This is a genomic window from Acrocarpospora catenulata, assembly GCF_018476525.1.
In the GTDB taxonomy this organism is placed as follows: Bacteria; Actinomycetota; Actinomycetes; order Streptosporangiales; family Streptosporangiaceae; genus Acrocarpospora; species Acrocarpospora catenulata.
The window spans coordinates 57,672-115,342 of sequence record NZ_JAHCST010000020.1 but is presented as its reverse complement, the minus strand read 5'-3'; the positions used below and the strand labels follow the sequence as shown (position 1 = coordinate 115,342).

Here is a 57,671-nt window from a genome sequence, read left to right as displayed (position 1 = left end):
CGTCCAGACCGCTGGAGATCGCGGGCAGGATGGGGTCCACCAGCCCGATCCCCATGAACGAGATCACACAGGCGAACGCGACCGCCCAGACGGCGCGAGGCTGACGAAAGGGGGAGGGGGCTTTCTGGTTCATCGTGCTCCCGCGGGGGTGTGGTACGGACGGAGGGCCTGATCGGTCAGCCGGTCGAGCACGGGGAGCGCCGCGGCCAGTGCCGCCCGGTCCTCCTCGGACAACTCGGCCAGCAGCTCCGCCAGCCGCTGCGCCTGCGCCTCTCGCCGAGCGGCCAGCACAGCCCGGCCGTCCCCCGTGATCTCGACCACGACCGCCCGTCCGTCCGCCGGATCATCGCGCCGCTCTACGAGCCCCTCCCGCTCCAGCCGCGTGACCAACTGCGTCATCGCCGGCTGCGTAACCCCTTCGAAAACGGCCAGCTCGGTAACCCGCCGCGCCCCGAACCGCTCCAGGTCAGCCAACGTGGCCACCGCCGTCAACGACATCTCCCGCGGCAGCCCCAGCACCCGGGCCAACGTCACCATCCGCCCAAGCCCGGCGGCCATCTCAATCACTTCCATAAGCAAGTTATATAAGGCGCTTATCTACCTTACAAAGGCAGGGTCCCTCTCAAATGTCGGTGCGGTGACCGAACTTTGTCAGTTCAGATGTCCGTCAAATGTCGGTCGGGCGTACGCTCGGCGGATGCGGGAGTTGGTTCCACGGCACGTGGCGGGGCATGCCGAAGAGTACTTCGATGCGTTTCGGGTGTTGATCGTCAACGGCCCTCGGCAGTCGGGGAAGACCACGCTGCTTCAGCAGTTGAACCAGGGGAGAGGGGGGACGTATCTCACCCTGGACGACGCTTCGTTGCGGGCGGCGGCGCACGCTGATCCGGTGGCCTTCGTGGCCGACGGACCTCGGCCGATGATGATCGATGAGATCCAACGGGGTGGGGACGATCTCATTCTCGCGATCAAGGCGGCGGTGGATCAGCGAAATGAGCGCGGACATTTCGTTCTGGCTGGATCGACGCGGTTTCTGTCCACGCCGTCGCTTCACGAGTCGCTTGCGGGCCGGGCCGGGGGTGTTGGAGGTCTGGCCGTTCGCTCAGGAGGAGTTGGCCGGTAAGGGCGGTTCGTTCCTGGTCACCGCGTTCAACGATCCCGGAGCCTTGCGGTCGGTCTCGGTAGGCGACGTCGGGCGCCGGGACTACTTCGAGATGATCTGCCGGGGCTTCTACCCGGAGGCGCTGGGGATGCGCTCCGAGCTCACCAGGGACGCCTGGTACAGGGCCTACGTTCAGTCGATCATCGACACCGATATCCGGGAGATGGCCCGGGTTGAGGAACCGAGCAACCTGCGGCAACTTCTCTGCATCGCCGCCGCGAGCACCGGCCAGGAGCCCAATCTGGTCAAGATTGGTAGCGATCTTCAACTCCACCGGACCACGGTCAATCGCTACCTAGGTCTGCTGGAGACCGTCTTCCTGGTGCGTCAGATCCCGGCTTGGTCCAGAAACCTCGTCGCCCGTTCCGTTCGCCGCCCCAAACTCCACGTCACGGACACCGGCCTGGCGGCTCACCTCATCGGCGTCGACGCCGACGGCCTGGCGGCGAGGGTCTCGCCTGCCAGAGGAGCCCTCGTCGAGTCGTTCATCGTCAACGAGATCGCCAAACAGGCCACCTGGGCTCCTTTCCGCGTCGGACTCCATCACTGGCGAATCAGCCAGGGAGCCGAGGTGGATCTCGTGCTAGAACGCAACAACAACCGCATCATCGGCGTGGAAGCCAAGGCCACCGAATCCGTCGACCAGAACGACTTCCGTGGGCTCGCCGCACTCCGCGACTCCGCTGGAGAGGACTTCGTACACGGCTTCGTCTTCTACACCGGCGCCCGGGCACTCGCCTTCGGCGACCGGCTGACGGCCCTGCCCATCAGCGCCCTGTGGGATAGGTAACCACCACGGATACGACCTGACCTTGATTTCGGGTGGCGGGAGCCCCGGACCCTGCGCCCTCGCGGGCGATGGAGGGAAGAGGGAGGGGGGTCTGGCTAGGGCGTAGGGCTCAGGGTCCAGAGGGCTGACATGGGGACTGCGCGGAGGCGGTCTCCGAAGGGGAGGGTTAGTTCGCCGGTGTAGAGGACGAAGCCGGCGCGGAACTTGTTGCCGAGGCGGTCGGCGAGGTGGCGGAGGCCGCGGAAATCGTGGCCGCGGATGGTCTCGGATGACTTGACCTCGATGCCGATGACCTCGCCGGAGGCGTGTTCGAGGACCATGTCCACTTCGAACATGTCGCGGTCGCGGTAGTGGAAGAGCTGGATGGATTCCTCGGCCCAGGTGAGTTGTCTGGCCACCTCGCCGATGGCGAAATTCTCGAGCAGGGGGCCGACGGGGGCGGTGACATCGCGGGCGCGCTCGGAGGACAGGCCGATGAGGCGTCCGGCGAGGCCGCTGTCGATGACGATGAACTTGGGGGTGGAGATCGCTCGGCGGGTCAGATTCGAGGACCAGGCGGGGATGCGTTTGATGACGAAAATCAGTTCGAGAAGATCCAGGTAGCGGGACAGGGTCCCTCTCGTGAGGCCCACATCGTTCGCGATCCTCTGGGCGACGGCGAGGCCTCCCATCCGTGCCGCGATGACGCTGAGGAGCCGGCGCATCTCGGCTGGACGTTCGATGTCCGAGATCTGCCGGACGTCTCGGGTGATGAGGTCGGTGACGTACGAATCGAAGAAGCGGTTGCGCCTGCGGGGGTTGTCTCTGCGGACGGCCTCCGGATAGCCGCCTCGGAGTGCCCGCTCGACGTAGTCGCGTTTGCGGAGCGGGCTGGGCGCGGTGGTGGTGTCGGCGCCTCGCTTGAAAATGTGGTCCACGAAGCCGTCCGGCGTGTTGTCGATCTCGCCTTGCGACAGCGGCCACAGTTCGATGGTCTCGGTCCGGCCGGGTAGCGCGTCCGGAAGGTCGCGTAGGCCGAGCAACTGGGCCGATCCTGTGAGCAGGAAACGTCCGGGGCGTGGGTCCCGGTCGACCTCATGTTTGATCGACAGAAGCAACTGCGGAGCCCGCTGGACCTCATCGATCAGGAGGAGCCCGTCGTGATGCACGAATGCCGAGGGGTCCTCCTGCGCTGCCGCCAGAACCGCTGGGTTGTCCAGATAGAGTTCGCGCGACCCTTTCGTCTCCTCGGCGATCAAGGCGGCGAGGGTGCTCTTCCCTACCTGGCGCGCACCGTTCACGACCGCGACCCGCGTATCGGCGAGCGCTTCGAGCGTCATCTGCTCGGCGTGTCGCTGGAACAGTGCTGACTGGACCACGTCGGCCAGATTACCCAGGTGAGAGTGCTTGCATAGTCATTCTGCCGAGGGGTACGTGGACGTCCTGCCGTTTAGTTGGTTACTTCAAGACGGACGCGGCGGAAGCCCTTGCCCTTGCTTTCGATTTTGGCGACGCGGAGGTGGCCGATCTGGCGGGTGGAGGCGACGTGGGTGCCGCCGTCGGCCTGGCAGTCGAGGCCGACGATGTCGACGATGCGGACTTCCTTGACGTCCTCGGGGACGAGGTTGGTGGCGGTGCGGATGATGTCGGGGATGGCGAAGGCGTCCTCGCGGGGGAGGACGCGGATGTCGATGCGGCGGTCGGCGGTGATCTCGGCGTTGCAGGCGGATTCGACGGCCTCTTTGAAGCCGGGCGGGACCTCGGGGAGGTTGAAGTCCATCCGGGCGGTGCCGATGACTCCGGGGGCGGCGTTGGTGGCGACGTCCATGTTGCCGCCGGTGACCAGGGCGCCGAAGTCCCGGAAGACCACGCCGCAGAGCACGTGCAGGCCGGAGTGGGTACGCATGAGCGCGGTCCGCCGCTCGTCGGTCACCGCGGCTTGGACGATCGTCCCGACGGCCGGCAACGGCTCCCCTTCGATCGGGATGAGATAGAGATCGTCCCCCTTGCGCACCCCGGCGATCCGCGTCTCCACCCCCTGCCAGAGCAGCGTTCCCTGATCGGCCGGTTGCCCCCCACCCCCGGGATAGAACGCCGACCGGCTCAGCACGATCCCCTCAGGCGACGCCTCAAGAACCCTGGCCTCCCACTCCCGAAGCCCCTGATCCCCTAGCTCCAGCCGTTCCGTACGCCCATGCACGTCCATTCCCGCAGCCTAGTAGAGATCTTGAAAGTGCTGGGCGGCTGTCCAGAACCCAGGATCCGGGTACTCGGCCTCGGCTCGGCCAAGCGGTTCAGCCTGCCGTTCGGCGCGCCGGATGGAAGGTCTGGCGTTTCTGACTCGTGGTGTCTGGACCGGGCGCGGGCGTTTGTGTAATTTCCGGGGCATGCCGGACGCGCGAGTAAGGCCCGCCCGCGCTGTCGCCGGACGCTACCGGATCATCCGGGAGCTCGGGCGCGGTGGGACCGGGACGGTGTGGCAGGCGTACGACCAGGTGCTCGGGCGGGAGGTCGCACTCAAACGGGTGGATGGGCCCGTGCAAGGTGGGCGGGAGCAGCGTGAGCAGGCGGCCCGGCGGATTCGCCGGGAGGTCAGGGCGACCGCGCGGCTGCGCCATCCGTCGGTGATCCGGGTGTACGACGTGGTCGACGACACCGACGGCCCGTGGATCGTGATGGAGTTCCTGAACGCCGAGTCGTTGGCGGACCGGCTGGCCAGGAGCGGGCCGCTGCCCGAGCGGGAGGCGGCCCGGATCGTGTTACGGGTGCTCGACGCGCTCCGTGCCGCGCATCAGGCCGGGGTCGTGCACCGGGACGTCAAGCCGGGCAATATCCTGCTGGGGCCGGGGGACGAGGTGGTGCTGACCGACTTCGGCATCGCGCCGCCTACGGGGGATCCGACCATCACCAGCCGGGGGCGGATCGCGGGGTCGGTGGCCTATCTGGCGCCCGAGCGCATCCGGGGGGAGGCGGGGGACGCCGCGAGCGATCTCTGGTCGGTGGGGGCGACGCTCTTCGCGGCGGTGGAGGGGGTCCCGCCGTACGAGCGGAGGGAGTCCGCCACCGCGCTCTCCCATGAGCCGCCTCCGCTGCGACGGACCTGGTTGTTGCGGCCGGCCCTGCTTGGGCTGCTGCGGCGGGATCGGACGTTGCGGATCAGTATCGACGAGGCCGTCCAACTGCTCACGATTGCGACGGCGGACCTGGATAAGGAGAACGTGGCGGCGCACCTCGAAAGGGGTGAGGGTGCGGCGGCGAACCTCGGTCGAGGGAACGCGGCCGCCTATTTCGAAGCCGCCAATCTCGAAAGGGGGAGCGCGGCGGCGGTCGTTGAAGCGTCGCCCGAAGGTCTTGAGTCGTTGGTCGGGTCGAGGGCGGGGGAGTTTGGGTGGTTCACCCGGGAGCAGCCCGCTGTTGCCGCTTTTCGTGATTTTTCGGCATATGCCGGGCGGAAGGTGGGGGTGGCGGCGCCGGCGCCCGCGTCGGTGCGGAAGGGGGGCGCCCGAGGGCGTACTTGGTGGGCCGGGGTTGCCGCCGACATTCGGGACTGGTCGGCCCGTGGGGCGGGCTGGCTGATCGCTCGGTACGGCGCCGCCGACGACCGGCCAATGGTCACCGGTCGCCATGTCCGGAAATCTCGGCCTTTCGCGTTTCTGGGGCTGGAGGACCCCGACGCCCAGGTGGGGTTCGTGGCCGCGCTCTCCGGTCTGTTGGCCTGTGTGTCGATCATGCTCTGGCTGCCGCCGCCGGTGCCGTGGCTGTTTGTGCTCTCGGCCGCCGCGCTGGCCGCCGTGCTGCTGGCCGCGCCGATCCTGCCTGAGACGCTGGCTCCCGACCTCGGCTGGCGGCGCTGGGTCCTGGTGGCCGGGGCCGCGGTGCCGTTCGTGGCCACCGTGCCGCTGGCTCTGGACTTTCCGGGCCTCCGGTGGCCCGCGCTGCACCTGGCCGCCGCCGCCACAGTCCTCTGGCTCGGCTTCCTGAGCGCGCTGACCTGGCGGATCAGCCCGGTCGCCGCCGTGCCGTCGCTGCTCTGCGCCGCCACGTACACGGTGGCGCTGATCGTCGGCGTCGCCGAGTTGTGGACGCGTACTCCCGTGCTCCGGCTTCCGGCGGCGCTGCTGCTGGCGCAGGTGCACGCGCTGGCCGCCGCATGGTGGGCGGGGTGGGCGGCGTACGTCTCCTGGCGGCGGCGAAGTTGTCGGACGCCTCTGATAGATGTGGGCCATGGGCGTGAGCGTGGAGGAGTTCCTGGCTTTGGTGGCTGAGCTGCCGGAGGTCACCCAGGGGTACGGCAGTGAGTGGACGTCGCTGAAGGTCTCTGGGAAGGGTTTCGGCTACCTCTGGGAGCGGACCGAGACCGTCGGGCTGAAAGCCACCATCGAGGAGCAGATGGCGCTGGTCGCCGAGCGCCCCGACGTGTTCGAGGTGCAGTTCACCGCCGGGCGGTTCGGCTGGGTGGTGGTACACCTGGCGAAGATCGACCGTGACGAACTGGAGGAACTCGTCACCGAGGCATGGCGGCTGACCGCCCCCAGAAAACTGGTCGAGGCACAAGGCCTGGACCCCACGCCCTGAAGGCCATGCCGGTACAGCCATGCCGGTAAAGCCACGCTCGGAAGGTCGTGCCCCGGGAGGGTCGCGTGCGGAAGGTCATGCCTGGGAGGGGCGCGTGCGGGAGGTTGCGCTCGGGAGGTCGCGCCCGCCGCGCCCGGTGAGCCGCGCTCAGTAAGCGGTGCGTGGTAAGCGGTGCCTGGTAAGCCGTGCCTGGTAAGCCGTGCCTGGTAAGCCGTGCTGGAAAGGGCTACTCGCGTCACACACCCGATTACTAGTGTCGGTCGAATGGACCAGGCTTTTCCGCATACGGCACGTTCGTTGGGCGCCCAGTTCGCTGCGCTCGGGCTGCGCGGGGGCGACACCGTGCTGTTGCACTCCTCGGCGCACAGTCTCGGGTTCGTGGCCGGGGGCATCCAGGCGGTGGTGCAGGCACTGCTCGACGTGGTCGGCTCAGAAGGCACCCTGGTGGTGCCCACTCATACCCCCGACAACTCGGACCCGGCTGGCTGGGCCCATCCTCCGGTGCCCGAGTCCTGGTGGCAGGTTGTCCGGGACCATAGCCCCGGCTTCGACCCCGCGCGCACCCCGAGCCGCTGGATGGGCATCATCGCCGAGACGGTCCGCACCTGGCCGGGGGCGCTCCGCAGCGACCACCCCCAGGTCTCCTTCGCTGCCGTCGGCGCGAGGGCGGCCGAGATAACCGCGGACCACCGACTCGACGACGCGCTGGGCGAGCGGTCCCCACTGGGCGCGGTCTACCGGCTGGACGGCAAGGTCCTGCTGCTCGGCTGCGGCTACGACTCCAACACCTCGCTGCACCTGGCCGAGTGGCGGCAGCAGTCACCGCCCCGCCACGCGATCGGCGCCTCGATCCGGCGGCTGGACGGCTCCAGCGAGTGGGTCACCTGGACCGACGTGGCAGAGGACGAGTCCGACTTCGAGGAGATAGGTGCCGCCTTCGAGGCCACCGGCGGCGCCTCAGTCGGCAAGGTCGGCAACGCCGAGGCCAGGTTCATGTCCCAGCCTGCTCTCGTCGACTTCGCCACCACCTGGATGGCCGCCCATCGGTAAGAGGGCGGCCGAAGGAAGCAACTAACAAATGACAAGGTGCCAGCTTCTCGCCGCTATCCGGCGCCGTTAACGCAGGTGACGGGTTCTCGCCGCACCGGTGCCAAGAGCGCTCGGACCATGCTGAGCTGTTCTGATCTGTGCTCTAGGGAGACTCCCACTGGTCACCTGTTGGCCAGGGGCGGCTGAAGATTGACGCGACCTCACACGCTCACCCGTCGGTCAGGGGGACCGGGAGGGGGCGTTGGAAGGTTGAGGTGATCTCGATTGTGCGGGCGGTGGTGGCGGCTTTCAGGAGGGACTCCATGATCTCGAGTACGTGGAGGGCCAGTGGTGCTGAGGCCCGGGGGTGCTCGCCCGGTGGGGTGGCAGCTAGGTCGGCTACGCCGTAACCGCGGGAAGCGTGGCGGTAGCCGGCGCGGATGGGCAGGCGTTCCCAGGTGCCGTCCACCGGGTGGGCCAGTACGTCGCCGTCGAAGAGGTTGGGGTCGGGCACCACCAGGGTGGCCCGTTCGCCGTGGACCTCGATGGCGGGGGCCCGGGTGGCGGCCGCGTCGAAGCTCATGACCAGTGTGGACAGCGCGCCGGAGGTGTGTGTGAGGACCCCGGTGACGTGCGTGTCGGTGGTCACCGGGATGCTGTCGCCGACGCGCGGGCCGGAGCCGATGACCCGTTGGGCCCGGGTTCGGGAGGCGGCTCCGACAACCCGGTGGACGGGGCCCAGCAGGAGCACCAACGCGGTGACGTAGTAGGGCCCCATGTCCAGCAGAGGCCCCCCGCCCGGCAGGTAGTAGAAGTCGGGGTTGGGATGCCAGCGTTCGTGCCCAGGGGTGACCATGACGGCGGTGGCGGCGACCGGTGTGCCGATCAGGCCGTCGTCCACGTACCAGCGGGCGGTCTGCAGGCCGGTGCCGAGCACGGTGTCGGGTGCGCAGCCGAGCCGCACCCCGGCCGCCTCCGCCGCGCCGAGCAGCGGGCGGGCCTCGGCGGTGGTGGCGGCCAGCGGCTTCTCGCCGTACACGTCCTTGCCTGCCGCGATGGCGGCGCGGGCGATGGCGGCGTGCGCGGCCGGGGTGGTCAGGTTGACCACGAGCCGCACGTCGGGGTCGGCGATCAGGTCCGCCACCGAAAGCGCCCGCACGCCGTTGGCCTCGGCCACCGCGCGGGCCCGCCCGGCGTCCAGGTCGGCCACCGCGGTCAGGCGCAGCCCCGGGAGGCGGGCGATGGTCGCCGTGTACGCCCCCGAGATGGCCCCGCATCCGACGATGCCGACGTTCACCTGCTCGCCCACACCATGCCCCTCTCGATGACGGTCCGCACGTTCGCGTCCCGCAGAGTACGGAGGTCATGCCCGGGCGTGGCCACGAACACCCGCCCGTTCCCCCACGAGCGGGTCCAGATCGCTGGCACGGTCACCGGCCGCCGCCAGGCGTCCCGAGCAGGATGGGTCGTGGTGGCCAGCACCTCGTTGTACTCGTCGCTCAGCACCCAGTACTGCTCGGTCACCAGGTCGAAGTCCGGCACACCCGCCGTGATGGGATGGTCCTTCGCGACGATCTCCACCCGGTAGGGCACGAAGACGTTCTCCTCCGCCCCGTCGACCCACTCCTCGATGGGTTTGCCCGGATGGCAGGCGAACTGCCCCCCGACCAGGTGCAGGTAGTCGGTGTTGTTCCGGTAGGAGTCGCAGATCCCGCCGTGCCACCCGGCCAGCCCGGTGCCCGCCCGCACCGCCGCCGACAGCCCGGCGCACTGTTCCCCGGTGATGGTGCTCATCGACACGCACTGCACCACCAGGTCGACGCCCGCCATGTACCCGGCGTCCGCGTACGGTTCCGGCGAATCCGCCACCCGTACGTCGAAGCCCTGGTCCCGGAGGAAGGGGATGAACAGGTCGGTGGCGGCGACGGGCTGGTGCCCCTCCCAGCCGCCGCGCACCACGAGAGCATTCCGTGCCATACCTAAGCCCCTCCAACATATGGGGATAATTCATTGTGCGAATTATCCCCATATCGGGGGACTAATGGCGAGGCTTCCCGTAGTCCATCGGCAGCGCCTGCAGCCGCTCGACCGGGATCTCCGAGAGCACCAGGTACTTCTCCACCCCGTCCGGCACCAGGTCGGTCGGATCGAAGAGCAGCGTGTACGGGTCCACCCCGCCGTTGGCCGCCATGTACGGCCGGGGATCCTCGGCGTAGGTGACCAGCGCCCCACCCTTGTCGGTCATGATCAGCCCGTACTCCTGCATGGCCCGGGCGATGGTCCGCGCGGCCGGGCTGGTCAGCGTGGACACGTCGAAGGTCGGGTCGAGCCGGAACCGCTGCCCTTCGCAGGGGATGTCCTCGCCCTCCACCCAGCCGTCGTTCCGGGTGGCCGGCCAGGAGTTGCAGTTGGCCCGGGTGCGCACGGTCACGATGTTCAGCGCGTGGTCGATGTACCCGCGGCGCAGCTCCTCGATCCGGATGGTGAACGCCCCGAACGGCAGCCCGGTCGCGGTCGCCCCGAGCGGGTTGGTGAAGATCCCCGGGTTCTTGGAGTACCGCTCGATCTTCCCGCCCCAGCAGGCCGACCAGTTCCCCATCGCGTCCTTCTCGGCCCGCCAGAAGTCCCAGTACGTGTCCGTGGACGGCTGGTAGATCGCCACCGAGGCGTCGGTGCCCTTGGAGACGATCATGTCGGGCGGGGTGGGTACCGCGGCCAGGCTGTCGGCGATCACCGGCGCCAGGTGCGGCAGGTTGAGGCAGTCGGAGAACCGCCACTTCTTGCGGGGGGTGTGCTTGCCGACGGTGTAGATGGGCGCCGAGTACTCGTCGGTGTTGATCGCCCAGCTGCCGTAGTTCTGTTCCTTGTCCAGCTTGATGTTGTTGACGATGGCCTGCGAGTTGGGCGCCAGCTGGACGTTCCGGGGGATCTTGGTGTTCCACGGACCCTTCGGCGAGAAGCCGTTGGTGGGCGTGGGATGGGCGGCCAACGAGGCGATGGCCAGTGCGGTGAGCAAAATGCGCATGAGGGGTCAGGCCTCCTACGGACATGAGGGGGGTACGGCGCTCAGCGTAGGTGGCACGTTCCGCCGCGACTTCGGGGCCGGACCCCAGGGATCCGCGCCCGGGACCCTAGGCGTTCAGGGCCTGCCGCAGCTCCTCCCGGGTCGCGATGTCGAGTTTGCGGAACACGTTGGTCAGGTGGTACTCGACCGTCTTCACGCTGAGCACCAGCCGGGCCGCGATCTCCCGGTTGGAGCTGCCGGAACCGGCCAGCGTGACCACCGCGCGCTCGGCGGCGGTGAGCGCGCCCAGCGCGGCCGGCGGCGCGTCCAGCGCCAGCCCCGCCCGCGCGGCCAGGTCCAGGACGCGGTCGGCGTACGCGGTGGCGCCCATCGCGGTGCACTGCCGCAGGGCCGAGCGTAACGAGCGTTCCGCGGCGGCCCTGCGGCCCATGCCCAGCAGGCACTCCGCGGTGAGCAGCTCGATCCTGGCCGCCTCCAGCCGCAGGCCGGTCTCCCTGGCCAGCTGGAGCGCGGTGCGGTACTCGGCCAGCGCGTCCCGGGGACGGCCGGACGCGACGGCCAGCTGGGCGCGGGCCCGGGCGGCGCACATCTGGACCGAACGGCGGCCGGTCGGCGGGAACTCGGCCAGCGCCTGGGCGGCCTCACCGGGACGGCCCAGCCGGGCCAGCGCCTCGGCGCGGAGCGGCCCGAGCAGGTGGGTGCCCGCCTCGGCCGCCGGATAGTGCGCCGCGGCCTCGGTGGCGGCGGCGAGCAGCCAGGCGGGATCGTCCCTGGCCTGGGCCAGCGCGGCCCGCGCCGCCGCCGCGTACACCAGGGCGGACGGGGTGGCGACCGCCCTGGCCCAGCGCCCGGCCTGCTCGGCGTGGGCCTCGGCCCGCTCCCAGGCGCCCTGCGCGGCCAGCGGGTAGCAGGCGATCGCGTGCACCATCGGGTAGTCCCAGACCCGGCCGTTCCCGGTGGCGTCCTGCACCGCCAGTTCGGCGTGGAGCACAGCCTCGCCCAGCGCACCCTGCCGGTACTCGGTCTCGCCGAGGAAGCCCAGCGCCTGCCCCACCCGGAGCGGCTCGCCCTGGGCCGCCCGGCGCACCACCGCCGCCAGGTCACGCCGCGCGCCGGGCAGGTCGTCGCTCCAGAGCCGGAGCATGCCCCGGGCCACCAGCCCGTCCAGACCCGCCGGGGCCCCCGGCGCGTCCGCACCGGCCAGCTCGGTCAGCGCCTCCTCGGCCCGGCCCGCCACCGCCAGACCGAGCGCCCGGGCGAACCAGGCGAACGCCGCCACCCAGGGCTCCCTGGCCGCCGCCACCGCCGTGGCGCCGTACCGGATCATGTCGGGGTAGGCCACGGTGAGCACGCCGATGATGGTCAGCTGGGTGGCGATCCTGGCGTCCAGGTCGGCCGGTTCCCCGGGTTCACTGGCCGCGTCCAGGGCGCGCCGGAGCAGGGTGGTTGCCTCGGTCACCCTGCCGGTCAGCAGCAGCTGGTAGCCCAGCACGTAGTCGCCCCACCGGGTGCCGCCCAGTTCGCCCTGGTAGGGCAGGGTGGGCGCGAGGTCGCCCGCGACCAGCATCGCCTCCACGGCGGTGAGCAGCCGGCTGCGCCGGTCCGGGCCAGGCGGGGTGAGGTCGGCTGCGTGCCGCAGATGCGCCGCCGCCAGCGGGATCCAGCCGTGCCCCAGCTGCTCGCGGCCCGCCGCCTCGGCGTCGGCCGCCAGTCGCTCGTCGGGGCCGTCGGCGGCGGCCACCCCATGCCAGAGCGCACCGGGGCCGCCCCGCGCGGCGGCCTTCCGGTGCAGTTCCCGTCGCCGCTCCGGCTCCAGGTCGTGATAAATCACGCTCCTGACCAGCGTTCCCGGAAATATCAGCTCCTGCCCGGCCGTGCCGGGCACCTCGTCCAGCAGCCGCATCCGTACGGCCTCCGCCGCGTCGTGCCCGTCCAGCTCGCGCAGCGCGGCCCGGGTGACGGGGGTCCCGAGCACGGCGGCCGCCGCGAGCAGGTCGCGGGTGGCGGGGGAGCAGGCGGCCAGCCGGGACCGGATGGCGGTGGCCACCCCGCGCGGCGCGGGCAGCGGGCCGTGGCCGTAGTTGATCGTGTGCGCGGGCAGCTCGTCCAGTAGATGGAGCGCGTGCAGCGGATGGCCGCCCGTGTGCTCGTGCAGCCGGGCGGCTCCTCCGGGGGACAGGCCGCCGAGCCGTACCAGGTCGGCGGCGGTCAGGCCGGAGAGCCGGATCCTGGCCCCGCGCTCGGAGTCGAGCAGGCGCCGCCAGCCGTCGTCCAGGTCGGGCACCTCCCGATCGCGGACCACCCGGTCCAGCTCGCCGGGGGTCTGCTGGACCACGACGAGCAGCACCGGGTCGGCCAGCAGCCGCCGCGCCGCCAGCCGGAGCGCGGCCAGCGAGGGCCGGTCCGCCCACTGCGCGTCGTCCACCACCAGGATCAGCTCCTTGCTGTCCTGGAGCTCCCTGGCCAGCGCCTGCCCGGCGAAGACCGGGTCCGCGCGGGCCGCCCAGGAGCCGGGCAGCACCCGGGCCAGCTGGGCCAGCACCCCCCAGTGCAGGCCGGCCTCCGCCTCGTCGCCGCTCACCCAGATCCGGTGCTCCGGCCCGGCCTCCTCGACGAACCGCCGTACCAGCGCGGTCTTGCCGACGCCCGGATCGCCCGCCACGCAGACCACCCTGGCCTGGCTGTCCCGGACGCTCCGCCAGGCCCTGTGGAGCACGTCGAGCTCCGGCTCCCGGCCGACAAAAACCGGCTCGTTTCCCACCGCCATATCCTGATTGAAGCGTTGATTTACCGTTAAGGCGGGCGTTCTGTACGGGCCCGGCAAACGCCTTTACGATCGACAATCGTGGCGGAACGGCCAGAGGCATCCCAGCGTTGGCGCTTCGCGGGCATGGTGCATCCGGTGCTGGATGGAAAGCCCTGGCCCGCGGTGGAGATATCGGTTGAGTGGGATGGTATTTCGTTTTTCCTGATGACCTCTCCCAGCACCGAACCGGGCGGCCTGACCTGGGTCGTCGTCAGCGACGAGGACGCCGACCTGGCCGCCGGGCCCACCGGCGCCACCGTCGTGCTCGGCCCGTTGAACGCCCCCGTCGCGCGGCCGCACTGGTGGGCCCCGGTGGAGAGCCCGATGGGCACGCCCTTCACGCTCCCGCACGAGGCCGGCGGCGCCACCGCCGAACTCGCCGTGAACGGTTCACGACTGCGCGGCTCGGTCCGGCTCACCGCAACCGACCTCCACGGCCGGCCGTCCAGCTACGAGGCGGTCATCGACGCGCACGCCGCCGACGCCGTCGTCCTGGAGCGCTCCGAACTCCTCCCGCCCGCCCCCGACCTGTTCGGCCGGGTGGTCGAGCTCCAGGCCCGAGTCCACGGCCACTTCCAGCGCGGTGACCTGCCCGCCCTGCTGGCCGGGCTGCGCGAGTCCGTCGCGCTGCGGCGCGAGCTGAGCACCGGCGAGCTGATGACCGGGCCCTGGGAGCGCACGCTGGCCGGCATCCAGGACATGCTCACCCTGGACCGGCACCTGCTGGACCTGATCGCCACCTCGGGCCGCCTCGGCGAGCTGCTCGGCCAGGGCGCCGCCGCGCTGACCGCCGCCGCGGCGACGCTGGCCCGGCTGGACCGCACCCCACCGGACCCGGAGCGCTTCGACCAGGAGGTCACCACCGCCAGGACCGAACTGGCCGCCCTGACCGCACGCCTGCGGGCGCTGATCCCGCCGGTGCTCCAGACCGACCTGCGGGTGCTCCCGGACGGGCATCCGCTCCGGACCGACCGGGAAGAGCTGCTGGCCCGCCTGACGGCCGGGGCCGAACCGGACGAGCTGGACACCCGCGAGACGGCTTGGGAGCACGCCCTGGCCGACCATCCGGAACGTTCCCAGGCCATCGCGGTCAAGAACGCCGCGGTCGCGCTGACCGCCGCCGCGGCCCGGATGGCCCACCAGCACGCCTTCCTGGAGCGCCTCGACCCGGCGGGGAACGCCCGCAGGCTCTGGGCCCGCAACGCCGAGGGGATCGCCCTGCTCGCCGTGTTCGTGGAAAGCTGGCGCTCCCGCCTCACCGGCGACTCGTCCCGCATCGACCTGATGGAGCAGGCCCTGCCGCTGCACGGGCAGCTGGTCGAGGCCATGGCCGACCTCGGCGCCCCGGTGGACGCGCTGGTGGCCGCCGAGATGTCCCGGGCCCGCGCTTTCGCCGACCTGATGACCGGCCGCAGCACGGCCCGGACGGCGGCTCCCAGGCTCACCACGGCCCGCCTCACCGCCCTGCTCGGCGAGTACGGCAGGCCCCTCGTCGAGTACTTCCTCACCGGCGACCGGCTGCTCGTCTTCGTCGCCGCCCCCGACGGCACGGTGGAGGCCGCCGACCTGCGGGTGGACCGCGCCCACCTCCAGGCCCTCACCGACGAACTGCAAGGCTGGTTCCGCGTCACCTCCGGCGACGAGGACGCCCGGATGGTGGACGAAGCCAGGGTGACCGAGCTGCTCCGCGCGCTCGGCGCCATCCTCTGGGACCCGATCGCCGGCCTGCTGCCCGCCGACCCGGACATCCCCGTCACCCTGGTGCCCCACGACGACCTGCTCCGGCTGCCCTTCCACGCGCTGCTGGACGGCGACGGCCGCCACCTGGTGGCCCGGCACGCAACCACGGTGCTCCCCGCCGCCGCCATCCTCCCGCCGCTGCTGGCCCGCGCCGCCGCGTATGAGAGGGAGAGGCCGTCCAGGATCTGCGCGCTGGTCGACCCCGAGCCGATGCCGGACGACTTCACGCCGCTGCCCACGCTGCGCGCCGGGTTCGGGGTGGTGAGCGGCCTCTTCGCCGAGGCCGAGATCTACCGGGGCGCTGAGGCCACGGTGGACGCGCTGCGCGCCGGGGCCGCCCGCCGCCCCTCGGTGCTCTGCCTGGCCACCCACGCGCAGGCGCTGCCAGGGGACCCGATGGCCTCGTTCGTGGCGCTCGCCTCGGGCAAGTTGCGGGCGGACGCCGTACCCGAGCTGGAGTTGCCGGTGCCGCTGGTGGTGCTGGCCGCCTGCGAGACGGGGGCGGGCAGGGTCACCGCGGACGGGATCGTCGGGCTGAGCCGGGCGTTCCTGAGCGCCGGACCCGTCGGGGTGCTGATGACGCTCTGGCCCGTGGTGGAGCGGGCCAGCCTGCGGCTGCTCCGGCGCTTCCACGAACTACGGCTCGGCACGCCGCGCGGGAACGCCCAGGCGCTCCGGGCGGCGCAGCTGTCCCTGGTCGAGTCGGGCGTCTCGCCCACCCGCTGGGCCGCTTTCACCCTCTTCGGACTACCGGACTGACGGAGGTCAACGGTGGATTTCAATGTGCTGGTCCGGCTCGACCTGGGCGCGGAAGAGGAGCTCATGGGCGCGGGCAGCCGGTTCAACCGGGAGGCGGGCATCACTCTCGGCCGGCCGTCCGTGCTCGACGTGGCCAGGGACCAGCTGCCCCCCGAGGTCACCGCGGCCCGGGACTTCAACCGATGGACCTACCTTCAGCTGCTTTTCCCGTTCGACCTGGAGGAACCGGAAGAGGGCATGAGCTACCTGGAAGCCGAGTTCGCGGTCACGCTGGACGGCGAGGCGGTCGGGCGGCGCCTGTCCGCCACCCGGTACGACGACCGCGCCCTCGGCGACCTGACCGCCTTCGGGGAGAGCCAGTCCGCCTTCCGCTGGCGGCTGCGCCCGCAGCCGGAGGAGCCCGGGCTGACCGACGGCAGCCGGGTGGCCAGGGTGCTGCTCCAGGTGCCGGCCGGGGTCACCGCGCTGACCGGCGTCATCACCGCCGCCGCCCGGCTGGCCGACCCAGAGCTGGGCCTGGAGGTGGCCGCCGCCACGGTGGAACCCCAGCCGTTCGCGCTCCGCCTGACCGACGGCACGTACACGCCGATCATGACAGGACCTGACCCGGCGGAGATCCCCACCGGCGGGGTGCGGCGGCTCTGCGTGGCGGTGGACGTCGAGGCGTACAGCAAGCGGGACACCCGGGAGCACGAGCGGCTCCAGGACGTGCTGGTCAAGGTGATCGACCAGGCGCTCGCGGCGGCCCTGCGGCCGGTGCGCGGCTGCGACACCCAGGAGCAGGGCGACGGGCAGCTGGTCATCCTGCCGGCCGGCATCGACGAGCCGTCGGTGATCCGGTGGTTCCTGCGCGAGCTGGCCAGCGGCCTGGCCGCCGAGAACCGGCCGGTGCAACGGGAGTACGCGGTCCGGATACGGATCGCGCTGGACGAGGACGTGGTGCATCCCGGGCGTAACGGCTTCGCCGGGCACGGCGTGATCCGGGCCTGCCGGATGCGGGACAGCCCGGTCGCCAAGCAGGCACTCAAGGAGGCCGCCGGCCACCACGTGGTGATCGTCTCGGACGCCATGTACGAGGGCTCGGTGAAGCGCGCCTTCGACGGGGACGCGGCCTGGCGGTTCACCAAGGTCTCGGCGGTGATCGAGGACAAGGGCTTCACCGCCGAGTGCTGGATCCACGTGCCCTGATCAGGCCGCCGGGTCCACGCTCACCGCGGTGGCGATGTCGAACGAGGGCAGCTCCAGGAGCTGGAGCGGGTCGCCACCGGTGATCTTGGGTGCCCACATGCCGGTCAGCCTGGTGGTGGTCAGGTCCAGCTCACCGAGGATCTCGCTGACCACCGTACGGCCGTCGAAGTCGTACTCGACGGTCAGCCAGAAGGTGACCCTGTCGCCCTGGCGGAGCCAGTTGCCGTTGGAGGTGCGGAAGTCGGTGCGTCCGCTGGGATTGCTCAGCGACAGCCGCCCGTCGGCTTCGGCACGCCAGATCGACGGGCCGAACCATCCGGCGGCCGTGCCCAGCCACTGCGGCGGGCCGGACAGCTGGGTGAGCGGGATGACCTCGGTGACCCGCAACTCCACCGGCAGCGGCTGCCCGGCCCAGGGGCGGTCGTCCAGCGCGCCGGTCAGCGTCGGCACAGGGACGGGCGACGTGGCGGAGGCCGACACGGAGGCCGACGCGGTCGGCGGGTACGCCTCGGGCGGCGGGGGTTGCTCGCCGGTGGTCAGTGACCCCGCCGCCAGCACGGCCGGGACCAGCGCCGACACCAGGTACGGCGCGAAACGTTGCCGGGCCATCGACGCCGAGGTCCAGATCCGGATCCACAGCGGCGCCAGCAGCGGCCAGTTGACCAGCAGCACGATCATCTCCACCAGCAACGGCTGGGCCCCGTCCAGGTCGGCCCGCAGGCCCCGGCCCACCTCGCCAAGCGCCTCGGTGGCGGAGGAGCCGTTCAGCTGGTGCGCGACCAGCCCGAACAGGGCGATGGCCACGATCCGGACCACCAGCGCGGCCGGCCAGAGCGCGGCCAGCGCGGCCGTCCCGTGCGGCCAGCCCGCCGCCGCGCGCAGCCGGAGCCTGCGCGGCGGATGGGTGAGCAGGTCGAGCAGCCCGCCGACCCTGGCGGGGAGCCCGGTCCTGGGCCCGACCGGGCCGAGCGCGCGGCGCAGCGCCGCCGGACTCGTCTCCTGAATGGCGAAGCGGTCGGCGCTCAGCTCCGCCACCCAGAGCCCGGCCACCGGAAGGATCAGCGCGATCGGGATGGTCGCGACGTTGCGCACCAGGGAGAGCAGCACCATCGGCGCCTCCGGCCCACCCACGAATACGTAGATCGTCACCGGGATCAGCACCAACAGGGTGAGTAGCACGCTCCATACCCGGACCAGCCAGAGGAACGGGCTGGCCAGGCCGACGATCAGATGGTCGCCCTGGCGCAGGTGGGCGACCTCGTGCAGCAGTACGGCGGTGGCCGCCTCGCGGTCGGCGTGCCAGAGCCTGATCAGCGGCGGATGCACCGCGATCCGGGCCGTCCGCCACCCCGTCGGGTAGACCCTGGCCAGCCGGTCGAACCGTCCGCCCAGCCGGAGTTCCACGGTGGGCGCGTGCCGCTGGACCACGGCGGCCATCTCGATGATCGCCGGGTCGTCGCTGGGCCGCAGCGCGTGGCGGCGCTCTGCCCAGCGGCCCCGCGTCCCCGGGAAGAGCACCCCCGCGATCCCGGCCAGCAGCAGTACGGCGGGGAAGAACTCCATCAGCCCGGCGCCGGTGAACAGGGCCGCGACGGCCTGGTTGGCGTTGGCGGTCAGGTAGCCGATGATGCTCGCCACCCCGTCGGCGTCCTCCTGGACGCTCGCCACCATGCCCGGCACCGCCGGCGCGCTGACCCCCAGGAAGTAGAACCAGAGCCAGGGCGGCAGCATCCAGCCGGTGCCCTGGGCGGTGGTGTCCCGTTCGGCGGGCAGGCGCTCGGCGGGCGGGCTGGCGGCCAGCGCCCCCAGGAAGGCCCGGATCTCCTCCGTCGACCGGTCCTGCTGGAACACCACCTTCAACGTCTCGTACGTCAGCTCCTCGGCCCGCTCCGGCGCCACTCCCTGTGCCTGGAGCCGTCCGGCCAGACCGCCGATGACCTGGTCGAACTTCTCGCCAGACGGTTCCGCTTCGGTACGCGGGCGCATGCCCTGGCGGACGGCGATCAGCACCAGCAGGTTGGCCAGCGGGCTGCCGGCCAGCAGGTCGAGCAGGCCGCCGGAGGTGGCGCGGAGCGCGTCCAGGATGACCGCCAGCTCCCCGGGGCCGAAACCGCCGCCGAAGCCGCCCGGTTCGGCGGCGCCGGAGGTGCGGAAGAGGGCGCGGCGGCGTTTTCCGCCCGCCAGATAGGCGGCGCCGACGTGTTCGGCGGTCGCGGACTCTGCGGGCACGACCTGCTCGGCGATACGCCGAGACCATAAGGCCACATTGTCCGTAAAGTCAGGCATTGCGCCTTGATTTGAGTTCTGTGCTTCGTCGTCCATCGAGCGGCCTCCCACACCGTTCCACCGATTATCCCGAAATATCGGCTAATGGCCGTTGGAACGTTTGAATTGTTATGGCTGACTCGTGGCCGAGATTTATATCTCGATTTATGGCGGAAAAATGCACAACCCGGCCTGGCCGCGCCGGGGGCCGGGTCCGGGTTGTGCGCTCGGGTGTCAGGTCACCCGAGCGGAAGGGGTTGGGTCAGGGGAGTTCGAAATTGGGGGTCAGGGCCGCGCCGCGGTGCGGTTTGTACTGGTCGTACCCGCGCGGGTCGCACTGCAGGCCGCCGTTGATGCAGTGGGTCACCAGCGCCTGCAGGATCGCCGTGTTGTCCCACGCGTTGAAGAAGTCGTAGTGCCAGGTGTACCCGCGTCCGCTGGACAGCCGGGCCTGCGACAGGTCGCCGCTCGCCGGGAAGGCGATCTTGAACTCCAGCATCGGCACCGGCACCGGATGCGTCGCGGGGCAGTAGCCGCCCACCGGGTAGGCCATGTGGCTCTTGTGGTTGGCGCTGTCCAGGTTCACGCCGTCCCAGCAGCTCGGTGCCTGGTACCGCACGTTGACCTGGCTGCCCGCCGGGCAGTTCGTGGGAATGTCCCACTGCTTGGAGATGTCGCCGCACTCGAACCCTTCGACGGCGCCGGGCGAGTCCCGGAACTCCGCCAGCGTGGCCGTCGGGCTGCCCACCACGAACCGCAGCCCCTGCGGGAAGGACCGCACCCGCCAGTACTCCAGGATCCCCGACTTGTAGTAGATCACCTGGTTGCCGGTGGGCTGGATCAGGTCGTTCCCCTTGTAGAAGCTGGGGAACCAGTACGCCGACCGGTCGTGGGGGTTGGTGCACGAGGTGCTCCCCGCCAGCAGGGACGCGGCGGTGCTGTTGGCGTTGGTCGTGGTGTTGCCGACGAAGGTGTGCATGTGCGAGGCGCCCGGCAGGCCCGGGTAGACGATCGGGTCGTCCGGCCGGTTCTGGGTGAAGGAGCAGTTGGCCTGGAACTCGTGGTGGGTCACCTCGTCGGTGAAGGTCGGGCTCGGTACGGGGGTCGAGCCCGAGCCGCCGGTCCCGTACACCTTGAACTCCCAGAGCGAGTAGCCGTAGCCGGTGCCGCGTACGGTCCCGTACATGCGGACGTAACGCCCCGAGCCGGTCACGTTGAGGGTCTGCACCCCGCCGGTGCCCGTGGTGGTGGAGTAGATGTCGGTCCAGGTGCCGGCGTTGGCCGAGGTCTGGATCTTGAAGCTCTTACCGTACGCCCCCTCCCAGTTGAGGATGACCTGGGAGATGGTCGCGGTCGCGCCCAGATCCACCTGGATCCACTGCGGATCGCTGAACGCGCTGGCCCACCGCGTGCCGTTGTTCCCGTCGAACGCGGCCCCGGCGGCGTACCCCGCGCCCTCCGTGCTGGACGCGGTGGCCGGCCGTCCCTCGGACAGCAGCGCATCCGCCGCGGCGGCCGTCCCGATCATCGCCAGCCCGGCGGCCACCAGAGCCACCACACTGGCCACGACCAGCCCTAACCGCCACCGACCTGGACTTCTGGATGAATACACAGCCTCTCCTTACGCATGGGGGTGCCGTGGCCGAACAGCCACGAGGATGGAGAGCGCTCTCCAAGGAGAGTGGACCCACCTCTCCACGGCTGTCAAGGGATCCTCTTCTATCGAACGGAAACCGGCAGTTCACACGGGTGAAATCCGCTGCCCGGTGCGGTCAGGAATGGAGAGCGCTCTCCACCTGGGAGTGGAGCGGGAGCACGTCGGCGGACGGTCCGGCGTGCACGGCGAACGTCCCCGGCTCCCGGCACCAGGCCCGATGGTCGGCGGACCAGTGCTGGAACGCCCGTTCCGGCAACGGGATCACGACCTCGGCAGTCTCGCCGGGCGCGGCCTTGGCGCGCGCGTAGCCGGCCAGCCAGATCGCCGGGCGGCGAACCGCGCTCTCCGGCCGGGACAGGTAGACCTGGACGGTCTCCCCGCCGGCCCGCGCCCCGGTGTTGCGGACCCGGACCCGGGCCACCCGTGAGTCGTCGATCACGAGCGACTCGTAGGACCAGGTCGTGTAGCCGAGGCCGTGGCCGAACCAGTAGGTGGGGGTGTCGGGGCGGTGGTGCCAGGCGCGGTAGCCGATGTTCAGGCCCTCGCGGTAGGGGAGGGTGCCGTTTTGGGGGGTGGTTGTGGTGATGGGTGAATCGTTCCAGGTGGTGGGGAGGCGGCCGCCGGGTTCGTGGACGCCGAACAGGACGTCGGCCAGGCCGTGGCCGGCCTCCTGGCCGGGGAACCAGGTCAGGAGGAGGGCGGGCGGCTGGGTGTGCCAGGGCATGGCTATGGGGCCGCCGGAGTTGACCACCACGATGGTGCGGGGGTTGGCGGCGGTGATCGCGGTGACCAGGTCGTTCTGGCGGCCGGGGAGGGTGAGACAGGTGCGGTCGCGGCCCTCGGCTTCGATTTCCTCGGTGGTGCCGATGACGACGATGGCGGCGTCGCAGGTGGCGGCCAGGTGAGCGGCGGCGGCCAGTTCGTGGTCGTCGTCCGGGCGGGGCGGGTCGGCGGCCAGGACGGTGGCGCGGCCGGTGTCGTGGTCCAGGCGGCGGCGGGCCACGAGTTCGATCTCGTGGTCGGTGGTGAGGGGGAGGATGGCGCGGCGGTAGGGCGGGTGCAGGTGGACGGTGGCGGGATCGTCGGTGTGCTTGGGGATCTCCTCGTCGAGCAGCGTACGGCCGTCGGCCGCCAGGTGGAGGTGGCCCCAGCCGGCCATCGCCAGTCGCCACTCGCCGGGAACGTGTGGCTGGAGCAGGGCGCTGACCTCGACGTACGCGGCCGAGTCGGTGAGGGTGGGTTCCAGCAGGCGGCCGGTCAGGCGGTGTTCGGCGTGGAGTTCGGCGCCGTGGGCGTCCAGGACGCGGACCAGGAGCCCCGGTTCGCCGGTTCGGGGGTTGCGGGCGTTCGCGGTGTCCAGGGGGGTCGGCAGGTCGGTGATCGACACGCCGGGGGCGTACGCGACCTCGGCGAGCCCGGCCAGGGCGGTGCGGATGCCGTCCAGCGGGGAGACCGTGGCACGGGGGAAGACGCCCGCGCTGCCGCCGCCCTGGATGCGGGGGACGGCGGCGCTGCGGCCGATCACCGCGATCCGGCGAAGGGCGCCGGGATCGAGCGGCAGGACCCCGCCCTCGTTCCGCAGCAGTACGCAACTGGCCGCGACCGTCTGCCGGAGCAGGTCCCGCGGGGTGTCGCCAGCGGTCGACGCAGGGCGGGCGGCAGGGTGGGGGGCTGGGGAGGCGGCCGGGTGGAGGGCGCCCACGCGGGAGGCGAGGCGGAGCAGGCGGCGGATCTTGTCGTCGATGGCGGATTCCGGGACCTCGCCGGATTCGACGGCCGACACCAGGTCCTCCTCGCCCCAGAACGGGCTGGGGCCCGGCATGGCGAGGTCCTGGGCGGCGCGGGCGGCCGGGACGGTGGAGCGCACGCCGCCCCAGTCGGAGACGACCAGCCCGTCGAAGCCCCAGCGGCTCTTCAGCGGGTCGGTGAGCAGGGGACTCTCCGACATCGTGGTGCCGTTCACCGCGTTGTACGCGGACATGACGACCCAGACCCCGGCGTCCACGGCGGCCTCGAAGGGCGCGAGGTAGAGCTCGTGCAGGGTCGCCTCGTCGGCCAGCACGTCGACCGTCATCCGGTCGGTCTCTGAGTCGTTGGCGGCGAAGTGTTTGGCGGTCGCGGCGACCCCGCCCGACTGCACGCCCCGGATGAGGGCGGCGCCGATCCGCCCGGTGAGCACGGGATCCTCCGAGTAGCACTCGAAGTGCCGCCCGGCGAGCGCCGACCGGTGCAGGTTGAGCGCGGGCGCGAGCACCACGTCCACGCCCTTCCGCCGGGCCTCGCCCGCCAGCAGCGCCCCCAGCCGGTACACCAGCTCGTCGTCCCAGGTGGCCGCCAGGGCGGTGGGGGAGGGCAGGGTGAGCGCGGTGACCCGTTCGTCCCAGCCCTCGCCGCGTACCCCGATCGGGCCGTCGGACATCACCATGGCGCGCAGGCCGATGGCGGGCTCGGCGTGGGTGCGCCACACCGACGCGCCGGCGAGCAGCCGGACCTTCTGTGCCAGGTCCAGCTTCTCCACCAGCTGGTCGAGTTCCTCGTCGGTCACGTCCAGGTCCTCTCGCTCGATCGGTTGGGAACTGTCGATTTGGAGAGCGCTCTCCATCAGGCTTCAGGGTCGGTGGCCCCGGCTACCTGTGTCAATGCCCCGGCGCGGCCGCTCTCCGCTGGAGGGCCCGCCCGATAAATCATGTTTCGCGGAGGTGAGGGGAATATTTCACGCCAAAAAATTTGAGCCTTGACAAGCCACGTTCCACAGCGCCACGCTCTCGGTGTGGAGAGCGCTCTCCCTCCAGTTCCCCGGCCGGTGGCACCCGGCCGGTGCCCCCGTTCCGAGGAGAGAGCCTGTGCACCCGTCCCCACATCCAGGCCGGTTCCGGTTAGGCCTGATCGTCGCCACCCTGGTCGCCCTGGTCGCGACCGGCCTGGCGCTCATCACGCCCGCCCTGGCGGCGGACACCCTGCTGTCCCAGGGCAGGACGGCGACGGCCTCCTCCACCGAGGGCGCCGCGTTCCCCGCCTCCGCCGCCGTTGACGGCAATCTCACCACCACCCGGTGGGCCAGCCTGCCCGCCGACCCGCAGTGGCTCCAGGTCGACCTGGGCCAGACCGCCACCGTCTCCCAGGTCGTGCTCACCTGGGAGACCGCCTACGGCAAGGACTTCAAGATCCAGACCTCGCCCAACGGCACCACCTGGACCGACATCGCCACCGTGACCAACGGCCCCGGCGGCACCCAGACCCTCAACGTGACCGGCTCCGGCCGGTACATCCGCATGTACGGCACCGCCCGCGGCACCGGGTACGGCTACTCGCTCTTCGAGTTCCAGGTCTACGGCACCTTCGGTTCGCCCAGCCCCTCCCCGAGCCCGGCCGCCTGCGGCACGACCAACGTGGCCCAGGGCAAGACCGCCACCGCCTCCTCCCTGGAGAACGCGGGCACCCCCGCCTCCGCCGCCGTGGACGGCAACGCCGGCACCCGCTGGTCCAGCGCGTACAGCGACCCGCAGTGGCTCCAGGTGGAACTGGGCAGCACCCAGCAGATCTGCAAGGTCGTCCTGACCTGGGAGGGCGCGTACGCCACCGCCTTCAAGATCCAGACCTCGCCCAACGCCACCACCTGGACGGACATCTACTCCACGACGACCGGCACCGGCGGCGTGCAATCCCTCGATATTTCCGGCAGCGGGCGCTATATCCGGATGTACGGGACGGCGCGGAACACCGGATGGGGCTACTCCCTCTGGGAGTTCGCGGTCTACACCGGATCGACCCCCAGCCCGAGCCCCAGTCCCAGCCCGAGCCCCAGCCCGGACCCCGGCAACTGGACCGAAGTCTGGCGTGACGACTTCACCGGCACCGCCGGAACCTCCCCCAGCGCCGCCAACTGGCTCCTCCGCACCGGCACCGCCTACCCCGGCGGCGCCGCCAACTGGGGCACCGGCGAGGTCGAGACCATGAGCGCCTCCACCGCCAACGTCTACCTCGACGGCACCGGCCTGCTCGCCATCAAGGCCATCAAGGACGGCGCCGGCAACTGGACCTCCGGCCGTATCGAGACCCAGCGCACCGACTTCGCCCCCCAGCCCGGCGAAATGCTCCGTTTCACCGCCCGCCTCAAGCAGCCCGACGTCGCGAACGCCCTCGGCTACTGGCCCGGCTTCCGCGCCACCGGCGCCGCCTACCGCGGCAACTACACCAACTGGCCGAGCGTCGGCGAGACCGACATCATGACCAACGTCAACGGCCGCAGCCAGCTCGCCAACACCCTCCACTGCGGCACCGCCCCCGACGGCGTCTGCAACGAGTACAACGGCCGCACCAGCGGCTTCGCCGGCTGCGAGGGCTGCCAGACCGGCTACCACGAGTACACCCAGATCATCGACCGCACCAAGACCGACGAGGAGATCCGGTTCTACCTGGACGGCCGCCAGACCTGGGTGGTCCGGGAGAGCCAGGTCGGCGTGGCCGCCTGGCAGGCCGCCGTGCAGCACGGCTTCTACCTCCGCTTCGACCTGGCCATCGGCGGCTCCCTCCCCAACGCCCTGGCCGGCACCACCACCCCCACCCCGGACACCACCTCCGGCGGCGTGCTCAGCGTCGACTGGGTCCAGGTCGCCCGCCAGACCGGCACGGTTCCCCCCGCGATGACCGACCCCGCCACTCCGGCGGGCCCGAGCGTGGTCCGGGTCACCGGCACCCAGGGCAACTGGCAGCTGACCGTCAACGGTTCCCCGTACGAGGTCAAGGGCCTCACCTACGGGCCGCCCCAGGCCGCCGCCGACGGCTACCTGCGTGACCTGAAGAACATGGGCGTCAACACCATCCGCACCTGGGGCGTGGACGACGCCAACACCCCGACCCTGCTCGACAAGGCCGCCCAGCAGGGCGTCAAGGTGATCGTCGGCCACTGGCTCAACCAGGGCGCCGACTACGTCAACGACACCGCGTACAAGACGGCGGTGAAGAACGAGATCGTGGCCCGGGTGAACGCCCTGAAGAACCGGCAGGGCGTGCTGATGTGGGACGTCGGCAACGAGGTCATCCTCACCATGCAGGACTTCGGGCTCCCGGCCGCCGAGGTGGAGGCCCGGCGGGTGGCGTACGCCAAGTTCGTCAACGAGCTGGCGGTGGCCATCCACGCGGCCGACCCCAACCACCCGGTCACCTCCACCGACGCCTACACCTACGCCTGGACCTACTACAAGGCGCACTCCCCGGCGCTGGACCTGCTGGCCGTCAACTCCTACGGCGCCATCAACACCGTCCGCACCGACTGGATCAACGGCGGCTACACCAAGCCGTACATCGTCACCGAGGCCGGGCCCGACGGCGAGTGGGAGGTGCCCAACGACGTCAACGGCGTGCCCACCGAGCCGACCGACCTGCAGAAGCGGGCCATGTACACGGCGAGCTGGAACGCCATCCACGGGCACACCGGGGTCGCGCTCGGGGCCACCGAGTTCCACTACGGCCTGGAGAACGACTTCGGCGGGGTCTGGCTGAACACCCTCACCGGCGGCTGGCGGCGGCACGGCTACCACGCGCTGAAGCAGGCCTACTCGGGCACGCCCTCGGCCAACACCCCGCCCGAGATCACCTCCATGACGGTGAGCACGCCCACCGCCGTCCCGGCGGGCTCGCAGTTCACCGTCGAGGTCAACGCCTCCGACCCCAACGGCGACCTGATCCGCTACAACCTGATGTACAGCAACAAGCACATCAACGGGAACCGCGGCTTCGACCACGTGCGCTTCACCCAGACAGGACCCGGCCGCTTCTCGGTGACCGCGCCGCAGCAGATGGGCGTCTGGAAGGTGTACGTCTACGCCTACGACGGCCAGGGCAACGTCGGCATCGAGCAGAAGTCCTTCCGGGTGACACCCCCGGTGGTCCCGGGCACCAACGTGGCCATCGGCAAGACCACCACCGCGTCGACCTTCCAGGCCACCGGCGACGGCGGCCCGTTCAACCCGAACCGGGCCACCGACGGCAGCTACACCTCCCGGTGGGCCAGCGAGTGGGCCGACCCGCAGTGGATCCAGGTGGACCTGGGCGCGACCACGGCCATCCGGCACGTGCAACTCGCCTGGGAGGCCGCCTACGGCAAGGCGTACCAGATCCAGACCTCGGCCAACGGCACCACGTGGACCAACGTCTACACGACCACCACGGGTGACGGCGGCTTCGACGGCATCGACCTGAACGTGTCGGCCAGATACGTCCGGGTGAACATGACCCAGCGCGGCACCGCGTACGGGTACTCGCTCTGGGAGTTCGGCGTCTACAGCTAGCGTCTGGACACGATCGGATCACGGAGCGAACAAACAGCGGCAATCCGGAATCCCACCACTGTGGGGAACCTCCGGAGATGGGTGATCGCCGGCAGTCTGCTGCTTGCCGGCGTCGTTCCACGGGCCTCGGCCGGGGTGGCGACCTCGGCCGGGGCTCCGGCCTCGCCCTGGCCGTACCCGTCGCGGCTCTGCCCGCCCACCGCCGCGCCGGCCCCGACGGCGTTCGGCCCGCCCGAGACCCTGGGCGGCGACGAGCACACCAACGTCACCGCCGTCGCGTTCGGACGGCTGGGCGACCGCCAGGTCGCGGTCAGCACCGGCGCGGAGGGCACCATGCGGGTGTGGTCCCTGCCGAAGCTGACCCCGATCGGCGAACCGGTGCGCGCCAAGACGATCGTCTCAGGCGAGTTCGACGGACAGCCGCTGGTCGTGCCCGAACCGTTGGCCCCGACCGGACTGCTGAACGGCCGCCGGGTCAGGGTCACCGCCGGGGACGAGTTGCGCGTGACGGACGTGGCCACCGGGCGCGAGGTCGGCCCGGACATCTACCTCGGTGAGGACAACACCGTCCACGCCCTGGTCCTCGTCACGCTCGGCGGCAGGCTCACCGCGGTCGTCAACGACAACGGCGGCGACGAGATGGATCCGGGCCCCGACTACGTGCGCTTCTGGGACCTGGCCACGGGCGAGAAGATCGACACCATCGAGGGCGCTTTCTCCGCCGTGGCCAAGGCCACCGTGGGCGGCAGAACGGTCCTGCTCACCGTCAACAACGGCGAGAACCGATGGGACCTGGGCACCGACTACGCGCCCGACGGAAGCGTGACCATCTGGGACCCGGCGACCAGGACCCAGATCAGGACGCTTCCCGGCAACCCCCCGACCTTCGGGCCGGAGGCCTACGGCCACCGCAACGTGTACGACCGGACGGCCCTGGCCACGACCACGCTGGACGGCCGTCCGGTCGCGCTGACCGGCGGCGGCGACAACACGCTGCGGCTGTGGGATCTGACCACCGGGAAGGCCATGGCGGCCACCGAGCCGGTGGGCCATCAGGACCAGGTGGCCGCGCTGGGGACCGGCGAACTGAACGGCCGCCCGGTGCTGGCCTCCAGCAGCTGGGACGGCCGGGTCCTGCTCTGGGACCTGGCCACCCGGAGCCGGATCGGGCCAGCGCTGACCAGCCCGCCCGGCGACAAATTCCCGATCAGCGTCCCGCACGGCCCCCCTTTGATCCAGATGCCGACAGGGGGGTTCGGGTTCGGGTTCTGGCAGTTCGACGACGACGGCACGTTGGTCCATGTCCGGTCGGAACCCGGTTCCACCAGGCCCGTGGAGTTCGACGGCCGCCCGGCGCTCATCACCGAGGAGTCCGGCGGGCTCCGCCTCCACGACCTGGCCACCGGCAAGCCGATCGGCGCGCGTATCCCGATCACCGGTCAGCAGCCGGTCAGCCGGGCCAGGCTCACCGACCTCGACGGCGGACCCGTCATGATCGACATACGGCGGCGGATCAGGATCTGGGACCTGTACAGCGGCCGGCGTCTGGGCGCCATCCCCGATGTGCACGCCGGCGAGGCCGATCCCGACCTCGGGCGAGTGCGCTGCACCACGGCCGTGCTCACCGCGACGGAGAACGCCGGCCACGTCTGGGACCTGCGCACCGGCCACGAGATCACGCCCCCGCTGACCGGCCACACCGGCCGGATCTTCATGATCCGGTACGGCGTCCTCGGCGCCCTCCCGATCGCGGTCACCGCCGCGCGGGACCGGACGATCCGGATCTGGAACCTGGAGGACGGCCACCAGATCGGCCCGGCGATCACCGCGGGTCTGTGGGCGGCGTTCGAACTGGCCTACGTGAACGGGCACACCCTCCTGCTCCGGGGCGGAAACGGGGAGCGCATCCTGGTCTGGGACCTGTCTACGACGCGGTGACGGCGGGCACGTGGGTGCGCGCGTGCTGCATCAGGGTGACCAGGACCTCCTTCACCGATTCCCGCTCCCGCGCGTCCGACAGCAGCACCGGCACGTGTGGCGGCAGCGCCAGCGCCTTGCGCACCACCGCAGGGTTGTGCCGCCGGGCCCCGTCGAAGCAGTTGACCGCGACCACGAACGGGATGTCCCGCTGCTCGAAGTAGTCCACCGCGGGGAACGCCTCGCCCAGCCGCCGGGTGTCGGCGATCACCACCGCGCCCAGCGCGCCGATGGAGAGCTCGTCCCACATGAACCAGAACCGGTCCTGCCCCGGCGTACCGAACAGGTAGATCCACAGGCCCTCGCGCAGCGTGATCCGGCCGAAGTCCAGCGCCACCGTGGTGGTGGCCTTGCCCTCCACCAGGCTGGTGTCGTCCACGCCCGTGCCCCGGTCGCTGAGCAGTTCCTCGGTGTGCAGGGGCTGGATCTCACTCACCGAGGAGACCAGGGTGGTCTTGCCCACCCCGAAGCCGCCCGCGACCAGGATCTTGATGGCCAGGGTCTCAGAGCGTGCGTAGTCCATTGAGCACTTCCTGATAGATCCGCTCGTTCATGGAACCGGCGGAGGCCGCCGGGCGATCGATCGAGACGAGCCCCTCCCGCCGCAGGTCGCTCAGGAGCACCCGGGTGATGTTCAGCGGCAGGCGCAGGTACACGCCGATGTCGGCCACCGTGGTCGGCCGCGCGCACAACCGGAGCACCGTCATGTGCTCCGGCGACAGGCCCACCGACACCTGCGGCATGCCGAGTGTCGTCACCACGGCGACGACGTCGAACGACTCCCCGATCGGCCGGGCCCGCCCGCCGGTCACCGCGTACATGCGGACCAGTGGGCCCGGATCCTCGTCAGTGCCCATAGACCTGGCCACTGGCGGCCCTTGGTCGCGTGCTCAGATGTTCACCGACCCTCTTCACCAGCATGGTCAGCTCGTAGGTGACCACCCCGAGGTCGGCCTCCGGGCCGGTCATGACGGCCAGCCTGGCGCCATCGCCGGCGGCGGTGATGAACAGGAAGGCCCCCTCCAGTTCGATGATGGTCTGCCGGACTCCCCCCACGCCGAACCGGCGTCCCGCGCCTTGGGCCAGGCTGTGGCTGCCGGCCGCGATCGCCGCCAGGTGCTCGGTGTCCTCCCGGTCCAGGCCCTGGGACCCGCCCATGGCCAGGCCGTCGGAGGAGAGCACGACCGCGTGCCGTACCCCGGGCGTGCGCCGGATCAGGTCGTCGAGCAGCCAGTCGAGTTCCTTGGCGAGTTCAGCCATCCGTCCTGTCCTTTCGTCCGCCGAACAGGTCGGCCTGACCGGTTTCCCTGCGCCCGCGCTCCCAGCCGCGCTGCATGGCGGTCATCAGACCGGCCCGCCGCTCAGCCGCACGCACGTCTATGTCCTGATTTATCGGCTCTTCGGCTGTTTGGGTGGCCTGGGCTAGCTGTCCCCGGGTTCCGGTGGCGCGCAGCGGCGCCGCCAGGTGGGTCTGCGGCACCCGCAGCGGCAGCCCTTCCATGTCGTCGATGTCGTCGTCCTCGGTGGGCTCCGCGACGGGCGGTGCCGGGAGCGGCCGTACGGGCGGGGTCACCGGGGGAGCGACGCTGTGCCGGGGCTGGGGGCGGGGCAGCGGGTGCTCCTCCGGGGTGTGCAGCAGCGTCGGGGGGATCATCACGATCGCGGTCACCCCGTCGTACGGGGACGGGCGGAGCACCACCTTGACACCGTGCCTGGCGGCCAGCCGGGCCACCACGAACAGGCCCAGCCGCTCGCTGTCGGCCAGGTCGAACTCGGGCGGCTCGACCAGCCGGCGGTTCAGCGTCTCCAGCTTGGCCGCGTCCAGGCCGAGGCCCCGGTCCTCGATCTCCAGCGCGTACCCGTTGGCGGCGATGTCGCCCCGTACGAACACCCGGGTGCCGGGCGGGGAGAACACCGTGGCGTTCTCGATCAGCTCGGCCACCAGGTGCATCAGGTCGGTGACGGCCGCGCCGGAGACGGTCGGCGCGTTCCGCATCTCGTGCACGGTGACCCGGGTGTAGTCCTCCACCTCGGTGACCGCGCCGCGGACCAGGTCGAAGACGGGCACCGGCTCCCGCCAGCGGCGGCTGGGCGCCGCGCCGGACAAGATGATCAGGTTCTCCGCGTGGCGGCGCATGCGGGTGGACAGGTGGTCCAGCCGGAACAGGTCCTCCAGCGTCTCCGGATCCTCGGCCCGGTGCTCCATCACCTCCAGCAGGCTGAGCTGGCGGTGCAGCAGCGACTGGCTCCGCCTGGCCAGGTTCAGGAACACCTGGCCGACGCTCCGCCGCAGCTCGGCCTGGCCGACCGAGGCCCGCACCGCCTCGGTGAGCACCGAGTCGAACGCCTCCGACACCTGCCGCACCTCGGAGGTACGACCCTGGGTCAGCTTGGGCGTCTCCTCGGCCGGGTCCACCACCTCGCCGCCGCGCAGCCGCCGTACCAGGTCGGGCAGGCGCACCTTGGCGATGCCCACCGCCGACTCCTGCAGATCGTTGAGCTCGTGGACCAGGCGGCGGCCGAACCTGATCGAGATCAGGATCGAGACGACCACGGCGACCAGGCCGAGGCTGGTGATCAGAGCGGTCCGGGCGATCACCGCGGTGATCCGCTCGTCGGCGTCGGCCAGTGCCCCGGCCATCTCCGCGTCGATCACCCGCCCGGCGGCGGCGCTCACCGCGTCACCGTCCTTCAGCCACTGCTCCAGCTCGTACGGGAGCTCGCCCGGCGTGGGGACGAAGGCCACGATGCGGTCCTCGCCGGCCACCACCGCGCTGTAGACGGGGAGGGTGAGGATGCCGTCCAGGGCGGTGCGCAACTGGGGGCTCAGGTCGCTGTGGGCGTTGCTGAGCAGGAACTTGCGGCTGGTGGCCAGTTCGGAGAACAGGGCGTGGGTGGCGGGGGAGAGGTCCTTCTTGGCGACCGCGTCGCGGATCAGGCTCTGCTCGCGGGCCAGCAGGTCCACCGCCAGTTCCAGGGAGCCGAGCGAGCGGATCCGGGAGTACTGCTCAAGCGACATGCCGTCGTTCCTGGCCAGGCCGGCCAGGAAGCTGTAGATCTCGTCCACCAGGTCGCTGTAGACGCGCAGCGCGGTCAGTTCGCTGCTGGTGCCGGTGTCGATGGAGCGGCGGACCGCGGGGAGGCTGTCCAGGCGGGTGACCAGCTCAGTGGTCTGCGGGGGCAGGCTCGCCTGGTCCTGCTGGGCGGTGGCGCGGCGGAAGGCGTCCAGGGCCTGGTCGGTCGTGGTGCGCTGGGCGGTCAGCTTGGCGTGCGCGTCCTCGTTGTTCTTGCCCTTGAGGTCGTAGTGGAGGGTGACGACCGATAATCGGCGTTCGGTGCGGAGGCTGTCGTTGAGGTCCTCCACCGGGCCGAGGTAGGAGCTGTAGCGTTCGGAGATGCCACGCAGGGTGGCGGCCTCGCCGATCGAACTGATCGCCGTGTAGGCCCAGATCGCGGTCAGCGAGAGCAGCGGGACGACGAGCAGGGAGAAGGCTTTGACCCGGATGGTGTCACGCTTGAAACCCATGGCTCTCGTCTCGCTCGGGAGCAGGCACGGGGGAATCCCGGTCTGCCGGCACCGTTCACTGCGTCCCCGACCGCCGCGCGACGCCGTGTAAGGCGCCGTTCATAGCCCTGAAACATAGAAGGTTTCAGGGCTCACTGGCAACAGGGCACACAAGTGCGGGGTTGGCTTCTGGGCCCACTGGCTACGCGGCGCACCATGGGGGATGCTCGCAGCATGCTTTACCGGATCCTGGCCGACAGTGTTCGCGGCTATGTGGAATACAGCTCCGATGATTCCGGTGATTCCTTCGGTCGGCCCTCGGGTACCCGGATGGGTGGCGCGTGGGCGGGAGGCGGGCCCAGCAAGTCACTGGACGGGCTACCGCTCCCACCGCTCAGCAACCCTCGGGTGCGGTTCTGGTTCACCGAACTCGGGTGGCGGGAGTACGGCCTGGCGTATCTTGCCGAACTTCGCGAAGCGGGGCATATCGTGCGGGTAGTGCGGATCAAGAATCCTGTGGAGTCTCGGGTTGCCTATCGGGATCCGTACCAGGTAGCGCTGCTGCCGCCGGAGGGTGACGAGTGACCGGCTCGGGCGGGGGTAGGGATTTGTTTCATGAAAGTACTCGGCATTGACATCGGTGGCACGGGTATCAAAGGGGCCCCGGTGGAGACGAGGACCGGGAAACTGGTCGCGGAGCGGTGTCGCATCCCGACCCCCCAGCCCGCCACACCCGACGCGGTCGCGGGCGTAGTGCAGCAGATCATCGATCACTTCGGGTGGACTCGTAGGGTGGGTATCACCTTTCCCGGCGTGATCGTGGACGGCGAGATTCGTACCGCCGCCAATGTGGACCGTTCCTGGGTCGGCCTCGAAGGCGCGGCGGTCTTCGGCAAGGAGGCCCACCTTCTCAACGACGCCGACGCCGCCGGTATCGCCGAGACGACCTTCGGTGCCGGTAAAGGCCACGACGGCGTCATCCTCATGCTCACTTTCGGCACCGGTATCGGCAGTGCCCTCTTCACCGGCGGCAAACTGGTCCCCAACACCGAGTTCGGCCATCTCGAAATCCGCGGCAAGGAAGCCGAACGCCGCGCCTCCGAGATCGTCCGCGAACACAAGAACCTCTCCTGGTCAGACTGGTCGGAACGCGTCCAGGAATACCTCACCCACATGGAACGCCTCCTCTCCCCCAACTTGATCATCATCGGCGGCGGCGCCAGCAAAAAATCCGACAAATTCCTCCCCCACCTCAAAACCCGCGCCCCAATCGTCCCCGCCACCCTCCTCAACGAGGCCGGCATCGTCGGCGCCGCCCTAGCCGCCACCGAACCAATCAGCCCGTAGGACACGCTTGGGCTTCACTGCGATCCACGCCGCTGGAGTTCCCGGTCCACCTCACAGCCCCGGCCAGCCTGGTCACCGTGCCGACGCTCCGCCGATCGCCGCGCCAAGTCCGCCCCAGGTCCATCAGGCGATCCCGCGCCGACCGCCAGTCCCAGAGCGGCGGGACGCCGCGCTGTGCCGCGCTGGGCGTGGGGGTGATGCAGGCGGCGAGGACGGCCAGGACCTCCTGGAGTTCCTTGTCTCGGTCCGTCCCTACATGGCTTGCTAGCTGGGATCACAACAGGTTCCCTTCCGCACATTAGATAGACAGCGGTCTCATAATGATCGTGTGACACGACAGGTGTACGCCTCCCCGGTGCGGCCTACGCCTACCACCTGGTGTGGTGCCCGAAGTATCGCCACCCCCGTCCTGGGCGGTCGTGTAACGCTGTGGTCGCGGTCCCACTTTGTCGCAATCGTCGGCGCAGTGCTGGCGCAGACCATGCAGCGGTACATCCAGACGCAGTATGAGCAGCCTGCCGAGGGTGGTGGCGGTGCGTAGCGTAGGTCGTATAAGTTCCTGCTGCGCCCCACCAGCAAGCAGGCCGCTGCGCTTGCCGTCTGCATGGAAGACCACCGGGATCTGTACAACGCAGCCCTTGAGCACCGGCGCACCGCCTACCGCAAGGCAGGCGTCAACGTTCGCTACGGCGACCAGTCCGCCGAACTCAAGGACATCCGCGCCGAGGACCCGGATGGACAGGGCCGATGGTCGTTCTGCTCACAGCAGGCCACCTTGCGCCGTCTGGACAAGGCGTTCGCCGCGTTCTTCCGCCGGGTCAAGGCTGGGCAGAAGCCGGGATTCCCCCGATTCAAGGGCCGGGGTTGGTTCCACACGGTGGAGTGGCCAAAGGACGGCGACGGCTGCCGGTGGGACTCCCAGCCCGAACACCCCACCTCGAACTATGTGCGGTTGCAGGGCATCGGTCACATCCGCATCCACCAGCACCGCCCCGTCCACGGGCGAGTGAAGACCATCGGTGTCAAGCGGGAAGGCCGCCGCTGGTACGTCGTCCTCTCCTGTGATGACGTGCCCGCCCAGCCATTTCCGGCGGCTGGTGCGGTCGCCGGAATCGACATGGGCATCGCATCGTTTCTCACCACCTCCGACGGTGGAACCGTGGCCAACCCCCGCTTCCTGCACAACAGGCAGGAGGAGTTGACCGAGGCACAGCGGCACCTGGCTATCTTCCCCAAGCGCACCAAGCACCGGACGAAGACACACCGGGCCGCAGCCCGGAAGGTCACCGCACTGCACGCCAAGATCCGGCGTCAACGGCGCGACCACCACCACAAGACCGCGCTCGCGCTCGTGCGTGGCTATGACCTGATCGCGCACGAGGATCTTCGGATCGCCAACATGGTCAAGGCTCCGGCGCCTAAACCGGACCCTGAACAGCCAGGGGTGTACCTGGCCAACGGTGCGAGTGCGAAGTCCGGGCTCAACCGATCGATCTCGGATGCGGGTTGGGGGGTGTTCCTGACGATCCTGCACGCCAAGGCTGAAAGCGCCGGACGGACCGTGATCGCCGTGGAGCCCCGTAACACTTCCCGCAGATGCCCCGAATGCGGGCATGCGGCCAAGGAGAACCGCACCACGCAAGCCGAGTTCCGATGTACGGCGTGCGGGCATGCGGCACACGCCGATGTCGTCGGCGCGCTGAACATTCTCAGGGCCGGGCTGGCCCTCTGCGACGCTGCCTAGCTGGCGACGCAGGAAGCTCGCCGCTTTAGCGGTGGGTGGAGTCACTAGAAACGTTGACGCTGATCAGGTTCTGTCTGGTTGGGAGTATTTGACGGCCTGACCGGCGATCACTTCGGCGTGATGGCAGGTGGGCTCGCGCCGAGTCTTGGCCGGACGGCTTCCGCCCCAGGTCAGGAGGGGCGGAAGCCGCATGGGCAGAGGGGACGTCGCGAAGGATGCCTCCGATAGGTAAGTGGCTCCCGGGACCAGGAATGGTTGCCGTGAATCCTTGGAAATATGGTGCTAATGTCGGCGCGCCGCCTCCAGGTAGGGGAAGAAGTGACAGCCGACGAGGAGTTCAACCTCTTCTTCGAGCGCCATCACCGCGAGCTTGGCCGGCTCGCGTATCTGCTCACCGGTGACCCGGACGAGGCCGATGATCTGACGGCGGACGCCTTCGTCGCGGCCTGGCGTCGCTGGGATCGGGTCAGGAACGCCGCCAGCCCCTTGGCGTACGCGCGGGGGATCGTCGCCCGGCTGGCGGGCGGCCGGGTGCGGCGGCTGCTCCGGGAGCGGCGCAGGGTGACGGCGGCCGGGGCGGCGGCGGTGGAGTGGGCGGACGGCCCGGACGTGCCCGCCGTCCTGGACGTGCGGGCCGCGTTGCGGCGGCTGCCCCCGCGCAAGCGGGCCTGCGTGGTGCTCAGGTACGCCTTCGACCTCTCCGAACGGGAGACCGCCGAGATCCTCGGCATTTCGGTCGGTACGGTGAAAAGCCAGACCTCGAAGGCGGTCGTGGAACTGGAACGCGCGCTCGGCGGCCAGGCCCTCAACCGCCTGCTGCTGAACCAACCCCGTCTGGAGGGCCCGAATGGCTGACTGGCTGCGGGTCGCGCTCAAGGCGGAGGCGGAGAGTCATCTTCCGTCGCGGGAGCGGATGCACGCCCGGATCGTCGCCAACCGCCGACCTCGCTGGGACTGGCGGGACTGGCGGCCGGAGCGGCTCCGGCTGACCATGGTGGCCGCGGTCGCCGCGTCGGTGACCGCGGTGGTCACCCTAGGCATCCCGTATGTCGCCAAGCTGCTCGCCACGCCGTCGCCGACCGCACCGGCGATCGCCGTCCCGATGACCGCCTCGCCGAGCCGGGGAAGCTCGGAAACCGCCACGGCGACCCCTGGCCCGGTGCTGGTGAGCGCCGAGGCCCGGCTCGATCCGCACAGCAACCCGTACTGGGCGCAGAACAACCTGGTGGTGACCCTCGTCCAGTCGGTCACCGAGCTGCGGGTGGAGATCCGGGTGGCCAGGGGGGAGGGCGTGGAGGTCACCGGGGCCTGGGTGGGATTGCCCGCCGAGGACTTCGCCGAGACCAGAACCACCCTTCCGGACGCCTTCCTGTTCGTGTGGGAGCTGAAGCCCGGCCGGAAGGTCTGGGCCGGCAAGTGGACCTTCGCGGCGCAGTACAACCGCACGCAGGCGCACACGGGCACCGAGGACACCTACACGGTCACCACCCCCGGCGCCACGGTCCGCGGCCACTTCCGGCGACCCATCAAGAAATCCCCTTAATTCCTACCTGGACAATCGAGATTATTCCTGACACGATAACGACATGGACACCATCACCGTCCCCAGCCGAACAACCGACCCGTCCACCGACGACGGCACGGTGCTAGGCGTCGTCCCCGTCCCCGGCACCGACACCGCCCTCGTGATCGTCGGCTACCTGATGTCCGCCGCCCCCGTCCCCGCGCCGGAACCGCAGCACCAGAAGCCCCAGGACGACCTGGTGGTCGACCGCGAGACCCGGACCGTGCGCCTGGAGGGCAAGCCCATCGACCTCACCTACCGTGAGTTCGAACTGCTCGACTACCTGTCCGCCGCGCCCGGCCGCGTCTACAACCGCAGGCAGCTGATGGCCGCCGTCTGGGACCGCTACAGCGGCGAGCACGCCCGCACGGTGGATGTGCACATCCTTCGCATCCGCCGCAAACTCGGGCGTCACGCCTCCCGGATCGTCACGGTTCGCAACGTCGGCTACAAGTACGTGCCGCCCCGCCCGTAAGTCACCGGCGAGCGCCGTACACGCCGGGGAAAACCGCTGGCGGCGGCCGTACCCGCGTTGCCTATCCTTGAGGGCGGAATGAATACGCTCTCCGACCTCCAGGGCCGCCTGCCCCACCTGATGTTGCGCGATCAGCGCAGGCTGGGCCGCCGCCTCGACGGTATGCGCAAGGTTCGCGACCCCAAGGCCAGACAGGCCATCGCCGCCCAGATCTCCGGCGAGCTGGACGCGGCCGAACAGCGCGTCGCGGTGCGCCGCGCCGCCGTGCCGGCCATCAGCTACCCCGAGCAACTCCCGGTCAGCCAGCGCAGGGACGACATCCTGGCGGCCATCCGCGACCACCAGGTGGTGATCGTCGCGGGCGAGACGGGGTCGGGCAAGACCACCCAGCTGCCGAAGATCTGCCTGGAGCTGGGCCGGGGCGTGCACGGCGTGATCGGTCACACCCAGCCCCGCCGCCTGGCGGCCCGCACGGTGGCCGAGCGCATCGCCGAGGAGCTGGACATCCCGCTCGGCGAGGCGGTGGGCTACAAGATCAGGTTCACCGACCACTCCAGCGACGGCACCCTGGTCAAGCTGATGACCGACGGCATCCTGCTCGCCGAGATGCAGACCGACCGCCTGCTCGCCCAGTACGACACCCTGATCATCGACGAGGCCCACGAGCGCAGCCTCAACATCGACTTCATCCTCGGCTACCTGAAACAGCTGCTCCCCAAACGCCCCGACCTCAAGGTGATCATCACCTCGGCCACCATCGACCCCGAACGCTTCTCCCGACATTTCGGAAACGCCCCGATCGTCGAGGTGAGCGGCCGGACGTACCCGGTGGAGGTGCGCCACCGCCCCATCGACGAGGACCAGGACGACCAGACCCAGGCCATCGTGGACGCGGTGGACGAACTCGTCGCCGAGGGCCCCGGCGACATCCTGGTCTTCCTCAGCGGCGAACGCGAGATCCGGGACACCGCCGACGCGCTCAAGGGCCGCAAGGAGGAGATCCTCCCGCTCTACGCCCGCCTGTCGGCCGCCGAACAGCACCGGGTCTTCCAGCGGCACACCGGCCGCCGCGTCGTCCTGGCCACCAACGTGGCCGAGACCTCGCTGACCGTGCCGGGCATCAAGTACGTCATCGATCCCGGCAACGCCCGCATCTCCCGCTACAGCCACCGCCTCAAGGTGCAGCGCCTGCCCATCGAGCCGATCTCCCAGGCCTCCGCCAACCAGCGGAAGGGCCGCTGCGGCCGTACCTCCGACGGCATCTGCATCCGCCTGTACGCCGAGGAGGACTTCCTCGGCCGCCCCGAGTTCACCGACCCGGAGATCCTCCGTACCAACCTGGCCAGCGTCATCCTCCAGATGACCTCGCTCGGCCTGGGCGACATCGCCGCCTTCCCGTTCGTGGAGCCGCCGGACAGCCGCCAGATCAAGGACGGCGTGAACCTCCTGCACGAACTGGGCGCGCTGGACGACAAGGGCGGCCTCACCCCGCTCGGCCGCAAGCTGGCCCAGCTCCCGGTGGACCCCCGCCTGGCCCGGATGATCCTGGAGGCCGACAAGAACGGCTGCGTACGCGAGGTGACCGTCATCGCCGCCGCGCTCTCCATCCAGGACCCGCGCGAGCGCCCGGCCGACAAGCAGCAGGCCGCCGACGAAAAACACCGCCGCTTCGCCGACAAGGAATCCGACTTCCTCACCTACCTGACGCTCTGGAACTACCTGAAGGACAAGCAGCGGGAGCTGTCCTCCAGCGCCTTCCGCCGCCTCTGCAAGGCCGAGTTCCTCAACTACCTGCGGGTCCGCGAGTGGCAGGACATCGACAGCCAGCTCCGCCAGGTCGGCAAGTCCCTCGGCGTCGCCCTGAACAGCGCCGACGCCGACCCCCAACGCGTCCACCTGTCCCTGCTGGCCGGGCTGCTCTCGCACATCGGCGTCAAGGACGTGGCCAAGAAGGAGCAGCCGGGCCAGCGCCGCCCGCTCACCGAGTACGTCGGCGCCCGCAACGCCCGCTTCGCCATCTTCCCCGGCTCCGCGCTGGCCAGGAAACAACCCCAGTGGGTGATGTCGGCGGAGCTGGTGGAGACCTCCCGCCTCTGGGCCAGGGTCAACGCCAAGATCGAACCCGAGTGGGTCGAACCCCTCGCCCAGCACCTGGTGAAACGCACCTACAGCGAACCCCACTGGGAGAAGGACCAGGCCGCCGTGGTGGCCCTGGAGAAGGTCACCCTGTACGGCGTGCCCATCGTCACCGAACGCAAGGTCAACTACGGCCGCATCGACCCCGAGCTCTCCCGCGAGCTGTTCATCAGGCACGCCCTGGTGGAGGGCGACTGGCGCACCCACCACCGCTTCTTCCACGACAACCGCAAGCTGCTCCAAGAAGTCGAGGAGCTGGAGGAGAAGGCTCGCCGCCGCGACATCCTGGTCGACGACGAGACCCTCTTCGACTTCTACGACCGGCACATCCCCGCCGAGGTGGTCTCCGGCCGCCACTTCGACAGCTGGTGGAAGAAGCAACCGGACAAGTCCGTGCTGGCCTTCTCCCTCGACATGCTGGTCAACGAGAACGCCGGGGTCAGCGCCCGCGACTATCCCGACGCGGTCCGCCAGAACGGCCAGCGCATGAAGCTGAGCTACCAGTTCGAGCCCGGCACCGAGGCCGACGGTGTCACCGTGCACGTGCCGCTGGACGTGCTCAACCAGGTCAACGGCGCCGGTTTCGACTGGCAGATCCCCGGCCTGCGGGAGGATCTGGTGACCGCGCTGATCCGCTCGCTGCCGAAGAACCTGCGCCGCAACTTCGTCCCTGCGCCCAACTTCGCCAAGCAGGTGCTGGCCCGGGTGACCCCCGGCAGCGAGCCGATCCTGGACGCCCTGGAACGCGAGCTGCACCGCCTCACCGGCGTGCTCGTCCCCCGCGAGGCGTGGAGCCTGGACCAGGTGCCCGACCACCTGCGCGTCACCTACCGGGTGGTCGACGAGCGCAAACGCCCGGTCGGCGAGGACAAGGACCTGGACTCGCTGAAGCGGCGGCTGGCCCCGAAGATCCGCGCCACCCTCTCCGAGGCCGCCACCGGCCTGGAACGCCAGGGCCTGACCGCCTGGACCATCGCAGCCCTGCCGAAGGTCTTCGAACAGGGGCGCATGCGGGCCTACCCGGCTCTGGTCGACGACGGAACCACGGTCGCCGTGCGCATGTTCGAGACCACCGCCGAGCAGGAGCGCGCCATGTGGGCGGGCACCCGCCGCCTGCTCCTGCTCAACACCCTCAACCCGGCCAAGTCCATCCTGCGCGGCCTCACCACCGCCCAGAAGCTCGCCCTCAGCCGCAGCCCGCACGGGGGAGCCACCGAACTCTTCGACGACTGCACCGCCTGCGCCGCGGACAAGCTCATCGCCGACGCCGGCGGCCCCGCCTGGGACGAGGAGGGCTTCACCCGCCTGCACGACCGGGTCAGAGCCGATCTGTACGCGCTGACCTACGACGTCGTCACCAAGGTCGAACGCGTGCTGGCCCTCTGGCACACCGTGCAGAACGCCCTGCGCGGCCCCGCCGACGCGGTCGCCGACCTGCGCACCCAGCTCGACAACCTGATCTACCCTGGCTTCGTCACCGGCACCGGCTACCGCCGCCTGCCCGACCTCCAGCGCTACCTGCGCGCCGTGGAGCGCCGCCTGGAGAAGCTCCCCGACGAGCCGCACCGGGACCGGGAGTGGATGTTCAAGGTGCAGGACCTGGAGGACGACTACCGGGAGCTGGTCGCCAAGCTGCCCCCGGCGCGGCGGGACGCGGCCGGGGTCCAGGACGTGCGCTGGATGCTTGAGGAGCTGCGGGTCAGCTTCTTCGCCCAGCAACTCGGCACCCCCGTGCCGGTCTCCGAGAAACGCATCAGGAAGGCCATGGAGCAGCTGTGATCCGATCCGTCGTTTTGGACGTGGGCGAGACCTTGATCGACGAGACCCGGGTCTGGTCCCGCTGGGCGGACCGGCTGGGCGTGCCCCGGCTCACCCTCCTGGGCGTGCTCGGCGGCATGGCCGCCCTCGACCGCTCGTACGCGGACGCCTTCGAGGCCGTCCGCCCCGGCTTCGACCTGTCCGCCGAACTGGCCGCCTGGCACCGGGACGACCCGGACGGCCTGCGCGAGAACTTCGACGCCGACGACCTCTACCCCGACGTACGGCCTGGCCTGGCCGCGCTCCGGGAGGCCGGGTTCCAGGTGATCGTGGCGGGCAACCAGCCCCGGCAGGCATACGACGCCCTGGTCGCCATGGACCTGCCGGTGGACGGCATCCACACCTCGGACGGCTGGGGCGTGGCCAAGCCGGACCCCGGTTTCTTCGCCAAGGTCGCCGCGGTGGCCGGGCACGCGCCGGAGGAGATCCTTTACGTCGGAGACCGGCTGGACAACGACGTGCTGCCCGCCGCGCGGGCCGGGATGCGCACGGCGCTGATCCGGCGCGGTCCCTGGGGGTACCTGCACGCCGAACGGCCGGAGGCGGCCCGGTGCGACCTCGTGGTGGACGGGCTCCCCGAGCTGGCCGCCCGGCTCGTATGAGCCTGGCCGCCCGGCTCACTCTTTGGTGAGATCGCCGGTGTAGGTCACCAGCCCCATATCGTCGTCCCATTGGTAGGCGAGCCGGTCGCCCTTGCGCGTGAGGGTGACCGTGCCGGGTATGCACTGCCCGGCGTCGCTGAGCCGGAAGATCCCGGCCTTCCCGGACATCCGCTCGAAGGTCAGCGTGCCGACGCACTCGTTCTCGTACCAACGGCCGGAGGGTTTGCCTTCGCGCAGCTCGATGCGGATGTCGTGCTCGCTCATGACGGGAGTGGTGGGGACGATGTGCCCGGCCCAGTTCCCGGCGAAGGCGCCGGGGATGCCTTCGGTTCCCTCGGTGTCCGCTGATTCCGAGGGCTCAGGGGTCTCGTCGGTGAGACCCGTCACCGTGCCCACGGTGACCGTATCCTCCGGGGCGGGCGTCTCCGGGGCAGGTGTCGTCGTAGAGGTCGATCCGGGGCCGCCGGAGGCCGAACCGCTCTGATCGGCGAGCAGACGCGGCACCAGAACCGCGCCGGTGGCCGCCAGCGCGAGCACCGCGACCACCAGCGCCGCCACCAGCCCTCGGTTGCTCTTCCGCCCGGCCTTCCCCGGCGCCGTCGTCGTCCCGTCAGAGCGGGCGGTGCCCGGCGGCGGGGAAGTCCACGGGTCCGCCGGGGGCTCCGCCGCCGCGGCCCCCGCGCGGAGCGGGTCGGGAGCCGACCCCACCAGTTCCAGCAGCAGATCCCGGGAGCTCGGCCGGAGCGCGGGATCCTTCGACAGGCAGCGGTCCACCGCCGACCGCAGCGGCTCCGGCACCGCGCTGGTGTCCGGGGTGGCCGTCATGATCCGGTGCAGCACCGAGGCCACGGTGGCGGACCCGAAGGCCGCCTGCCCGGTCGCCGCGAACACCATGGTCGCGCCCCAGGCGAACACGTCCGAGGCCGGGCCGGCCGGATGACCCGCCAGCTGCTCGGGGGCGAGGTAGGCGGGCGTGCCGACCGGCCCCGCCGTGAGGGTGGCGCTCTCGCTCTGCCGGGCGATCCCGAAGTCCACCACCCGGGGCCCGTCCGGCCCCAGCAGCACGTTGCCCGGCTTGAAGTCGCGGTGCACGATGCCCGCGCCGTGGATGGCCGCCAGCGCGGTGGCCGTGCCGACCGCCAGCCGCTCCAGCTCCCCCCCGCGCAGCGGCCCGGCGGCGGTCACCCGATCCTGGAGCGCGGGGCCGTCGATGAACTCGCTCACCACGTACGGCTCCCGCCCGGTCACCTCGGCGGCCAGCACCCGGGCGGTGCAGAAGGAGGCCACCCCGCGCATCGCGTCCAGTTCCCTGGCCAGGCGCTGCCGTACGCCGGGGTCGAAGCCGCCCTTCAGCAGCTTGACCGCCACCGGCGTGCCCTCGGGGGAACGGCCCAGGTAGACGATGCCCTGGCCGCCCTCCCCGAGCCGCCCGGTGAGCGTGTAGCCGCCGAGCGAGGCCGGATCATCGGGGGTGAGTGGGGCGACCATGGGTCATACCGTACGGGGATATCGGTTGGATTGAGAACCGGCCCGCTCCCCGCCGCCACGGGGAGCGGGAACCGGAGTTCAGCGGATCTCGTAGATCGCGGTGGTGCCGCTGATCTCGTTGCCGACGATCAGGAGCGGCTTGTGCGTGGGGCTGTCGCTCGCGGGGACGAAGAGCACGCCCTCGGGGCCGACGTCCCCGGCGGTGCCCGCCTGCACGTTGCCGGTGAAGTCGCGGCTGTTCACGTAGGTGGCGATGGTGCCCTTGTTCGGGTCGCTGATGTCGAAGGCCACGATGCCGCCGACCCGCTCAAGCCCGGCGAAGGCGTAGGTACGGCCCTTGACCTTGCCGATCGCGACGCCCTCGGGCTCGGGGCCCTTGTTGTCGCTGCGGGTGTCGAAGGAGTTGTTGTCCCCGTGGTCGGCGTTGAAGTAGGCGGGCAGCTTCTGCGCGATCAACTGCTCGATCTGGTCGCCCGAGTCCCACACCAGGGCTCCGGCCGCGTTCCGGATCGAGATCGACCGGCCGCCGAAGGCGTGCACCTCGGTGGTGGCTCCGTTGGCGTCCTTGGGCGAGGTCACGGTCACGGTGAGGCGGCCGAGTTCGGCGTCCTTCTTGAGGTTGGCGGCGTCCGGGTGGGCCAGGTTCAGGTCCTTGACCCGGACCTCCTCGGCGAAGCAGGGCCAGTCGCGGGCGTCGCCCTCGTTGGCGGTGACGATGTAGGTCCGGCCGCGCGCCTGGTAGGAGGCCACCGCGTCCGGCATGTACATGCCCTTCACCAGCGGGCGCGGCCGGATGTCGATCTTGCCGTCCCGGTCCGAGGCGTCCAGGCCGTTGCCGGGGAGGCTGTGGTCCTTCAGCCCGAGCGGCACGATGTCCTTCACCTTGGCGCTGTGCACGTCGATGATGGCGAGCGCGTTGTTCTCCTGGAGCGAGACCCAGGCGAGGTCGCCGTCGGTGGTGATGTACTCCGGCTCGATGTCCTGGGCGGCGTTGGCGTTCGGCCCGAAGATCCGGACGCCCTTGGCCCGGAGCTGGTCCTCCTTGCCGATGTAGGCCGCGAAGCCCGCGGTCTTGACCGTGCCCTTGCGCACGTCGATGACGCTGACCGAGCCCTCGGGGTCCACCGCGCCCGCGCAGTAGGAGTCTGGCTCGCCCTCGTTGGCCACCAGCACCTTCTTCCCGTCGGGGGTGAAGGTCAGCATGTCGGGCAGCGCGCCCACGGTCACCTGGTAGAGCTTCTTGCCGCTCCTGGCCTCGAAGAGGCTGACCACGCCGGGGTCGGTCTTGACGGCGGCCTGCTGGGCCACGGCCACCAGGCCGTCGTGCACGGCCACGCTGTTGGCGCCCGGGGTGGCCAGGGTGCCGACCTTCTTCGGCTGGGTGGGGTGCTTGATGTCCAGGATGTCCACGGTCCCGTCCTGGGCGTTCACCACGAACACCCGCCGGGTCCTGGGGTCGTACGCGGTGATCTCCGACGCGCCGACGCCCACGGCGCCGGTGGTGAACCGGCCAAGGAAGTTGATCGTGATGCCCTTGGTCGCGGCCTCGGAAGGTGCGGTGAGCAGAGTCGCGGTGAGCAATAAACCGGCGGTCGCGGCGAGGGTCTTTGTGCGCATGCGCGGCATCGTCCCGAAATGCCGTGACCCGTTGCTGAAGTCCAGGTGACCGGCGGGTGAACCGTCAGAGCACCTGGCTCAGCCGCACCGTGTACGCCAGCTTCCGCCGCCCGGCGTCGCTGAGGTGCAGATGGTCGCCGTGGTCGTAGCTACCGAGCAGCTGCTCGGGGAACTCCGGGTCGCGGACCGCCCGGTCGAAGTCGAGCACCCCGTCGAACGCCTTGCTGGTCCTGATCCACTTGTTGACCTGCTGCCGCACGCGTTCCCGCTCCGGCGTCCAGCTCGAGTACCCCGAGAACGGCGTGAGCGTGGCGCCCAGCACCCGCAGCTTCTTGGCGTGTGCCAGCTTGATCATCTTCTTGTAGGCGTTGATCAGCGGCGCGGCCGAGGTGAGCCCGCCCTTGGAGATGTCGTTGACGCCTTCGAAGATCACCACGGTCTTCACCCCGGGCTGGCTGAGCACGTCCCGGTAGTACCGGGAGAGCGCGCTCGGCCCGGTCCCCCAGCGGAGCACCTGGTTCCCGGCGATCCCCGCGTTGATCACCGACATCCGTTTCGCCGCGGGCAGCCCCGACATGCGCTGGTACAGGTAGTCGGTCCAGCGCCGGTTGGCGTCGGTGTTCTGCCCGGCCCCGTCGGTCAGCGAGTCGCCCAGCGCCACCACCGACCGCACCTTCTTGGACGTGGTCACCGCCACCCGGTCCACGAAGTACCACTGCGTGCTGGTGTAGGTGAAGGGCCCCGCCGTCTCGTCCCCGGCGTGGTTGCCGGGGTCGGAGAGGAAGGTGGTGGCGTACGCCCGCTCGTGGCCGGTCACCTCGGCGTGGTAGCCCGGGACGTACAGGCTGATGGTCAGGTTCTGGCTGGGCGCGACCTTCTTCATCACCGGGTCGCTCCACACCGCCTGACCGGGCTGTAGCCGTATCGAACGTTTCTTGTTGAAGGTCACCAGTTGGTTGGTGGCGCTTTCCAGTTCGGCCCCGTACGCCTGGAGGCCGACGAAGGCCGACTTGAAGGTGACCGCCTTGCGCCCGTAGACGTTGCTCAGCCGGATGCGCAGCCCGGTGCCGCCGATGGTGGTCCGCACCACCATGCGGATGGTCTGGTCGCCGATCGCGGTGGGCAGCCGGTCGGAGGAGGCCGACCAGGTCGCCACCAGGTGCCCCGAGGCCGCCGACGCCTGGGTCGCGGGTAACCCCGCTAGACCGCAGACCAGCAGCAACGCCGCAAACACCACCCGGTGGACCGGCCGCACCATCGCCTCCCGAATATGAACGACTTTGAACGCGAAGGCATACATTACGGCCATTCGGCGCCACGAACGCGCGAATCCCAGCGGCGTGCTTGAATCCTGGTTGTCCCGGTAGTACCTGCGGACCCGGTATCTCCCACGACGGCCTCGCGACCACCTGAGGATCTGCATGCCCGCACCCGCAGACGAGGAGAAGCCCCCCACCAGGCGAGCGATCGCCGCCCCCGCCGCCGTGGGCGTGGTGGCCGCGGTGGCCAGCGCGCTGGCCGCGGCCACCAGCATCTGGGACTTACCGGTGGCGCTGGGCGTGGGCCTCACCGGCGCCGCCGCCCTGCTGGCCGGCGTGGTCGCCTGGGCCTCCACCGCGCCCCAGAGCCCCAAGGAACCGGCCGCGCTCGGCGGCGCGCCCGTCCCCGCCGAGCTCCCCCCGGTCATCGCCCACTTCACCGGCCGCGCCGACGCCCTGGCCGACCTGCGCGCCCGCTTCGACCGCAGGGACGGCGCCGCCCCCTTCGTGGTCTCCCTGTACGGCCAAGGCGGCGTCGGCAAGTCCGCGCTGGCCACCCGGTTCGCGCACGACGTCATCGACGCCTTCCCCGGCGGCCAGCTCTACTTCGACCTGCGCGGCCTGGACGGCGCGGTCCGCCCCGAGGAGGTGCTGGCCGGCTTCCTCCGCTCGCTCGGCGTCCGCCTCACCACCGACCCCGGCGGCCTCCAGGAGCTCCGCAAACTCTGGTGGACCTGGACCAAGGACCGAAAGCTCCTGATATTTCTGGACAACGCGCAGGACGGTAACCAGGTCAAGGACCTCATCCCCACCGAACGCCGGTGCGCGGTCATCGTCACCTCCCGCCGCCCGCTGGAACTGGCCAACAGCTACGACACCCAGCTCGTCCCCTTCACCGAGGCCCAGGGCCTGGAACTGCTGGCCAGACTGGCCGGGGACGAGCGGGTGGCCGCCGACCTGGCCTCCGCCCAGGAGATCGTCCAGCTCTGCGACCGCCTCCCGCTGGCCATCAGCATCTGCGGCGGCCGCCTCGGCACCCGCGCCCACTGGTCCCTGCACGACCTGGCCGACCGCCTCGCCGACGAGCGCCGCCGCCTGGACCAGCTGGAAGTGGGCTCCCAGCGGGACCGCAGCGTGCGCGCCTCCCTCCAGCTCAGCTACGACGACTGCACTCGCATCCAGCGCCGCCTGCTCCGCCTGCTGGCCCAGCTGACCGCCCCCGACGTACAGGACTGGGTGGCCGGCGACCTGCTGGACACCTCGGGCACCGACGGCGCCGACCAGCTGGAGACCCTGGTCACCAGCCAGCTGGCCGAGTGCACCGGCCACGACGCCACCGGCCGCCTCCGCTACCGGCTGCACGACCTGGTCCGCCTCTTCGCCCAGGAACAGCAGGTCGACCCGGAACAGCGCCGCGCCGCCATCGAACGTGTCCTGTACGGCTACCGCCGCCGCGCCGAATCCGCCGCCGAGGCCCGCTGGCCGCAGGACTGGACCTCCCGCCGCCCGATCACCCCCATCCACGTCAACTGGCCGCTCACCCCCGCCGAGATGACCTCGGCCACCTGGTTCACCACCGAGCGCCTCGGCCTGCTCGCCGCCATCCACCTGGCCCGCGCGGAGGGCATGTGGGAACAGGCGTGGAGCATGGGCCGGGCGTTCTGCTCGCTCTGCCACTCGCTCCGGGCGTACTGGTCGGACTGGGAGACGGTGGCCGACATCCTCTGCGAGGCCGCCGAGCAGATCGGGGACGCCCGGGCGATGGGCATCGCCCTGCTGGAACGCTCGGCGGTGGCCGGCGGCCTGGGCCGGATGGAGCGTGCGCTGACCGACGCGCGGCGGGCCCTGGACCTGCTGACCGCGCAGGGGGAGACCTGGTGGGCGGCCCGCGCCATGCGCGCGGTCGGCATGACCCTGTTCAGCGGCGGCAACCTGGACAGCGGCCAGGAGTACCTGACCAGGTCGGTCACCACCTTCAAGGCCGAGGGCGACCGCTGGTGGACCGCCCGCACCCAGCGCAACCTGGCCGAGCTCCGCCTCGCCCAGCGCGGGTACGGCGAGGCCGCCGCCCTGCTGGAGGAGGCGCTGAGCACCTTCGAGGCGGACGGCAACCGCTACTCCGAGGCGCAGACCCAGCGGGCCCTCGGCGAGGTGCTGGCCGCCAAGGCCCGGTCTCTGCTGGAGGCGGGGGAGGACCTGGCCGCGGAACGCCAGTACATCCTGGCCGGCAACGCCCTGCGCTTCGCGATCAAGGCCTTCCACGACCGCCACGAGGAGTGGGAGGAGGCCCGGAGCCTGCGCGCGGCCGGGGAGATCGGGGATCCCAACAACAGGCTCACCGAGTACCGCAACGTCACCGACGCCAAGGAGATGCTGGCCAAGCTGGGCGACTCCTGGGGGGTGGCCCGTACCGAGATCTCCGAGGGGCGGGTGCTGGAGCGGCTGGGCCGCCCCCGCGAGGCGGTTGCCGCCATGCGCCGCGCGAGCAGCGAGTTCGAGGCGCTCGGCGACCGCTGGTGGCAGGCACGCAGCCTGCGCGGCGAGGCCGAGATGCTGCTCCGCGCCGACCGCAGGGAGGACGCCAGGGAACCCGCCCGACAGGCCCTGGCGATCTACCTCAGCCTCGGCAACGAGGTCGGCGCCCGGCGCGCCCGGGACGTCCTGGACCGCGCTGAGGCGCCCCGGCCGGTGCCACCGGCCTCCTGACAGCCACTTGGGCAGACATTCATTCCCCCGCCACGCTGTCGCCTTTCGCGACAGTTACGCTCATAAGTGATGAACGAACATGAGCGTTGGATATCACTGGAAGGCGCAGTCAACGTACGCGATCTCGGCGGGCTGCCCACGGACGACGGCGGCACCACCCGCTCCGGGCGCATCCTGCGAGCCGACAACCTGCAGGGGCTCACGCCCACCGACGTGGACCTGCTGGTCGGCACCCTCAAACTCCGGCACGTGGTGGACCTGCGGTCCATCGCGGAGGTCCGGCTGGAGGGCCCAGGGCCGCTGGCGGACATGCCGGAGATCGCCCACCACCATCACACCCTCTTCGCCGAAGGCGGCCAGTTCACCGACGTGGACGCCGACACCATCGACGAGCGGGCATTACCGTGGGCCAACGGCCGGGGCGAAGACCGGGAGCTCCGGGTCACCGGCTACTACTACGGCTACCTGCGGGACCGGCCCGACTCGGTGCTCGCCTCGCTCCGCGCGCTGGCCCACGACGACGGCCTCGCCGTGGTGCACTGCGCGGCCGGCAAGGACCGCACCGGCGTGGTCTGCGCGCTCGCCCAGGCGGTGGCCGGGGTCACCCGCGAGGCGATCGTCGACGACTACGTGCTCACCGGTGAGCGCATCGCCGCGATCCTGGAGCGGCTGCGGGCCAGCGAGACCTACCGGGTGGACCTGGACTCCAAGCCGCCGGACCACCACGTGCCCCGGCCCGAGTACATGAACCGCTTCCTCCTCACCCTGGAGGAGCGTTTCGACGGCCCGCTCGGCTGGCTGGCCGCACAGGGCTGGACCGAGGCCGACACCGGCGCGCTGCGCGCCCGGCTACGCGACTAGCCCAGCTCCACGACCCGTTCCTCGGCGGCCGCCACCTTGGCGGCCTCCAGGACGGCGAGCGCCGCCACCACCCCTCCGGGGTCCACCGGCGGCGCCGCCTTCTCCCGGACCATGGCCGCCACCCCCCGGTAGAAGTCCAGGTACGCCCCCGGCTCGGTGGGCACCCTCGCCACCTCGCCCAGCACTCCGAGCGTCCCCCACTCCGCCTCGGGGCGCGCCCCGAACCCCTTTTCGTCCGGCGCTGTCCCGGCACGGAGCCGGTCCTCCTGCGGGTCCATGCCCCAGGTCACGTACGTACGATCCGCGCCCACCACCCGGAAGCGCGGTCCGAGTTGCCCGGCCACCGCGCTCATCCACAGATGCGACCGCGCGCCATTGGCGTGGGTCAGCGCGAGGAACACGTCGTCCTCGGCGGCCACCCCCGCCCTGCGTACGTCGCTCTCCGCGTACACGGCGGTCACCGGGCCCAGCAGCTGGAGCGCCTGGTCCACCAGGTGGCTGCCCAGGTCGTACAGCAGGCCGCCGAGCTCGCCGGGCCCGCCCTGCTCCCGCCAGCCGCCCTTGGGCACCGGCCGCCAGCGCTCGAACCGCGACTCCAGCCGCCGCACCTCGCCCAGCTCCGGCAGCAGCCGCCGGATGGTCAGGAAGTCCCCGTCCCAGCGCCGGTTCTGGAACACGGTCAGCGGCAGCCCCCGCTCCGCGGCCAGCGCTGTCAGCGCGCGGGACTCGGCGGCGGTCCCGGCCAGCGGCTTGTCCACCACCACGGGCAGGTCCGCCCGCAGGGCCGCCTCGGCCAGCGGCACGTGGGTGCGGTTGGGGGAGGCGATCACGATCAGGTCGGACCGGGACCAGAGCTCCTCGGCGGCGCCGACCACCTCGGCGTCCGGGTGCGCGAGCCGCACCAGCCGGGCCTTCTCCGGGTCGCGGGTGACCACCGCGGCCAGCCGCAGACCAGGGGTCACGGCGATCAACGGCGCATGGAAGAAACGACCGGCGGCCCCGAAGCCGACCAAACCGACCCTGATCTCGTCGCTCATGGGGTCAACCCTAGAGCGAGTGGGGTGCTAGATCTCCCGGTCGTCCCGCTCGGCCAGGAACGCCTCGAACTGGGCGGCCAGTTCATCCCCGGTCGGCATGGGGGTGGACTCGGCCAGCAGGTTCTCCTTGTCGGCGCCCGACTGGAAGGCGTCGTACTGCTGCTCCAGCCCCTCGATCGCGCCGGACAGCTCGGCCGAGGCCTGGATCTGCTCCTCGATCTCGGCCGTGGTCTTGCCGGCCGCCTCGCGGAGCGCGTCCATCGGGAAGACCAGACCGGTGCTCCGGGTGATCGCCTCCAGCGCGGCCACGGCGGCCTGCGGGTACTCCGCCTGGGCGAGGTAGTGCGGCACGTGCACCGCGTAACCCAGCGCCACATGACCCTTGCCGCCCAGCCGGAACTCCAGCAGCGCGGCGACGCTGCCCGGCACCTGCACCCGGCCGAACGGGCTGGTCTGCCCGGGCAGCAACTCGGGGCGGCTGCCGTGCGCGGTCAGGCCGAGCGGCCGGGTGTGCGGCACGCCCATCGGGATGCCGTGCGCGGTCACCAGCTTGCCGATCTTCAACTGGGTGGCCAGCATGCCCACCGCCTCGGTGAACAGCTCCCACTCCCGGTCCGGCTCCGGCCCCGTCATGATCAGGAACGGCGTGCCGGTCACATCGCGCAGCAGGTAGACCGCCAGCTCCGGCATGTCGACATCGACCCAGCGGTCACTGTCGAACACCATCACCGGCCGCCGCGACCGGTAGTCGAGCAGCCGGTCCACATCGAAGGTGGCGACAACCCGGTGATCCAGCTCGGCGAGCAGATGCCCCAGGGCCAGCCGCCCGGCGCCCCCCGCGTCCACGAAACCCTCGAAGTGGTAGAGCAGCACCGGATCGGTCAGCTCGGGGATATCACCGTCGAGCCGGTAGAGATCCGTCGGGTCGAACACGGTGTCCCAGCCTTTCCTTCAGGTCGTTACCTCAACAAACCTACGACCCGCCCGATCGATTCCGGATGGACTCCTTAACATCTCCCCACCGACGCGAGCGGTTGCCGGGACCCTATCGGTGAACAACACACCACACGCAGCCGGATCCAGAACTCGAAGCCTCTACCCCCAATTTGCCCGACGCCACCCGATCCGGCGCGCCCGAGCAACCGGCGCATACCCGGATGCCGGAGACCAGCGGATCCGGCCAACGACACTTCGCCACGCTGGCGTCCTACCACGCCCACACTGAAACGGTCCAAGTTCTGGCCACAAAGGAGAATCCGTGACGGAACGGGTACGGGGCATCTGCATCACGCCCGCAGGGAACCTGCTGACGATCAAACGCGTGCGATCGCACATGGACCCGTACTGGGTGCTGCCCGGAGGGCACGTCGAACCCGGCGATGGGAGCCTGGAGGCGGCTCTGCTGCGCGAGCTCGCGGAGGAACTCGCGGGCAAGGCCTCCGTCGTCGCCCTCGTCCACTCGCTGGAGATCGACGGGGAACGGCAGCACTTCTTCCTGGCCCGCGTGGAGACCTGGGATCCGGCTCGGCGCAGCGGCCCGGAGTTCTCCGATGCTTCGCGCGGTCAGTACATCGTGGAGGAAATCCCGTTGGTCCGGTCGCGGCTGGCTCAGATCGCTCTCAAACCCGAGCCGATCGCGCGGTTTCTCACCGAGCATGGGGACAGGCTGTTCCAGCTTGATGACCTCCGTGACGGCATGATCAGTGAGTCTCGCCTGGTTGTGGCGTCGGAGATCGCGAACCCCGACGCAGCGCGGAGACGCCCTGACCGCTCGGCTTGAGAAGCCCGGGTGAGGGGACTGCTTCAGTGGGCCTCACGTACCGCGGGGGCGTCTTCGGCGCGGAGGTGGTAGCGGTGGGTGAGGAATTCGGTGGTTAGCCAGGTTAGGGCCAGGAGGGCGGCGGTGAGGGGCCAGGAGGTGGGGGCGTAGGGCGGGGCTTCGAGGTAGTGGGACTGGAGGTAGAGGCCGCCGTAGACGGCGGTGGTCACCAGGGCGGTGCCGACCAGGGGGCGGACGTAGGTGGGGAGGGGGAGGCGGAAGGCCAGGTCGACGCAGAGGGCGGCGGGGATGAGGAAGAAGGGGATGGCGGAGGCGGGGAAGCCGCCGGCCAGGAGGAGGGGGAGGATGAGGAGGCGGTAGGCGATGTAGCCGAGGGCGATGGGGGTGGCGGTGAAGGTGCGGCCGACCATGATGCGGGCCATCACCAGGATGGTCATGGCGACGACGCCCGCGTAGACGGAGTAGACGGCGTCCGGCACCGGGAGGGTGAAGTTCTGGATGGCCACCAGGTCGACGGGACGGCCGAGGCTGGCGGCGGCGAAGTTCATGAGCTCGGGCTCGGCGTCGGGCTGGCCGCGCAACCAGGCCGCCAGGCCGAGCACGCCGTACTCCTGGTGCTGGCTGGGGAAGATCGCATTTTCCAGGAAGAACCCGTAGAAGACGGCGAGGTAGACGGTACGGCGGCGGCCGGGGGCCGCGCCGACGAACCAGCCGCGGATGACGCCGGCGATCATCAGGGCGGTGCCGATGAAGAGCAGGGCGTGGGACGGGCTCCAGGCGGTGATGTCCAGGCCGTTGATGCGGTGGTTGATCAGGTCCAGCGGGATGGCGATGAGGAAGGTGCCGGTGCCCCAGGTGATCAGCCGGGAGGCGGGGCGGTCGACGCCGTAGCCGGTGTACCAGTGGATGATCGTGAGGGCGACCGCGATCACCGTGCCCACCGTGTTGAGCAGGTGCGGCGGGGCGAGGTCGTCGCGGAGCCAGCGGAAGTGCCAGGAGACGTCCCAGGACGAGCCCAGCACCTTGAGGATGAAAGCCGCCAGCCAGCCGAGGTAGAGCACACGGAACAGGTCGGCGGGGGTCTCCCGGCCCGCTTCGCCGCGCGTCCAGTATGGAAGGGCCCACTCGATGAGCTGAGCAGGGGCCTGCTTGAGCGACTTTCCAGAGTTCACGCGCGAAATGATGCCGTTCCCGTACCTGACGCGCAATGAGGGACTTCCCTGAATCTCTCGCCACAGATAGGGAGGAAAGCAAACGGAACAGGTCGGACGACGGGAAAGGTGAACGATGGACGAGGTCGAACACGCGATCACGGCGCTGGATCTGGACACCAAGGCGGCGTTGGTCGCCGGGCAGGACATGTGGACGTTGCCGGCGGTGCCGGAGATCGGGCTCGACTCGCTGGTGATGTCCGACGGGCCGATCGGGGTGCGGGGGGTGCAGTGGACCGCGCAGGACCCCTCGATCGCGCTGCCCAGCCCGACCGCGCTGGCGGCGACCTGGGACGTCGGACTGGCCCGGCGGGTGGGGGCGCTGCTGGCGCAGGAGTGCCGCCGCAAGGGCGTGCACGTGCTGCTGGCGCCGACGGTCAACCTGCACCGGTCGCCGCTGGGCGGGCGGCACTTCGAGTGCTACTCGGAGGATCCGCTGCTGACGGGGGAGATCGCCGCTGAGTACGTGAACGGGGTGCAGTCGGGCGGGGTAGGGGTCACCGTCAAGCACTTCGTGGCCAACGACTTCGAGACCGAGCGGCTGACCGCCAACGTGCTGGTGGGGGAACGGGCGCTGCGGGAACTGTATCTGCGGCCGTTCGAGATCGTGCAGGCGAAGGCCGGGCCGTACGGGGTGATGGCGGCTTACAACAGGGTCAACGGGCCGACCATGACCGAGCACGGGCCGTTGCAGAACGGGGTGCTCCGGGGTGAGTGGGGCTTCGACGGGTGCATCGTGTCGGACTGGACGGCCGCCCGGGACACCGTGCGGGCCGCGCTCGGCGGGCTCGACGTGGCCATGCCTGGGCCGGTGACCGTGTACGGGCCTGCGCTGGCGGAGGCCGTACGGGCGGGGGAGGTGCCCGAGTCGGTGCTCGACGAGCAGGTACGCCGGGTGCTCACGCTGGCGGTCCGGACGGGGGCTCTCAAGAACGGCTCGCCTCCGGCGGTCTACGAGGAGATCGACGGGGTGGGGCTCGCGCGGGAACTGGCCGCGCGCTCGTTCACGCTGGTGCGGAACCAGGATGGGGTGCTGCCGCTGGCTCGGGAGGTTCGGATCGCGTTGATCGGGGGGCTGGCCAAGGAGGCTCGGGTGATGGGTGGGGGGAGTGCGCTCGTCTTTCCCGAGCGTGTGGTGTCGCCGCTGGAAGGGCTGCGGGCCGCTGGGCTGGATGTCGTTTATGCCCGGGGGGCCGATCCGAGCGAGCAGCTCAGTCCGGCGGGGAAAGGGTTCACGATCGCCTCCACCGCTCGGGACGCCGAAGGGCGGGTGCTGGGGGTGATCCCGCAGAGCGACGGCAGTCTGACGTGGATCGGGTCGATGCCGGTGCCCCACGAGGAACTGCGTTCCGTGGAGATCGGGGGGACGTTCCGGCCGGAGGTCGGGGGTGCTCATCGGTTCGGGATCGAGGGGACGGGGCTCTTCCGGCTGGTGGTGGGCGAGGAGGTTCTGTTCGACGGGCGGGTGGAGTCCGGGTCGGAGGTTTTCACGGTTGAGCTGGCGGCGGGGGAGGACGTTCCGGTCAGTCTCACTCACACGGTGGTCAAGGGTGTGCTTGGGGAGATGCCCATCCTGTACGTGGGCTTCGGCCTCTTGTATCGGGAGCCGACGCCGGGGCCGGACGAACTGCTCGCGCAGGCCGAGGCCGTCGCTCGGGAGGCCGATGTGGTGGTGGTTGTGGTGGGGACCTCCAAGGAGGTGGAGAGCGAGGGGTTTGATCGGACCTCGCTGCGTATGCCGGGGCGGCAGGATGAACTGGTGTCCCGGGTGGCCGCTGCCAATCCGCGTACGGTGGTCGTGGTCAACGCTGGGTCTCCCGTTGAGATGCCTTGGCGGGATCAGGTTGCGGCGATTCTGCTTACCTGGTTCCCCGGGCAGGAAGGTGGGCACGCGCTGGCCGACGTACTGACCGGTGAGGTCGAGCCGGGTGGGCGGCTGCCGACCACCTGGCCCGCGACCATGGCCGACTGTCCGGTCATCGACGTCACCCCGGTCGACGGGGAGATCGCCTACGACGAGGGCGTCTTCATCGGCTATCGCGCCTGGGACCGCGCTTCTACCCCACCCGCCTACCCGTTCGGCCACGGCCTCGGCTACACCACCTGGGAGTACCAGGAACTCACCTACACGGAAGGCACCCTCACCGTACGCCTCCGCAACACCGGCTCCCGCCCGGGAAGAGAGGTCGTCCAGGCATACCTTTCACCCGCGACCCCCGACCCAGAGCGCCCCACCCGCTGGCTGGCCGGTTTCACAACCGCCGAGGCCGCCCCCGGCGCGGAAACCACGGTAACCATCGAAATCCCCCACCGCACCGCCGAAATCTGGACCCCAGAAGGCTGGCAACTGATCCTCGGCGACTACCACCTTTCCGGAGGCCCACTGGAAACCCTAGTGACCTTCTAGATCCCTGACCCTGGCACTCCCACCCACCCACCCTGCTTGCCGTTCTTCTCCCACCCACCCACCCTTGTGACACTCCCGGGTCCGGGCCCGGCTCCGCCGGGACGGACGGTTGCCGTGGGACTCCCACCTACCCACCCTTTCGACCTTCGGTCGGACCCGCCCCCGCCGGGCAGGCGGAGCCGCGTGTCGAGCTTTGGCGCGCCGGGGCGGAAGCCGACGGTCCCGGCGGAGCGCCGACGGCCCCAGATGGGAGCCGGGTCTGCGACCGAAGATCGAACAAGGTGGGTGGAAGTCTCCCGGCAACCAACTCTTTTGCGTACCGGGCGGCAGCCGGCCCTCCCGGCGGACCGGGTCCGACCGGAGGTCAAACTGGGCTGGGCGTCCACGGCAAGCTCGATTCCGACGTACGAGCGCGGGAGCACCTGCCCGGCAGCCGGGTTCGGCCGGAGGACAGGACGGTGGGAGATCCACGGCAACCATCCGTCCCGGCGGAAGCCGGGCCCGGACCCGGAGGGTCGCAAGGGTGGGTGGGAGTTCCCCGGTAACCCATTCCGGCGGAGCCGAGCCCGGACCCGGGAGACCGGAAGGGTGGGTGGGAGATCCACGCCAGACGACGGCGAAGCCGACAGGAGGGGCCTGGGGGGCGGGAGGGGCAGGGGCAATGCGTGTCCCTGGACCGAGAGCACTACTTGTGATGCGGGACAATGGACTACGTGACCAGGATCGTGATCATCGGCGGTGGACCCGGCGGCTACGAGGCGGCCCTTGTCGCCGCGCAACTCGGCGCGCAGGTGACCGTGGTCGAGCGGGACGGGCCAGGCGGTGCCTGTGTGCTGACCGACTGCGTCCCTTCCAAAACCCTGATCGCCACA

The 57,671-nt window shown here is 70.6% G+C and carries 42 protein-coding genes and 3 pseudogenes (2 of these 45 cut by a window edge); 22 read left to right on the top strand and 23 right to left on the bottom strand.

Going from position 1 to position 57,671, the window contains the following annotated elements; genetic code table 11:
* On the bottom strand, positions 1 to 133 hold the beginning of the coding sequence (locus KIP79_RS22010; RefSeq protein ID WP_214106772.1) for an MFS transporter. The gene continues 1,088 nt to the left of window position 1, outside the view; only the first 133 of its 1,221 coding nucleotides appear in the window; its start codon is at positions 131 to 133; its stop codon lies off the left edge, out of view.
* Positions 130 to 573 (bottom strand): MarR family transcriptional regulator, encoded by a 444-nt coding sequence (locus KIP79_RS22005; protein ID WP_250213608.1) that lies wholly within the window; start codon positions 571 to 573, stop codon positions 130 to 132. The genes KIP79_RS22010 and KIP79_RS22005 overlap by 4 nt, the downstream gene beginning before the upstream one ends.
* A gap of 124 nt (positions 574 to 697) precedes the next feature.
* Here KIP79_RS22005 and KIP79_RS22000 point away from each other — a divergent pair, with 124 nt between their 5' ends.
* Both KIP79_RS22000 and KIP79_RS21995 read left to right on the top strand, forming a co-directional pair.
* Positions 698 to 1,123: an AAA family ATPase gene (locus KIP79_RS22000; RefSeq protein ID WP_214106771.1), complete on the top strand. Its 426-nt coding sequence runs from the start codon at positions 698 to 700 to the stop codon at positions 1,121 to 1,123.
* The gene (locus KIP79_RS21995; protein ID WP_214106770.1) at positions 1,080 to 1,952 is read left to right on the top strand and encodes an ATP-binding protein; all 873 of its coding nucleotides are present in this window, start codon (positions 1,080 to 1,082) and stop codon (positions 1,950 to 1,952) included. The genes KIP79_RS22000 and KIP79_RS21995 overlap by 44 nt, the downstream gene beginning before the upstream one ends.
* A gap of 95 nt (positions 1,953 to 2,047) precedes the next feature.
* Here the strand turns inward: KIP79_RS21995 and KIP79_RS50445 are convergent, their stop codons facing one another.
* From KIP79_RS50445 to KIP79_RS21985, 4 genes and pseudogenes are all read right to left on the bottom strand, one after another.
* A complete protein-coding gene (locus tag KIP79_RS50445; protein ID WP_504742155.1) occupies positions 2,048 to 2,377 on the bottom strand; it encodes a DUF4143 domain-containing protein in 330 nt (109 codons plus the stop codon).
* 45 nt (positions 2,378 to 2,422) lie between these two features.
* Positions 2,423 to 2,797, bottom strand: a pseudogene (locus KIP79_RS50440) (DUF8612 domain-containing protein); the annotation flags it as partial.
* A gap of 105 nt (positions 2,798 to 2,902) precedes the next feature.
* Positions 2,903 to 3,259: pseudogene (locus KIP79_RS50115) on the bottom strand (AAA family ATPase); the annotation flags it as partial.
* 122 nt (positions 3,260 to 3,381) lie between these two features.
* Entirely contained in the window at positions 3,382 to 4,137 is a 756-nt protein-coding gene (locus KIP79_RS21985) for an alanyl-tRNA editing protein (RefSeq protein ID WP_214106769.1), read from the bottom strand.
* A 181-nt stretch (positions 4,138 to 4,318) separates the two neighbouring features.
* Here KIP79_RS21985 and KIP79_RS21980 point away from each other — a divergent pair, with 181 nt between their 5' ends.
* The 3 genes from KIP79_RS21980 (at position 4,319) to KIP79_RS21970 (ending at position 7,556) form a co-directional block, all read left to right on the top strand.
* Positions 4,319 to 6,196 carry a protein kinase domain-containing protein gene (locus KIP79_RS21980; protein ID WP_214106768.1) on the top strand — a complete coding sequence of 626 codons (1,878 nt, stop codon included), beginning with the start codon at positions 4,319 to 4,321 and terminating at the stop codon, positions 6,194 to 6,196.
* On the top strand, positions 6,156 to 6,506 hold the full coding sequence (locus KIP79_RS21975; protein WP_214106767.1) for an MmcQ/YjbR family DNA-binding protein: 351 nt from the start codon (positions 6,156 to 6,158) through the stop codon (positions 6,504 to 6,506). The genes KIP79_RS21980 and KIP79_RS21975 overlap by 41 nt, the downstream gene beginning before the upstream one ends.
* Before the next feature lie 297 nt (positions 6,507 to 6,803).
* On the top strand, positions 6,804 to 7,556 hold the full coding sequence (locus KIP79_RS21970) for an AAC(3) family N-acetyltransferase (RefSeq protein WP_250213607.1): 753 nt from the start codon (positions 6,804 to 6,806) through the stop codon (positions 7,554 to 7,556).
* Between the two features lie 208 nt (positions 7,557 to 7,764).
* Here the strand turns inward: KIP79_RS21970 and KIP79_RS21965 are convergent, their stop codons facing one another.
* The 4 genes from KIP79_RS21965 to KIP79_RS21950 form a co-directional block, all read right to left on the bottom strand.
* Positions 7,765 to 8,844 (bottom strand): Gfo/Idh/MocA family protein, encoded by a 1,080-nt coding sequence (locus KIP79_RS21965; protein ID WP_214106765.1) that lies wholly within the window; start codon positions 8,842 to 8,844, stop codon positions 7,765 to 7,767.
* A complete protein-coding gene (locus tag KIP79_RS21960) occupies positions 8,829 to 9,512 on the bottom strand; it encodes a ThuA domain-containing protein (protein ID WP_250213606.1) in 684 nt (227 codons plus the stop codon). Before KIP79_RS21960 ends, KIP79_RS21965 begins: the two co-directional genes overlap by 16 nt.
* Positions 9,513 to 9,573: 61 nt before the next feature.
* Positions 9,574 to 10,560, bottom strand: a complete 987-nt coding sequence (locus tag KIP79_RS21955) for a hypothetical protein (protein WP_214106764.1) — start codon at positions 10,558 to 10,560, stop codon at positions 9,574 to 9,576.
* 106 nt (positions 10,561 to 10,666) lie between these two features.
* Positions 10,667 to 13,321 (bottom strand): AAA family ATPase, encoded by a 2,655-nt coding sequence (locus tag KIP79_RS21950; RefSeq protein ID WP_214106763.1) that lies wholly within the window; start codon positions 13,319 to 13,321, stop codon positions 10,667 to 10,669.
* 210 nt (positions 13,322 to 13,531) lie between these two features.
* Here KIP79_RS21950 and KIP79_RS21945 point away from each other — a divergent pair, with 210 nt between their 5' ends.
* Positions 13,532 to 15,865 (top strand): CHAT domain-containing protein, encoded by a 2,334-nt coding sequence (locus tag KIP79_RS21945; protein WP_214106762.1) that lies wholly within the window; start codon positions 13,532 to 13,534, stop codon positions 15,863 to 15,865.
* Between the two features lie 12 nt (positions 15,866 to 15,877).
* Positions 15,878 to 17,053 carry a hypothetical protein gene (locus tag KIP79_RS21940; RefSeq protein ID WP_214106761.1) on the top strand — a complete coding sequence of 392 codons (1,176 nt, stop codon included), beginning with the start codon at positions 15,878 to 15,880 and terminating at the stop codon, positions 17,051 to 17,053.
* Here KIP79_RS21940 and KIP79_RS49560 read toward each other — a convergent pair whose 3' ends face one another.
* The 3 genes from KIP79_RS49560 to KIP79_RS21925 form a co-directional block, all read right to left on the bottom strand.
* Complete coding sequence (locus KIP79_RS49560) at positions 17,054 to 19,282, bottom strand: M48 family metalloprotease (RefSeq protein WP_214106760.1); 2,229 nt, start codon at positions 19,280 to 19,282, stop codon at positions 17,054 to 17,056. It abuts the gene before it with no gap.
* A 298-nt stretch (positions 19,283 to 19,580) separates the two neighbouring features.
* A complete protein-coding gene (locus KIP79_RS21930; RefSeq protein ID WP_308169832.1) occupies positions 19,581 to 20,885 on the bottom strand; it encodes a DUF1996 domain-containing protein in 1,305 nt (434 codons plus the stop codon).
* 205 nt (positions 20,886 to 21,090) lie between these two features.
* A complete protein-coding gene (locus tag KIP79_RS21925; RefSeq protein WP_250213604.1) occupies positions 21,091 to 23,577 on the bottom strand; it encodes a glycoside hydrolase family 3 C-terminal domain-containing protein in 2,487 nt (828 codons plus the stop codon).
* 241 nt (positions 23,578 to 23,818) lie between these two features.
* Between KIP79_RS21925 and KIP79_RS48990 the strand changes: the two genes are divergently transcribed.
* Both KIP79_RS48990 and KIP79_RS21915 read left to right on the top strand, forming a co-directional pair.
* Positions 23,819 to 27,265, top strand: coding sequence for a discoidin domain-containing protein (locus tag KIP79_RS48990; RefSeq protein WP_214106758.1), 3,447 nt, complete (start codon positions 23,819 to 23,821; stop codon positions 27,263 to 27,265).
* A gap of 81 nt (positions 27,266 to 27,346) precedes the next feature.
* Entirely contained in the window at positions 27,347 to 29,203 is a 1,857-nt protein-coding gene (locus KIP79_RS21915) for a WD40 repeat domain-containing protein (protein WP_214106757.1), read from the top strand.
* Here KIP79_RS21915 and KIP79_RS21910 read toward each other — a convergent pair.
* The 4 genes from KIP79_RS21910 to KIP79_RS21895 are packed head-to-tail and all read right to left on the bottom strand — an operon-like array spanning position 29,190 to position 32,768.
* Entirely contained in the window at positions 29,190 to 29,765 is a 576-nt protein-coding gene (locus KIP79_RS21910) for a GTP-binding protein (RefSeq protein WP_214106756.1), read from the bottom strand. The genes KIP79_RS21915 and KIP79_RS21910 overlap by 14 nt on opposite strands.
* Positions 29,746 to 30,099, bottom strand: coding sequence for a DUF742 domain-containing protein (locus KIP79_RS21905; RefSeq protein ID WP_214106755.1), 354 nt, complete (start codon positions 30,097 to 30,099; stop codon positions 29,746 to 29,748). Before KIP79_RS21905 ends, KIP79_RS21910 begins: the two co-directional genes overlap by 20 nt.
* Positions 30,089 to 30,502, bottom strand: coding sequence for a roadblock/LC7 domain-containing protein (locus KIP79_RS21900; protein WP_214106754.1), 414 nt, complete (start codon positions 30,500 to 30,502; stop codon positions 30,089 to 30,091). The genes KIP79_RS21905 and KIP79_RS21900 overlap by 11 nt, the downstream gene beginning before the upstream one ends.
* Positions 30,495 to 32,768: a sensor histidine kinase gene (locus KIP79_RS21895; RefSeq protein ID WP_214106753.1), complete on the bottom strand. Its 2,274-nt coding sequence runs from the start codon at positions 32,766 to 32,768 to the stop codon at positions 30,495 to 30,497. Before KIP79_RS21895 ends, KIP79_RS21900 begins: the two co-directional genes overlap by 8 nt.
* Before the next feature lie 213 nt (positions 32,769 to 32,981).
* On the opposite strand from KIP79_RS21895, the gene KIP79_RS21890 reads away from it, so the two are divergent.
* The 8 genes and pseudogenes from KIP79_RS21890 to KIP79_RS21855 all read left to right on the top strand — a co-directional run bounded on the left by KIP79_RS21890 (position 32,982) and on the right by KIP79_RS21855 (position 42,433).
* Positions 32,982 to 33,332 carry a hypothetical protein gene (locus tag KIP79_RS21890; RefSeq protein WP_214106752.1) on the top strand — a complete coding sequence of 117 codons (351 nt, stop codon included), beginning with the start codon at positions 32,982 to 32,984 and terminating at the stop codon, positions 33,330 to 33,332.
* A 30-nt stretch (positions 33,333 to 33,362) separates the two neighbouring features.
* A complete protein-coding gene (gene ppgK / locus KIP79_RS21885) occupies positions 33,363 to 34,094 on the top strand; it encodes a polyphosphate--glucose phosphotransferase (RefSeq protein WP_214106751.1) in 732 nt (243 codons plus the stop codon).
* A gap of 556 nt (positions 34,095 to 34,650) precedes the next feature.
* Positions 34,651 to 35,838: pseudogene (locus KIP79_RS21880) on the top strand (RNA-guided endonuclease InsQ/TnpB family protein); the annotation flags it as partial.
* Between the two features lie 318 nt (positions 35,839 to 36,156).
* Complete coding sequence (locus KIP79_RS21875; RefSeq protein WP_308169831.1) at positions 36,157 to 36,693, top strand: SigE family RNA polymerase sigma factor; 537 nt, start codon at positions 36,157 to 36,159, stop codon at positions 36,691 to 36,693.
* Positions 36,686 to 37,381: a hypothetical protein gene (locus tag KIP79_RS21870; protein WP_214106750.1), complete on the top strand. Its 696-nt coding sequence runs from the start codon at positions 36,686 to 36,688 to the stop codon at positions 37,379 to 37,381. The genes KIP79_RS21875 and KIP79_RS21870 overlap by 8 nt, the downstream gene beginning before the upstream one ends.
* Positions 37,382 to 37,424: 43 nt before the next feature.
* The gene (locus tag KIP79_RS21865; RefSeq protein WP_214106749.1) at positions 37,425 to 37,877 is read left to right on the top strand and encodes a winged helix-turn-helix domain-containing protein; all 453 of its coding nucleotides are present in this window, start codon (positions 37,425 to 37,427) and stop codon (positions 37,875 to 37,877) included.
* Between the two features lie 78 nt (positions 37,878 to 37,955).
* The gene (gene hrpA, locus KIP79_RS21860) at positions 37,956 to 41,792 is read left to right on the top strand and encodes an ATP-dependent RNA helicase HrpA (protein WP_214106748.1); all 3,837 of its coding nucleotides are present in this window, start codon (positions 37,956 to 37,958) and stop codon (positions 41,790 to 41,792) included.
* A complete protein-coding gene (locus KIP79_RS21855; RefSeq protein ID WP_372453635.1) occupies positions 41,792 to 42,433 on the top strand; it encodes an HAD family hydrolase in 642 nt (213 codons plus the stop codon). The genes hrpA and KIP79_RS21855 overlap by 1 nt, the downstream gene beginning before the upstream one ends.
* Positions 42,434 to 42,448: 15 nt before the next feature.
* Here KIP79_RS21855 and KIP79_RS21850 read toward each other — a convergent pair whose 3' ends face one another.
* The 3 genes from KIP79_RS21850 to KIP79_RS21840 all read right to left on the bottom strand — a co-directional run bounded on the left by KIP79_RS21850 (position 42,449) and on the right by KIP79_RS21840 (position 46,796).
* On the bottom strand, positions 42,449 to 43,921 hold the full coding sequence (locus KIP79_RS21850; protein WP_214106746.1) for a serine/threonine-protein kinase: 1,473 nt from the start codon (positions 43,919 to 43,921) through the stop codon (positions 42,449 to 42,451).
* Positions 43,922 to 43,999: 78 nt separating this feature from the next.
* On the bottom strand, positions 44,000 to 45,538 hold the full coding sequence (locus tag KIP79_RS21845; protein WP_214106745.1) for a choice-of-anchor I family protein: 1,539 nt from the start codon (positions 45,536 to 45,538) through the stop codon (positions 44,000 to 44,002).
* Positions 45,539 to 45,602: 64 nt separating this feature from the next.
* On the bottom strand, positions 45,603 to 46,796 hold the full coding sequence (locus tag KIP79_RS21840) for an SGNH/GDSL hydrolase family protein (RefSeq protein WP_214106744.1): 1,194 nt from the start codon (positions 46,794 to 46,796) through the stop codon (positions 45,603 to 45,605).
* A gap of 163 nt (positions 46,797 to 46,959) precedes the next feature.
* Here KIP79_RS21840 and KIP79_RS21835 point away from each other — a divergent pair, with 163 nt between their 5' ends.
* Together KIP79_RS21835 and KIP79_RS21830 are read left to right on the top strand one after the other, a co-directional pair.
* The gene (locus tag KIP79_RS21835; RefSeq protein WP_214106743.1) at positions 46,960 to 49,503 is read left to right on the top strand and encodes a tetratricopeptide repeat protein; all 2,544 of its coding nucleotides are present in this window, start codon (positions 46,960 to 46,962) and stop codon (positions 49,501 to 49,503) included.
* A 69-nt stretch (positions 49,504 to 49,572) separates the two neighbouring features.
* Positions 49,573 to 50,364 carry a tyrosine-protein phosphatase gene (locus KIP79_RS21830; protein ID WP_214106742.1) on the top strand — a complete coding sequence of 264 codons (792 nt, stop codon included), beginning with the start codon at positions 49,573 to 49,575 and terminating at the stop codon, positions 50,362 to 50,364.
* Here KIP79_RS21830 and KIP79_RS21825 read toward each other — a convergent pair.
* Positions 50,361 to 51,401 carry a Gfo/Idh/MocA family oxidoreductase gene (locus KIP79_RS21825; RefSeq protein ID WP_214106741.1) on the bottom strand — a complete coding sequence of 347 codons (1,041 nt, stop codon included), beginning with the start codon at positions 51,399 to 51,401 and terminating at the stop codon, positions 50,361 to 50,363. The genes KIP79_RS21830 and KIP79_RS21825 overlap by 4 nt on opposite strands.
* A gap of 27 nt (positions 51,402 to 51,428) precedes the next feature.
* Entirely contained in the window at positions 51,429 to 52,334 is a 906-nt protein-coding gene (locus tag KIP79_RS21820; protein WP_214106740.1) for a proteasome assembly chaperone family protein, read from the bottom strand.
* Between the two features lie 325 nt (positions 52,335 to 52,659).
* On the opposite strand from KIP79_RS21820, the gene KIP79_RS21815 reads away from it, so the two are divergent.
* Positions 52,660 to 53,181: an NUDIX hydrolase gene (locus KIP79_RS21815; protein WP_214106739.1), complete on the top strand. Its 522-nt coding sequence runs from the start codon at positions 52,660 to 52,662 to the stop codon at positions 53,179 to 53,181.
* A gap of 23 nt (positions 53,182 to 53,204) precedes the next feature.
* On the opposite strand, the gene KIP79_RS21810 is transcribed toward KIP79_RS21815, so the two are convergent.
* On the bottom strand, positions 53,205 to 54,353 hold the full coding sequence (locus KIP79_RS21810) for a hypothetical protein (protein ID WP_214106738.1): 1,149 nt from the start codon (positions 54,351 to 54,353) through the stop codon (positions 53,205 to 53,207).
* 115 nt (positions 54,354 to 54,468) lie between these two features.
* On the opposite strand from KIP79_RS21810, the gene KIP79_RS21805 reads away from it, so the two are divergent.
* Together KIP79_RS21805 and KIP79_RS21800 are read left to right on the top strand one after the other, a co-directional pair.
* The gene (locus tag KIP79_RS21805) at positions 54,469 to 56,799 is read left to right on the top strand and encodes a beta-glucosidase H (RefSeq protein WP_214106737.1); all 2,331 of its coding nucleotides are present in this window, start codon (positions 54,469 to 54,471) and stop codon (positions 56,797 to 56,799) included.
* Between the two features lie 713 nt (positions 56,800 to 57,512).
* A protein-coding gene (locus KIP79_RS21800) for an NAD(P)H-quinone dehydrogenase (RefSeq protein ID WP_214106736.1) crosses the window boundary here: on the top strand, positions 57,513 to 57,671 show its 5' end (the start). 1,233 nt of this gene lie beyond the right edge of the window; 159 of the gene's 1,392 nt are visible here — the first part of the coding sequence; its start codon is at positions 57,513 to 57,515; its stop codon lies beyond the right edge, outside the window.

Bases quoted from the DNA above. Each gene is read 5' to 3' on its own strand.
- hrpA (WP_214106748.1), top strand. From the start codon at position 37,956: ATGAATACGCTCTCCGACCTCCAGGGCCGCCTGCCCCACCTGATGTTG.
- KIP79_RS21805 (WP_214106737.1), top strand. From the start codon at position 54,469: ATGGACGAGGTCGAACACGCGATCACGGCGCTGGATCTGGACACCAAG.
- KIP79_RS21890 (WP_214106752.1), top strand. From the start codon at position 32,982: ATGCTTTACCGGATCCTGGCCGACAGTGTTCGCGGCTATGTGGAATAC.
- KIP79_RS21910 (WP_214106756.1), bottom strand. From the start codon at position 29,765: ATGGACTACGCACGCTCTGAGACCCTGGCCATCAAGATCCTGGTCGCG.
- KIP79_RS21850 (WP_214106746.1), bottom strand. From the start codon at position 43,921: ATGGTCGCCCCACTCACCCCCGATGATCCGGCCTCGCTCGGCGGCTAC.
- KIP79_RS21905 (WP_214106755.1), bottom strand. From the start codon at position 30,099: ATGGGCACTGACGAGGATCCGGGCCCACTGGTCCGCATGTACGCGGTG.
- KIP79_RS21840 (WP_214106744.1), bottom strand. From the start codon at position 46,796: ATGGTGCGGCCGGTCCACCGGGTGGTGTTTGCGGCGTTGCTGCTGGTC.
- KIP79_RS21830 (WP_214106742.1), top strand. From the start codon at position 49,573: ATGAACGAACATGAGCGTTGGATATCACTGGAAGGCGCAGTCAACGTA.
- KIP79_RS21985 (WP_214106769.1), bottom strand. From the start codon at position 4,137: ATGGACGTGCATGGGCGTACGGAACGGCTGGAGCTAGGGGATCAGGGG.
- KIP79_RS21975 (WP_214106767.1), top strand. From the start codon at position 6,156: ATGGGCGTGAGCGTGGAGGAGTTCCTGGCTTTGGTGGCTGAGCTGCCG.
- KIP79_RS21845 (WP_214106745.1), bottom strand. From the start codon at position 45,538: ATGCGCACAAAGACCCTCGCCGCGACCGCCGGTTTATTGCTCACCGCG.
- KIP79_RS21870 (WP_214106750.1), top strand. From the start codon at position 36,686: ATGGCTGACTGGCTGCGGGTCGCGCTCAAGGCGGAGGCGGAGAGTCAT.
- KIP79_RS21925 (WP_250213604.1), bottom strand. From the start codon at position 23,577: ATGGAGAGCGCTCTCCAAATCGACAGTTCCCAACCGATCGAGCGAGAG.
- KIP79_RS21945 (WP_214106762.1), top strand. From the start codon at position 13,532: ATGACCTCTCCCAGCACCGAACCGGGCGGCCTGACCTGGGTCGTCGTC.
- KIP79_RS21865 (WP_214106749.1), top strand. From the start codon at position 37,425: ATGGACACCATCACCGTCCCCAGCCGAACAACCGACCCGTCCACCGAC.
- KIP79_RS22005 (WP_250213608.1), bottom strand. From the start codon at position 573: ATGGAAGTGATTGAGATGGCCGCCGGGCTTGGGCGGATGGTGACGTTG.
- KIP79_RS21900 (WP_214106754.1), bottom strand. From the start codon at position 30,502: ATGGCTGAACTCGCCAAGGAACTCGACTGGCTGCTCGACGACCTGATC.
- KIP79_RS21980 (WP_214106768.1), top strand. From the start codon at position 4,319: ATGCCGGACGCGCGAGTAAGGCCCGCCCGCGCTGTCGCCGGACGCTAC.
- KIP79_RS21895 (WP_214106753.1), bottom strand. From the start codon at position 32,768: ATGGGTTTCAAGCGTGACACCATCCGGGTCAAAGCCTTCTCCCTGCTC.
- KIP79_RS21960 (WP_250213606.1), bottom strand. From the start codon at position 9,512: ATGGCACGGAATGCTCTCGTGGTGCGCGGCGGCTGGGAGGGGCACCAG.
- KIP79_RS22000 (WP_214106771.1), top strand. From the start codon at position 698: ATGCGGGAGTTGGTTCCACGGCACGTGGCGGGGCATGCCGAAGAGTAC.
- KIP79_RS21835 (WP_214106743.1), top strand. From the start codon at position 46,960: ATGCCCGCACCCGCAGACGAGGAGAAGCCCCCCACCAGGCGAGCGATC.
- KIP79_RS21825 (WP_214106741.1), bottom strand. From the start codon at position 51,401: ATGAGCGACGAGATCAGGGTCGGTTTGGTCGGCTTCGGGGCCGCCGGT.
- KIP79_RS21955 (WP_214106764.1), bottom strand. From the start codon at position 10,560: ATGCGCATTTTGCTCACCGCACTGGCCATCGCCTCGTTGGCCGCCCAT.
- ppgK (WP_214106751.1), top strand. From the start codon at position 33,363: ATGAAAGTACTCGGCATTGACATCGGTGGCACGGGTATCAAAGGGGCC.